We start from the raw sequence: 42,095 nt of genomic DNA, 5'->3' as shown, positions 1-42,095 counted from the left end.
GGCACCAGTGCTAATGCGGTGCGGTGGCAGATTTGGATGGCCTTGTTGGTCTATCTCTTACTCAGATACTTGGCCTTTCTCTCAGAGTGGGCACATAGCTTCAGCCGCCTGTTTGCCATCGTGCGCACGGGCCTGTGGCGTAAGTGGGATTTACTCAAGCTCTTAGCGCGCTATGGGACAGCCGAAGGCAGCTTCAGATATCTGGGGCGGCCAGAACAGGCGTTTTTCCCCGGCTTCATCTGAAACTGTGGGACAGCCAAACGCACCCAGCCAAGGCAATCTCTACCGTTGCGGAAAATGAGCTGAAATTCTTAAAGTCGACCCGCCGTAGGTTCTTCAGATCCTTCGGAAAACCGAAGGTTCACGCTCGAATTTTGTCGCTTGTGGGATGCCAGTGTTTTTAGCTCGAACCTACTGGCGCAGGGAAAACTTGCACCGGGTCCGAAATGCGTTTTAATGGGTTTTCCATCACGGCACCCATGTTTCCGGGTGTGGCTCATGATCTCGGTTCCACCTTAGGCCCGTGGCAGCCGGCTGAAACAGCAGCGTCACGCCTATGGACTCCACATGCGAGTCACACAACACCACATTGTAGGTCGAGCCGTGCCTGAGCGGGTAAGGAAAGAGTGGTGGTTGTCCTGCATTCGCGCCACATTTCATCTCCCCGCTTCCTGCCGTTTTGGCGTTGCCCGGGAGGGCGAAGTAAGAAGCGAGCCTCGAATCCCCGATGGAAAGCATTTCTGCGGGAGAACGGACGGTGCTTTGGCTGACAGCTTTGGGTGTTTGTGTGAGGCCGTCATCATCGACTGGAGATAACCCGAGACTCTCGCCGGAACTCGAAGGTGGCCCCAACCCCGGAATGACAGTACCATTTGCATTATATGCATAGCTCCCCGTGAAAAACGAAGCTCCCGATCCAATATCAACGATGGCTCCTCGATATCCCGGGCAGTGATATGCCACATTGGTCCATCTCACAGGACAATACGGATACAACGCCGAAAACACCGTTCCGGTGCGATTCGCGCCTGTATAGAGAAAGAGATACGGAAATCGATTCTCGTTGTCTTCAACATACATCTCGAGCGGCACACCAAGTTGCCGAAGGTGGTTTTTGCAAGCCGCAGAGTTTGCTTTGGCCTTTGCAAGCGACAAGGCAGGAAGGAGGAGTGCTGCGAGTATCGCGATAATCGCGATCACGACGAGCAGTTCAATCAGAGTAAATCCTCTATGCCACACGCGCGCGATGTGAAACGCGGTATATTCTCTATGGGGAGCAGTTTTCTCTGGTGAAATGGACAGGCTCATGGGGTGATGTTCCGATTCAGATTTTGCCGCGACCGATTACCACAAGGCGTTCGATCGTAGTAAAGCTACCCACTTCCAAACGCTCGAGATCTTTATGCCTCATGCCGCTCAGACTTTAGGCTCGAATGGCTCACCGAAACTATATGCACACCTTTAGAGACCATCCTATATTTAGCGGATCTTAGAAATTTTTCAATCTTTAATTTGTCATGGAGGGTAATCGGTTAGTGACGGCGGGGCGCTGCCGCCTAAAGGCGGCGTTCCACGCGTCCGGAACGCCGGCTTCAGCCGGCAGCCCCGCAGTCACTGAGGCATTACCATGGAGGTGGGATTTCACTTCTGGTGATATTATTTAAAATTGAAATTATTGAATTGAATTGAAAGAAAATAGCTTTTTGGCACGCGATTTGTTTCGTACGCGGCGCGGGTGAGGAAGAATTGGTTTTTCTGTGCCCGGGCGTATTTTCGAGCATTTCCCGGCACGGGTGAGGGGCCTATAAAGCCAACCGTACCGCTTGTCGAGGCAAACGCGCACCTTGCGATCGAAGGTATCGCGCAACTCCACGACGCCTCAGTTGGCCAATCGTCTCATGGAAACTAGCGGTGCCTTACGAGCTGTTGCTAAAACGAATCCGGCATGTCGCCCTGAACGAGGACCCAGGGTTTGAGGAGACCTTTGTGGGCCAAATGAGTTTGAATTATATAGGGACCCTGGCGCATCAAAACTCTTGCCGTAACACGGTTGCGAACATCGGCAGATAATGAAACTCTTTACTTTACGCGGTTTTGGCCTCGCCTGGTTGTTCATCTGCTTGGGCATCACCGGTTGCCAGACGGATGAAAGCAACCCCGCCGGGGTCCATGGCAGCGTCAAAACCCAAGGCGTGTACGCCACCCTGGCAATCCCCAACCCCGGCTTGGATTTGCCTGGATCGGGTTATGTGCAGAGAATCTCGTTCGGGCCGGGTGAAAGCCCGGCGGCGGCGGTGGCCGGTTACGGCGGCTATAATCAGCACCAATTGCTTACATTAAAGCTCATCGAGTTGAGCACGGGGCGCGTCCTGTTATCGCGAGATTACTACGCCACTTATGGCAAGGTCATCGTGCAGCCACTGGCGATCCGATTGAGCGGCAGCTATGAGCTTAAACTCGCGACGGGCGGCACCGCGCTTGACACCTGCCATTTCACCGTGGCTCGCGCTGCTCAATCCGGCAGCAAGGAGATGGATACTGCCAACGCAGGATCGAATTACGCCGAGGGCAGTTTCGCGGTGTCGGTGGACCCCGAGAGCCTCCCCGACTACTTTGCAGATTATAACGACAAGTTGAATTACCGGATCGTCAATGCGGTGAGCCGGGCCGCTGGGGGAACTAACGGCGATTTGTTTGCGCAGCGATTTGCCGGGAAGGTGGTCATAAAGTGCCGCTTGGATGCCAAGGGGCGCATCACGGAACCGAGGATCCCGGAAAACAGTCTTGATGACCAATGCGGCGAGCTCCTTATCAAAGCCCTGATCGAGCGGTCTCCTTACAGTCCCCGGCCGGAGGATATGCACCAGAAACTGGGGGCAGACGACCACGAAATCAAACTGACCATCTACTCTAGGTGAACCCTGCCGGCACGCCAACCAGGTATGTAATTGGAAGGAGCGAGCCGTTGCTTTTGACCGAGCCGACCTCCCAAAGATAATGGCGGGCATCCAACCCGGCGCTCAGGGTCAGCAATTCCTGAACCGTGTAAGAGCGCAGGCAAGATACCAGGCCGTCGAAAGTAAACGTCGCCCGAAGCATTGCCGCACCCCTTCCCAGGTCAAAGCTTGAAGTTAAAAGTTCCAAAGGGTTTACGACGGGGCCGCCTTTGAACCCGATCTTAAAACCTGCTGCCGCAGCGCGTCGCGCACGCATGAATGGGAACTTCATGGCAGCAGACAGGGCACGACCTGCCGGCTGTGGCGGCGGTAGATCGTGAAATCGGTGTCACTGGTAACTATGATGGGATCAGGTAGGGTTTCGGTCAGACGGACCAGACAGGCATCGGCCAGACTCATGGGGACGTTGGCGTATTTGATGCGCAAGTCGAGCACCTGCGTCAACTCATCGGTGAGATTGAAGGCCAGCCGCAGATGACCCCGGCGCAAAAGCTGATCGAGCGCCCGCGCGTGAGGCGGGTAGAGGAGAAAAAAGGCCTCGGACAAGACGGCCTCGCAGGTGAGCCATGGCAAGGGCTGCAGGGACAGGGTTTGACGCGCCCAGAGGTGGTGTTCTTCGCGCGGATCGAGCAATGCGGCCAACGGGCCGCTGTCAACGATGCAGTTTTTTGGCACGAATGATCTCCGCCAATTTTTGTTTTTTGAGCGAGCGAAACCGAAGTGGCCGAGCCGGAACTTTCGCCTGCCAGCTCGCCCGCAAAATATCCCCGATCAATTCGGTCGTGTTCCCGCAAGCGGTCGCGCCCTGGGGCTGATGGAGGCGTTCGCGCACCACGTCGGATTTGGAGACGCCGCGCGACCGCGATTCGTGCTCGATCTCGGCCGCGAGGACCTCCGGCAATCGAACGGTCAAAGTCTTCATGTGGCGAACGTAAGACAGTTGCGGCGGTTATGCAAGGCGCTTGCTTTTTCACGCGCATTGCTGGATTCCGCTGCGAACAAATGCCTTCATCGTCGCGCAACGCTGGTTGCTCCCCAGGCCTTGTGGCCGCATCGTATAACGCCCCACCGCCGCCGGGACAATGAAGGTCTCGGCGTAGTGGACCACGAACGGTTTGAATTTCCCATCGGGACTTTCGACCAGCGCCTCCTCCCCCTCAACAAGGTTCAGCACCTGAACCCCGCCACACGTGTCGTGAGGCACTGCTTTTGTGAACCAATGCCGACGCGTCTCAATAAACTCTCTCTCATGTAACCCGGTCCGCTCCTCGCGCCAGCCATCTCCGCTGGCGACCGGTTCGACCCGGTTGAGCAAATTGTCTTTCACCCATCGGGTCGTGCGGTCCCATTGGATGTTGGCCACCCCATGGTTCAAATGAATCGGGCGGGGCTTGCCGTCCAGGCCAACGCGCCCCCAATCCCACATCTTGAACGTAAAAATGTAAGGCGTTGCGCTGATTTCCAGCACCATCGAGCCGCTCCCGGAACAATGAACAGTGCCCGCCGGGATCAAAAAGTGGTCGTGCTTTTTTGCCGGCCATTGATTGATATAGTTCTCGGTTGCAAAAGCCCCGCCGCCCGCTTGAGCCCCTTCCAGGTCTCCGATCATGGCCTTCGGATCAATTCCTTCACGAAGCCCCAAATAGACACTCGCGCCTGGGCCGGCATCCAGAATGTAATAGCTTTCATCCTGGGTGTAGTGCATCCCGAAATGTTGCTGGATGTATTCCGTCAGCGGATGCACCTGCAAAGACAAATTGCCGCCACCCATTGTGTCGAGGAAATCAAAACGGATTGGAAATTCACGTCCAAAACGCGCGTGAACCTCATCTCCCAGCAAGGCGACCGGTTCGCGCCCCACAACGTCCAGGCTCGGCAACTCAATGCGCTCCGAGCCAAAGCCCAATAGCAAACTGTTTTCTTCCGGCACGCAATCAAAGCACCAACCGTAATTGTGGACGCTGCGGTCCAGATTGCAAACCTCCTTCATCCATTGCCCGCCCCATGGCGCCGGATCGAAGAACGGCACGACTCGGAACGGGCGTGTCGCCGCATGATGCAAGCCTTCACGCACCGCCCTCCCCTCAACACACTTCGGCTGGCCCGGTGTATGGGTATCCAGGAAAAAATCGACGCGGTCAAACAGGCTGAACTTGTGCCGGTCTGCCACGCGCCATTCGACGAAAAAGCCTCGCTTGTACTTGCGAAAAAAGTCCTCACCACCGTTGTTGGCGCCCCAATTGTCCAAGCCGCGCCGATAGCGCAATTGGATTTCCCAACGCGCCAGGTCCGCATGCACCAGCACATCGCCGCGGGCGACAAGGACTGCGCCCACGCCATAGACTAGAACCAACCCATCCCGCTGGAGTTCCACAGTCCGGCGCGCCTCGCGCAGGCGGGCAGAATCAAAAAACTCTTCCAATGTATGGCAGGACAACACCCCGAAAATCCGGTCATCCGTTAGATTCCTGCCGATCAGGTTCAGCAACTCCGGCTCCGGTTTCTTGAGGTCTAGCGTGCGAACAGTGAGTGCCGGGCGCAGTTGGGATTCCAATTGGACAAGCAGTTCGGCGTCATTCACGCCTGGATAAGTATCCACCACCAGCACGCCGGGCGCGCGTCCGCGCAAGCGCTCCTTCAAGCCGTGGCAAATCGCCGGCCAGCCTTTCAACACCTCGAACCCGCCGGGAACAGCTACAAAGGGCGCCTTATCGTAATTGGATTGTCTCACTTCAGCTTCAGATAGGGTGGCGGCAGGAGCCAGGGCCAATGACCAGGTGGGTTCCAAACCTTTGTAGGAGACGACGTGAGGAGTCTCTGGTAAAGATTGTGCTTCACTCGGGCGTCGCTGATCAGAGACTCCTTACGTCGTCTCCTACACTGAGGAATGGCGGCTTGCACGCCGCCAAGGTTGCAGCCTGTAACAATCATGCGGAGGAAATGGGCTTGGCGCCACTCCACATCCTTTCGATCTGCTCGAGGGTGCGGCCTTTGGTCTCCGGCACAAGCGCCAGCACAAAGACAAACGATGCCAGGCTCACCAGGGCATAAGCCCAGAAGGTTTTGGCCGGGCCAATCGACGGGTTGTCATTGAGCATCGGGAAAGTCTGGGCAACGATGTAACACGAAACCCAAACGGTGAGGGCGGCAATCGACATGGCGCGGCCCCGCAGTTTATTGGGAAAAATTTCCGAGCAAAACAACCAGCCCACCGGCCCCATTGCCATTGCAAAGGCAGCGATGAAAACAATCACGCACGCCAGGAGCGGTCCGCCGGCGATTTGCCGATGAAACATCCACCCGACCGGGCCCAGGGCCAGCGCCTGCATCGCAGTCCCAATCAGCAGCAACGGACGTCTTCCAGCCTTGTCCACAAAACCAATCGCCACGAACGTGAATACGAAGTTGATCAACCCCACCCAAACTGAGGACGTGAACGCCGCATTATCGCCGCCGCCGGCTGCGGCAAAGATTTTAGTCGAGTAATACATGATGGCGTTAATGCCGCAGAATTGGGAGAAAGCCATGAGCGCCACCGCGATGAGCAACGGCTTGAGAAATGGGCTGCTGATTAATTCCCGAAAGCCCCCTTCCTCGAACTGCATCGCCTGGCGAATGGCCGCCATCTCTGTTTTTGCATGTTCTGCCCCGCCTGCTTTCTCCAAAACCCCAAGCGCCTCGGTCTCGCGCCCATGTTGCGCCAGCCAACGAGGGCTCTCGGGCACCGCGAACAACAGAGCAATAAAAGCCAGGGCCGGCACCACTTCCATCCCCAGCATCCAGCGCCAGCCCTGCGCCGTGTTCCACGCGGTATCGCCCGCTCCCTGAATCAGCTTGTTCACAAACAACGTCAGAAAAATCCCCGTCACAATGCCCAGTTGAAAAAGTGTCCCCAAACGCCCCCGGGTTTTTTCAGGGGCGATTTCGGCAATATAGACCGGGCAGATCATCGAAGAGGCCCCAATCCCCAGCCCGCTGATGAGGCGCGCGGAGAGAAATTGGCCAAACGTATTTGGAATAGCCGACAGCAGGCCCGATACCGCGTAGAGCAGCGCGCAAATAAAGAGCAGTTTCTTGCGCCCAAAACGGTCGCTGAGGAACCCGGCGAACATCGCCCCGGGAATGCAACCCAGAATCGCGCTGGCGACAGCCTGGCCCTCCTGCGCGGGGCTCAGGTGCATGTGCGCCTTCAGATACGAGTTGGCGCCGTTGATGACCGCCGTGTCGTAGCCAAACAAGAACCCGCCAATCGCTGCCACACCCGTTGCAAACAGGACAAAGCGAATTCTTTGATAGTCTCTATTCACCGCATGTTCCATTCCCCGGCAGATTCGTCCGCCACGACGCATTACGGTTGATTGTTGGCGCTGGTTGTTATGGCCGCGTTCAGATTAACCGTGTTTCCACAAAGCATGTTTCCCAAAACCATCGCCCGCTGCGTCGTCGGGGTAACGCTGATGGCTGTGCCAATGTTGTCGGTGAAATAATTGCCCTGGAGAATGGCCCGGCCATTTGATATCTGGATGCAAGGCAAGGAAGCACTCCAGGATAAGAAACGCGCACTGGAAACAGTCAGCAAGCCGCTGTTGGCCCAGGAAACCGGCTGGTAGAGCGCGCCCCAGAAAGTGGCGCCGTTGACGTTCAAACCGGCGTTGCCTGCCAGGCCCTGTATCCCGATGTGTTTGGTCCCGCCCCCGGCATTGGCAATATTCAAATTGGAAATGTGCACCGCGTATAGCTGGGTGGCGCTCAGTTGCAGGCCAACATCGACGTTGTCGAAGTTCACATTGCTCATTTGCCCGTTCATCGAACCGCTGGCCGAGGCGCGAAATCGCGCCCCAATCGAGTATCCCCAGGAGAAGATGTCTTGCACCACTTCCCAGTCCGTCCGCATAAAGTCGAAAGAAACGGCGTTAGCCGACTGGAATGCCTCGACGTTGGCGTTCTGCGACCAGAACGGCCAGAAGTGGATTTCCATGATCCGGCCAATATCGTAGCATTGGTCCACCGCGATACCGACCAGCAACGGCTGGCCATATACACCTCGCACCAGGTGGCGCCCGGAGGCGTGCGTCGCCAGATCAATCCCGAGATAGGGGTTGACCAGGAGAACATTTTGAATCGTCACATTATCGCCACCCCCGCCCTGAATAGCCCACGGATAGGGCGTCGGGGGATTGCTGGTCACCTGGTTTGGATAATAAATCGTTACACCCTCCAAGGTCGAATTATTGCCTTGTAGGGTGATAAACGAGCCGTTGGTGCTCCCAGCCCCCGCCACGGCCAGCAACGTCGTGCCCAGGTACTGCGAGAAGGCCGTCGGGGATCGCCAAACACCCACCAGGCTGGTTTGTGCCGGCACGACCAGAGCGGACTTGATGAGATAATTGCCTTGGGGCAGATACACGACGCCTCCTCCATTGCTGGCGGCGGTGTTGAGCGCCGATTGCAGTGCCGCCGTATCATCGTTGGTCCCGTTGCCCACCGCGCCAAAGGGGGGGTTGCGCGCATTGATGAAGCCCAACTGAAAGTTCAGTTTGGACTGACTGATGGAGCCGTCCGCAATGGCGGAGGCCGTCACGGCATTGGCTGCTAAATCAGCGGCAACGATAGCGCCACTGGCGATCGCAGGGGTTGTGATGGCTCCTGGAGCTAGCTTGGCGGCGGTGACGGCGCCGTTAGCCAGCGCAGGGGTGGTAACAGCGTTCACAGCCAACTGAGCGCTGGTTACAGCACCCGCCGCCATGCTGGCAGAAGAGACGGCCCCCAGAGCGAGGCTGTTGCTGGTCACGGCCCCATTGGGCACACTCGCAGCCGCCATCGCATACGCAGCGGGAGTTAGCCGTTGGTCCGGGGATAATAAGCCAAACCCATTGGCGCCGTCGCTAAACCAGATCCGCAACCGCACGTCGGAATTGGTAAAAATCGTCCAACTCACCGGCTGCATATTGGTATCGCCAAGGAGCACGGTGAACAACCCCTGCTTAACCATGCTGGCGATCGCCTGGCTGGGCTGCCCTCCTGCGGTGCTCGAGCCGTCATTGCTCCAGAAGCTGGCCGTCCCGTTGCTGTTAACAAGGGCGAACTTGAACAGCCCATCGCCGCTGTAAGGGACCCCGCCGTCGCTCAGGAATCCCTGGTAAGTCATTGCCTGCGGAACTTGTGACCCCGCAGGCAATGCAATCGCCAGCCCGACAACGATCCATAGATACATTGCCGCTTTCAATGGCTTAATCACTTTTGAGTGTTTCCTACCAAAAGCCTTCTAAGGCGTATTTGTGATAAAGTAGGCCGGATAGGGTGGATATCGCAGCCGGAAAAACTGCGCTGAAGTCAGCCCCGGCGCCGTGTAACTGTTGGTCAGCGTATTCGTCACGCTCAGAATATCACTAAAGGGCGCTCCAAGCGTGGTTGACCCTTGAAGAGCAGCCGTTCCGAACCAACTCACCGCAGCGGTTGTATTGGTTGGTTGAATTTCAAGCGCTTGCAGCATGTTGATTCCCTCGAAAGGACCGCATGGGCGAATCACATCGTACCGGATGCGCGACACATACACATCGCCAGTGTCCGCATTGGCCGGGTTTGCTGGACTTGTTTCCAGGCGAACCACCGATTGCGGACCTTGATTCACGCCGTAAAAGTTTACGTTCGGCAGGTAAAAATAAGCATCCACCCACTTGCCAGTCCCCTTCAAAACAGCGCGGGCATTATATGGAGCAGGCGGAGCGCCAATAATGGTCGAGATTCCATTCACAAAGCTTTGGTAAGCGTTGAGCCCGATTTGGGCGCCCACCAGGCTCGGGTCATCATAGTAGGTAAGCCGTATTGCGACATTGGCGTTGTCCTGCAAGCTGGGCCCAAAGACATTATTCTCGAGCGCGAACTGGATATTGTTGTTGCCGGAACCCGGCGCCGGGGCTTCCGCCAGGCGCTGGTCGTCAGGAGGACCGGCCATCGCCACCACCATGTTCTGATCGCCACCGGAGGAACCCACCGTCAGGTTGTTGGTAATACCGCGGTGTGGGTCCCATTCAGCGAAATAGCCATAGTTGGTTGCGCAAATCAGAGGGTTCATGCGGTAATCCGGCAACGGGTCCTGCCCTGCAAGAACATTTGTTCCCGTCCGGATGATGCCCAATTCAATCCGATCAACAAAAGGGGAGCCACCCACGAACGAAAGTGTCGGGCCGCCGGTCAGGGGCGCCGTTCCAACCCCTTGCAAGTCCACTCCAGGAATCCAAAATCCCAGTTTCAGCCAGTTGCCGCTGCCGGTCAGCGTGTACGAAGAACCTCCATAGGCGCCCAAATCGCCTTGGGAATCGGTGGCAAATTGAGAGGGCATGATCTGGGTTCCGGCGTACCCGGGATCATCATAGACCTCAATGCCCAGTTTCATGGTATGAGGTGTATTGCAAGGCAACCCCAGGTAATTGCTGAGAATGCCGAAGTTCATTACACCGCTGGTGCTTTGGATTGCCGTGCGTAAGTCCCCAACCGGCCCTACCCCGCTTTGTTCGCTGACGGTCTCGCCCAAGTTGGCGTCATTGATAACGCTAAGATAATTGGTGGCCTTTTGATTGAAATCAATGTAGGTCGGATTCACTGCAGGCTCCGGCGCGCACGTGGCGCCCGCGACGAATACATTGACCTGATTGCTGGTCCCAAATGCGCCTTGGGGACCCAGCGCTACTGCCCGAATGGTCAACCCGGTCCCGATGCCCTGAATCCGCAGCGTGCCGCTATTTACCCCGCCAAACTGGCCGCCGGTTTGCTGAGGATATGACGTATCGCCCACGTAACGGAAGCCCGTGAGCGGATCGATCGGGTTGGTCACCGTAAACAACATCCAGTTCCACTGATTGTTATTGGCGCCCAACGGCACCGTGCCGGCGCTCGGGGTGGTGAGATAATTCAACTGACCTTCGAGAAACGACACATTCTTTGCGCTGCCATCGGCGTTATAAAGAGAGGAATTTCCATACACCTGCAGCAGCACGTCGATCACCGGAACATTGGCAAACATGGTGTAATTTGGGTCCGCGATATTGAAGAAGCTGCTGGTTGCCTGGTCCCCAAACAGGGTGTCCAGCGTAATTCCGCTATAGGCCTCGTCCCCGCCATTTGCCAATGTCAAACCGGGATTCCAACCGCCTGGCGTCGTGAAGGCCGCATTCGGATCGATAATGACATAATCCACCGTGGCGTTGGCGTTGATGGTCGGCGGCCAGTCGGTCACGCTGAAAGGACCTGTTTGAGCCTGTGTTGCAGTGGCGGCGAGCAACACGATAACAGCCGCGATAGGGAAACGGTGGGCCCTCCTGGTTGTCCAAGGTGGTCCGAGAGGTGATTTCAAACCTTTCCTGAGAATCATTCCAACAGATGTCATAACGGGGGTTCTTTCAGTTGCTTTTATTTGGTTGGGGCAAAGTTTTCTCGATTTGGAGAATGCCTTTTCATAACGGCTATGAGAACCGGCATCCATAAGAGAATTCTGCACAGCCGCATAATTATGTCACGTCAAAAATTCCATTGGGGCCGCAATGGATGACAGAATGCGCTGTTGCATTTGAGCATTGTGCCCGCTGGAAGGTCGAGAGGTCCTTCGGGATTTTTGCATATGGCAATTATTGCATTCCTTTGCGCTTCTATAGAGAGGAGATCGAACAGCGGGGTACGCGGTTCGAAAAATCCGTTAAGCGAGGCTTTTGGGCCAGATGACGGCCCTAGACCGCAAATCGATCTAGACGTTCGTCAGCATGCCGGTGGAATCGCCGAAACGTTCCACACCCTGAAGACCCATCCGGTCCGCCATGCTCAAAAACAAATTGGTTGCCGGTTTGGATTGAAACCGCGTGTAGCGCCCGGTTTGGAACGAGCCGCCGCCTGCGCCAGCAAGAATGATCGGCAGATTCACGTGAGTATGGCGGTTGCCATCCGCGTTGCCGCCACCATACACAATCATGGAATTGTACAGCAAAGAATGGCCGTCTAAGTCTTTTGTGCTTTCGAGCTTTTGCAGGAATTTCGCGAACTCTTTCACATACCACAGGTCTATCTCCTGCACTTTCCGGATTTTTTCCGGATCGTTGAAGTGATGCGACAAATCGTGGTGTCCTTCCGGCACACCAATTTCGGAGAAGGAACGGTTGCTGCCGTCATGCGCCAGGAGCAGAGTCGCCACCCGGGTTGAATCGGTTTGAAATGCCACAGTCAACATATCGAACATAAGACGCACATGCTCTCCATAATCGGACGGGAGCCCCGATGGAGCCGCAACCAGCGGCTCTTTACCTGTTCCCAGTTCCCCAGCCTTGTGGATTCGCTCTTCGATCTCACGGACCGCAGTCAGATATTGATCGAGTTTATCCCGATCGCGCGCAGTCAGCCGCCGCTGCATGTCGCGCGCGTCCTCCAGAACAAAGTCCAGAATAGAGCGCTGCTTTTGCAACCTTTGCTGCAGATGGGCAGCCCGCTCGCCGGGGGAGCCGGCCCCGAAGAGCCGTTCGAATACCAGGCGCGGATTGGCTTCGGGCGTCAGGGGCGTCGTGGGCGAACTCCATGAAAGGTTATACTGATACGCGCAGGAGTACCCGGAGTCGCACGCGCCGGAGTTGCGACCGGCATCGCATGTCAATTCCAGTGAGCCGAAGCGCGTGAGATGCCCGGCCTGTCGCGCCATTACCTGGTCTATCGAAATCCCGGCCCGAATATCCGTTGCAGTCTTCTTCACCCGCACGCCCGTCAGGAAAGTTCCGTTCGCCCGGGCGTGATCCCCGCCCCCATCCGGACCAGGGGTGGCATTGAGATGATCGAGACCGCCTAGAATCTGGAGTTGCTGACCCAAAGCGGCCAGTGGTTGCAAGGTCCGGCTGAACTCAAAGGTTTTCCCCTCTCCATCCGGCCACCATGCGGAGGGAATCGCGCCATTGGGAAAATAGACGAACGCAGCTCGGAGCGGAGCGCCGCTGGCGGTCGTGGCGAGCCGTGGCGCGGACTCTGCCGCAAACAGCGACCGCGACGCTAACGACTCGAAGGCCGGCAGGGCGATGCAGGCGCCCAAGCCGCGCAGGAATTGCCTGCGCGAGAGATTAATCCGGCGTTGAAATGCCATTTGGCCGGCGGGGCTCAAGGTTGTTTTCATAGATGCTTATCGGAGGTTTCGGCCCGGACGGCGGTGGCCGTCAGCATGGGCGGAGTTCGAGTTTTTTGGAAAGGAGCCGATTCGATGATGCCGTAAAGTAACGCGAAGGAGCGGCCTCCTGATTTTTCGATTCGCGCAACGATTTGATCCACGGTTTCGACATCCGAATACTCCAGTCCGCGGCCCAGCGCGTAAACCAGGAGCTTTTCAGTCAGCGTGCGATAGAATTCTCGCGAATGATTGGTGACCAGGATCCGCTTGAGTTCCTTAGGGTTGGAAAACTCTTCTCCGGTGAGCAATCGGCCTTTGGGGTCTATCATTTGGCTAAACTCCGTCGTCCGCCACATCCCCAGGGCGTTAAAGTTCTCGAACGCCAGCCCGAGCGGGTCCATGCGGTTGTGGCAGGAGCTGCACATGGGGTTCTCCCGGTGCATGGCCAGGGTCTCCCGAAGCGATGGCGCGTGGTTGGTCAGGTTCTTGGCCGCGTCTTCGAGCGGCGGAAGGTTGGGCGGTGGCGGCGGCACGGGCATTCCCAGGATGCTGTCCAGTATGAAGGCGCCTCTCTTGACCGGCGAGGTTCGCGTGGGGTTGGATGTGGCCACCAGGACTGTGCCCTCGGTAATGACTCCTCCACGCGGGCTGTCTGGTGCAAGCTCGACCAGCCGAAGCTCATTCCCAAATACGTTGGTGATGCCGTAAAGTTTGGCTAGCCGCTCATTCAAAAACGTGTAATCGCTGTCGAGCAGGTCCAGCAGGCTGCGGTCCCCCTGCAGCACATAGCCGAAAACCTTCTCGGTCTCCCGGCGCATGGCCCTGCGCAGCGCACCGTTCAGTTCCACGCGCGCTGGACGGTCCAGGCGCTGACGAAATTTGGCGCGAAACTTCGTCAACTCTTCGCGCTCCGCGGGCGTCAGTTCTGCTTCAGGCTTGTCCCTTAACTGCCGAAACCGTTTTCGCGCGCTCTCGAATTCCGAGCTGCGCTTCTCTTCGCGTGCTAATACAAAACGTTCCTCGATGGGTATGCTCTCGATGTCCCGCCCGCGAAGCCATTGGCCGGTAAAGTTGTTCACCAGGGCATCGGCGCGGCGATCCCTTAGCATGCGCCCCACCTGCACGGACAAATTCTTCCGCAATTTGCCTTGCCCGGCTAACCCGAGCAATTCGTCATCAGGCATGGACGACCAGAGGAAGTACGAAAGTCGCGACGCGAGCGAGTATTCGTCAATAAATGGAAATCGCCCCTTCCCAGCCAGAGGTTGGGCGAACTCTTCGCGGAAAAGAAAACGCGGCGAGGTCAGCACGGCGACCATTGCGTGGGAAATGCCCGATTCGAACCCCTCGCCTCCTTCGGTGTAGCTCTGTTCCGCCAGGCCCACCAGGCGCTCCAGAGTTGTTTGGTCAACTGGCCGGCGGAAGGCCCGTCCGGCAAACTTGCCCAGCACCTGGCGCGCATACTCGCGCCGTCCCTCGGCATCTGCCGGGATTGCTCGGGGGAAAAAGCGCTTGTAATCGGCCCCGGCGCCCGCTTCCACGGCAACGGCCTGGCTAATGATTTGCGCGGCTGCCCCCAGATATTTTTCCAGCAACATCGGCGGCAAGGTGAGCACGTCGCCAATATTGTCAAAACCGAACCCCGTGTCATCGGGCGGGAACTCCCCTTGGGTGTCGTAATCGACTCCCAGCAAATCACGGATGGTATTGTGGTATTCGACGCGGTTGAGCCGGCGCAGCGTCACCCGGCCCGGGTCGGGGTTGCGCGAGTCGATCCCAAATACGCCATATTTGATCCAGCGCGCAATTTGTTCCCGTTGCGCCACGCTGGGCCGCGGTTTTCTGGCCGGGGGCATCAGGCCCGCCCGGAGCATGCCCAGGGCTTTGAGCCATAATTGCCGGTCGGCAAGGACCGCCTGGTCGGATTTGAATTCGTCGAAAGCGACATTGCCCTTGCGCGCGCCATCGCCGTGGCAATCGAAGCAGTACGTTTCGAGAATCGGCCGGATTGCCCGGTGGAAATCCGTTGCGGGGCGAAGGGTGGTCCCGATCCCCGTGAGCGGGATCACGCCGGCAAGAAAACAGGCTGGCACTTGCTTCCACATGAGATCATGCTAATTCATAACATAAGTTGTTCATTGACGCAATCCATGAGAAAAAGTCTATCCAGTTTCTTTGGATGCCGGCGGCAGTCCGGCATCGTTGTTGAGGCACAACGGCGCCACCTGCTGGCGGCTTGCGCTGTATTGAGCCTTGGGGTCCTGGGCGGCGCCGGGGCGGCCCTCGGCGCGCCCACGGATGACGTGTACATCCTCGGGCCGGATTCGCAGCCCCATGAGGGCGTGCCCAAGGGCAAGGTCATCGGTCCGCTCACACTGGCAAGCCGCGTGTTCACAAATACAACCAGGCACTATTGGGTTTACGTCCCAGCTCAGTACGACCCGGACAAACCGGCCTGCCTGATGCTGTTTCAGGACGGCCATGCCTTTGTGTCCCTCGAAGGTCCATACCGCATCCCTTATGTGTTCGACAACCTCATTTACAGGCGCGAAATGCCCGTCACTTTGGGGGTCTTCATCAATCCGGGCCACACACCGGAGCAACCGGAATCCACCTCGACCAACTGGGGCGACAACATCAACAATCGGGCAACCGAGTACAATGAACTAAATGATCGCTACGCCAGGATGGTCATTGACGAGCTGCTGCCGGCCCTTGAAAAGGAATACAATATTTCAAAGGACCCGGGGCAGCGCGCGATCGCTGGCGCCAGTTCGGGAGCGATTTGCGCCTTCACCGTCGCTTGGCAGCGCCCGGACCAGTTTGGCAAAGTTATCAGCACGATAGGAAGTTTCACCAATCTGCGTGGCGGGCATGTGTATCCGGAACTCATCCGCCAAAGCCCGCGCAAGCCCATCCGGGTGTTCTTGCAGGACGGACTCAATGACAACCGCGGGCGCCGGCGGGGCGGTTCCTATGACCCGCAGCGCGACTGGCATGCGCAGAACCTAAAGATGGCCGCTGCCCTCACCGAAAAGGGGTACGATGTAAATTACTGCTGGGGGATTGGCACCCATTCAAACAAACAGGGCGGCGCCCAGATGCCCGAAATGCTGCGCTGGCTCTGGCGCGATTATCCTCGTCCGGACGATCCGATGAATGACGGTAATCGCACTTTGCGCGTCCCTCGGGCAGGTTCGTTCTCCGAACCGGCTGCAGCAAAATGAAACGCTAGCCCCTTCCGTTGTATCCCGTTGTATCGAGCCCATATGGCTTTCGCCTTGATAAAGGTCGCCGGTCGCCACCAACGCCGCCGGCACTGCCTTCGGCCAGGACATGTCATTGACCACACTGGGCACGCCTCAGGCCGCTTGCAGTTCACGGGATATCGAATCATGCTTCAGGCAAGCCAATTGCGTGACATGAGCTCTACGGCATTCTGGGATGCTCTGGCGCCGCTTCACCCGGCGATCGAGAACAATTACTTCGACCTGGCAGGCAAAGCTCCGCCGGGGGCTGGAGTTGGTTCATGCCGACGCGGCTGCGATGCCCTTCGCAGGCGGGGCGTATAGCACAATCCTCTATGCGACCGGGGTTATTGATTTTACCGCTGATGAGCAAGCCATCCGAACGATTTTAAACGAAGGCAGGCGGGTGGTGAAGCCATCGGGAAGCATCTTTGTGGCGTTTTATCGATTGAGCGACGCCGTCGAACGGTTTCTCGCCCGCACTGGATTGCTCCGCGAGGGCGTGCTTTCGAACCAAGAGTGTCTCGAGATGTACCTGCTGAATCCGGCGCAGATGATCCGGTGGGTGGCGGACCGCGCCGGAGGCAGCCGCTTGACGGCTATGGCATTGCTGCTTCGAATGTCGGTGCGCGGCACTCTCCGAGAGAAACTACTCACGCTCAAGATGCAGCGGATATTCCGCCACCGGGACTCTGCGAATGCGCTGCTCCAGGCAGCACCGGCAAAACAGCCGTATCGCAATGAATGGGAGATTCGAAGACTTTTCCAGCGGCTCGACATTCGCGTGAAGCAAATTTGCGCCTTAGCACTTGCTGGATTGTGGAACTCGATTGTGGCCGAGGGGTCGATGGCGGACTTCGAAAGGATTTTGCCAATTCCGCCAGGCCTTTATTGGCTAAAGCAGAGAGCTGAAAGCGGTAAGGAATTGCCGCAATCGTTCTCGCGCTCGTACTCGTTGAGGGGGTGCCGCCTATTTTCAAAACACGTTCTCAGCCGCTGTCAAGCTGGCCAGCCCCGGCTGGTGCGGTTATCGTCAACGCGATTATGGCGCCTGCCTTTCTTTGTGCGCGGTCTGCACGTTTTCTACCGCTGTCCTGTTGGCTTTGTTTGCTGAGCTGGCCGGCATTGGCCTCAGCCGCGGATACCAAACCGCTGCTCGGCCCGGTCGAGCAACTCAAAATCCTGGACGACTTCACTGCCGACCGCCAACCGGCGTGGAAATTAACCAAGGGCAGCAACGTCCAATATCAGTTCCAGACCGGGCAGAATATTCCGGGCGTAGCCGAGTCGCTTGCGAAAATAAGTCTTTCCAGGAAAAACCCTCTCGACAGCGTTCCTGGGAACAACTGGTTCTCGATGAAGCGCAGCCTGCCACCCGGGGGCATCACCATCAACGCCAGCGGCATCCGGTTGGTCATGGGCTCGCAACCGGCGGCGCAGTGGTGGATTCAAATTGTCCTGCGCGTAGGAGATCAAACCTATGCCCATGTAATCGAGCCGACATACCCAAGCCGCACTCTCATCGAACACGTTATTCCTTTCAATGAGTTTACTTCGGGCAGCCGCGCGCTCAGCGGCGAGGAAGCCCTGGCGGCGCGTGAAATCCAACTCAACACGAGCGACCCCAACGCCACGCTCTTTATCGATCGTATAACCACCTATCGCCAACAAGCCTACTCCTCCTGGCTCACCTTCACTTCGCCACACCCGCAGCACAACATTTTTCAGCCTGGCGAATCGGTGCTGGCCACCCTCGCCCCCGGTGGAACACTGCCTCCAACTGCCAAGGCCTTCCGCTATGAGGTGCAGGATTTCTTTGAAAATATCACCGCCAGCGCCAAGGTGCCATTGGATGGCATGGTCCCTCGCAAACTCGATTTGACGCCCAAGACCTCTGGTTATTATGAACTGCGGGCTTACTGGCTTGATGAGGCGGGCAAGGATTTGGAGGGGCGCTCGTGCATTCTCGCAGAGGGCTCTTTGCCCTCGGGCATCGCTACCTTCGCGCTCATGCCCCGCACAGTCGCGCAGAACATTGGCCGGTTTGCAGCCCTCGGCACCAATGCCTTCTTCGGCCTGCACGGTGATTTTCATGGGTTGGCGGACTTGGTCGGATTATCGTGGCGTTTTGACTATTCCCTTTGGAATTACCTGGAACCACAGAAACCGGACCGCGCCCACGGCATGGCGCCTTGGGCCGCTGAACGCATCAAAAATGAGCCGCCACGCCCGGCCTATCGTTTTCATATTCTGCCCTTTGCCGGCAATTTCCCGGCCCCGGCCTGGGCCAAGGACCGGGCGGGCAAAACGTTTATGGATTGGGAGGATTACCTGCCGATGGTGCACGATTCGGTGGAGGTGGAAAGACACCTCTATCCCCACATGCACCCGCGCATCTACGGTGTGGCTTGGGAAATCAACCTCAACATGCCTCCTTACAACATCGGTTCTCCCTACACGCCCGCCGAGGTTGTCGAACTTCACCGGCGCGTCCGGGCCGTCATCAAGGCGGCGGACCCTGACTCGGTTGTCATCGGCCCCTGCCCTTCAAACCTGAACCCGCAATGGATGGACACGATATTCGCTGCGGGATTGCTGGACTATGTGGATGCCATCGAGAGTCATGGCTATGCCGACACGGGCTTCGCGCCGGAAGAAAACGATTATCCAGGAAAGCTGGCGGCGATTAGAAAGTCGATGCGGCGTTATAACCACGGCAAGGAACTGCCGATCTATATCACAGAGGCAGGCATCCGGGGGCTGCTTGGCTCGAAGATCATTTATCGGACCCAAGCCCAGTTCATGACGCGATTGGCCATTATCCTCAAAGGCGAAGGTGTCAGGGTGTTTCTGCCCTTTTACGGCATCGATTACGACCGCGACGGCTGGTGGGGGTTCTGTTTCAATCTCGAAGTGGATGCTAAAAGCCCGTGGTCAACCCATCGCATTTCTCCAAAGCCCGCCGTCAATGCCATGGCGACTTGCGCCGGCCTTCTGGAAGGCGCCGCACCCGTCCGCCGCGTCAATGGACTGGGTGAGAATATCTGGGCCTACCTCTTTGACCGGCATGGCACCTCGATTTTGGCCATCTGGAGTTGTGCACGTCAAAAGAGGGCCGCCTTACCGGCAAGCAACTTCAGCGCGGTGGAAGTGGTCGATATCATGGGGCGTTCCGCGAAAATCGCGGTTCGAAAAGGTGTGCTCGACCTGCCGGTTGACGGCTCACCACAGTACATCGTTGGATTGTCTCAGACCGGCTTGTGATGATGGTTGCTCAGCCGATTCAACCCTGAACGCATAGACATCACGGCAGGGGCGGTTGCTGGGCTCTTGCAACCGCTCGGGAATCTCCATTACCAGGCCCGAGCTTTCTGTTTCGTGCCATTTGATTGGCTGCTTTTCACCAAGGAGAATGATTTGCGAACGTGCCCGCGCATGGACGGATGTGAGCACCATCTGTCTCCCAGGCCAGCCAAGGGCCAGGACATAAATAAAGCGATTATCTTTGGTGCGGGTGAATCGAATCGTGTCTCCCTCCTTCCAACGAAGTCCTGGCCTGGGCCGTGTCCCGTAGATAGCCTCGCCGTTAACCCTTAGCCAATCTCCTGCTTCATCGAGAGCCTCAATCGCTTTTGGATGAAATTCTCCGTTTTCATCCGGCCCGATGCCGACCATAAAATTGCCGCCTTTGGCAACGATATCCACCAGGTTCCGAATGATCCAGGCCCCGTCGTGGTACTTGCTGCTGTCCGGTTGGTAGCTCCACATTCCGCCGAGTTGATAGATGACCATCCAGGGCATCGTAGTGTTTTCCTTGGAACCGGGCACGAATCCTTCCGGCGTGTAATAGTCCCCGTAATTGCCAATGCCACGGGCGCGGAACATCACGTTGGGTTGAAGGCGCCGCAGGTATTTCATTGTCGCCCTCGACTGCGGCCAGACAGGCGGCCCCAGCCACTGGTCCAGCGAAATCATGTCGATTTGCCCATAGCACGTCAGCAATTCCGCCAACTGCTGGCGGTGCCTGGCCATCATCCGGGCCGTCTCGGCGGGCGTCGGGTCTGGCGCATAGAGCGGATGCAAAATCTGTTTGGGCTCGTACTGCCCTTCGCCGTAGTTCGAGCCGTCTTGGACCTGGACTGGATGAAAAGCGTAGGGCCGGAAATCCGCGTCGTACCAATCAGGGTGCGAGAAGTACAGGCTCACCTTGATGCCATACTGATGCGCGGCGTCACAGAGTTCCTTGACCACATCCCGTTTGAACGGCGTTTCCATAATACTGTAGGCGACGTCGCATTGTTCGATCTTCGGTCCCCCTGCCGCTGTCCAGTTGACCCGTTCTCTGACGCGCGTGTGGGTGTCGAACATTGAAAACCCGTCATGATGTTTCGTTGTAAAGGCCATGACCCGGATGCCATCGCGCTTGAAAAGCCGCATCCAGTCCTTCGCGTTGAACCCCGCCGGATTGAATTGGCGGTAAAGCTCCTGATACTGCTGGCGCTTTTCATCCGAAAGCCGTAGGAACGGCCAGGATTCATTGGTGTGCCAGAGGGAATAGACGCCCCAATGAATCCGTATGCCGTATTTCAGGTCGCGAAAGGCCTCCCGGGCAGCAGCAGGCGCTTGGGTGTAATCAGGTTGCGGCGTGTCCTCGACATAACTTTTCACGCGTTGCCAGTGGGTGTCCGTGGCGGGCAGTTTGACATAATTTCGGAAAACACGCGGCGGGTTCACGTCCGCCGCAAAGCGAAATGGGCTGCCACCAATGATCTGGTCACTGGCGATGGTGGGGCACCAGTATTTCTCGATATACCAACAGACCAAATCCGTGGCGCTAAAGTGATCGACATAAGGTTTTCGCAGTGAGTCGTACATCGTATCGGTCAAATCGCGCATGAGCGCCACATTCTGACCTAAGCGGACCATTTGCTTGATGGCGAAGGGGCGGTTTAAAACACACATGTTTTCGTGAACACCCATGACGATGACGTTGGTGATGCCTCTTTGATGCATCAGATAGTAGGCCTCCGCGCTGTCGGTAATCGCATCTCCATCCTCGACCTTGAGCGTCGCTATCTCGTGTCGCCAGGGGCTGCTTTCCTTCGTTTGAGGAACGTCCGTGCAACCGCCATCGGAGTCGTCAATGGGCAAGAGGGGAATGTCCTTTGGTATTCGATAGGCGAAGCGTTGCTCGATTTGCGCCAACTCCACCTTCGGCGCGGCTTGCGCCAGCTTTCGACCCGGATAGTCCTTGTAATATTCCATGGTGTCGCTCGGGCAATGAATGATCAAGACACCCCGGTCCCTGAGCGCGCGGAGAACGTCGTTCATTCGCGGAGCCATTTGGGCAACGCGTTGAGTAGCGCCTTCGCACCAATGTTTGTCCCACATGTCACAGATCACTGCCGCGGTGTGCGCCGGGTCCCATTGCGCTTTGGACTCCTTAACCTGCCACTGCCCGGCGCCGGGCTGGACCTCCTTTAGGCTCCGCAAGGTTAACGCCAACGGCTGGGTCTGAGCCAAGGCGCTCCATTGAAAAGCGCTCCAGATTAAAACGCCAAGACATGTCCAATGCCCATTCCGGCGCGAATTTAAACCAAAAGGATTTCTTTGCATTTCTCTGGTTGCACGCTGCAGGCAAATACAGCCGAAGTCTCATGCAATTTGCTCCGTCCGTCGAGTCAATGTTGCTGCCTCACGAGGACCTATACATGGGGTTTCCCCCGCCGCAGAATTCTCTCGATTGCGCCACAGCCTGCTGACACACTGCCGCAGCTCAGAACCCTTTCTGAATGGCTGACCCGCAGAACAACGAGAAGAATGCCGCCGCGCTAAATTCGGTTGCCGCCGCCGTGTTGCTGACCAGCCTCAAGGTGGTGGTTGGAATCTTAAGCGGCAGCCTGGGCATTCTGGCCGAGGCGGCTCACTCGGGATTGGATTTTTTAGCCGCCCTCGCGACGTGGTTTGCCGTCCGTGTGGCCAGCAAGCCTGCCGATCGCGGCCATGCATACGGACACGGGAAAGTGGAGAATCTCTCGGCCCTTCTGGAGGTGATTTTGCTGTTGGCAACCTGTGGCTGGATCATCTCCGCATCGGTCAGCCGGCTGCGCGCTGGGCATATCGCGGTGGAGGCATCCATTTGGGCGTTTGGGGTGATGGCGGTTTCGATGCTCGTGGACCTTTCGCGCGCGCACATGCTGTCGCGCGTGGCCGCGCGCCACCGCAGCCAGGCCCTCGAAGCCGATGCCCTGCATTTCAGCACCGATGTGTGGAGCTCGGCCGTAGTTATCCTGGGCCTCATCGGGGTGAAACTGGCCCAGGCCCATCCTTCGCTGGGCTTTTTGAATAAGGCCGATGCCGTAGCAGCCCTCCTGGTGGCGGGGATCGTGGTCCTTGTGAGCGGCAAGCTCGGCTGGCGCACCCTCGAAGCGCTTCTGGACGCCTCCCCTGAAGGGGCCGCTGAGAAAATCAAAGCACGCGTTGAAGCGGTCGAGGGAGTTTTTGATTGCCATGCCGTTCGGGTCCGCCACTCGGGTCCACTTTACTTCGTGGACCTCCACATTACGCTAGACGGTAACCTCCCTCTTCGCGCCGCTCATGATCTGACCGAGAAAGTTGAGCAGGCCGTTAAAGAGGTCCTGCCCTCGGCGGACGTGACGGTGCATCCCGAGCCGGGGACTTTTCCCTCCGAGGGATCAAAAACTCAAGGCGCGCCTGAGTGAGGGGATAAGACTGATCGGAGTGATCGGTCCGATTTTATGCCCTTGCTTTTTGCTTTATTCCCCCAGCAGCAATCGCTGGTAGCGCCCCAGCCAGTAAGGCAACAGAAAGGCCGCCCCATCGTCCTCGCTACGGCCATCCTCGCCCCCATCGATCACAAATGGGTTGGAATTCCAGCGCATGACGGGCAATTCATCGGGCGGCAGCAGGGTAAGGGCTTCGCGCTGGCCGGAACGCTCCGGCGCCGAGGCCCAAACGATATCCTGACGCTGCGAGTTTTTGACACTCCACTTGATCGTATCAAGTGGAGTGCGATAGAGAGTCCACACCGCTCCAGAGAGGTCTATGGCGGCCTTGGGCTGGCCCTTCAGATAGATCAAGGTCCAGAGCGGGTTTGATTCGCGCTGGATATTTTCCCACCAGGCATCCGCCGCCTTTCGATAGGCCTTGAGAAGCGCCGGGTCCGTCTCGTAATTGAATAGACAGTAAAACGGCAGCATGGCGAGTTCTTCGTCCGAGTAGTTCAATTCTTGGCGGAATTCCTTGAGGCGCGTTATCCAATCGGCATAGTTCCATTCCCAGGCAGCTTTGCGATATTCCTCCTCGTAGCGCTTTTCCCCGGTGATATGGGCGGTGGTTTTTAGGAAACTGAGCAACTGCAAGCTGTTGAGTGCGCGCTCGTCAGGTTGTTGGACCAGCTTTTTTGGAGACCACCAACCCCAGGTCGTCGGCCGCCCATCCAAATTGACCAGGGCGTAACCGTGGGTAACGATGTGGTCCATAATGCGCCGGGCCGTTATCGCGATGCGCTGTTTTAGAGCCGCATCCGGCAGCAGATCATAAGCAATGCTGAAGATAAAGAAATGGCCGACGATCTCGTCTGAGCTGGTGTCCCCTTTCCAATAGAACCGCCCGTCGGCGGTCCAATGCCACTCCCCGCCCTGAGGCATCGGGTCTCCTTTGCGAATGAAAGACCGGGCTGGAAATCCGCGGCGACCCGCCACCTCTTCCAGAAAGAGAATTGCCTCAACAGATTTGCGGGCGTTGGCCAGCGCTTCTGGGGACTTGGTGACCTGGTACCGAAAACACTCGGCAGCGGCGTACATCGCGGTCCAGAGCCCGTCGTTATCATTGCCCATGAGGCGATTGCTCGATGTGTCGCCTGGAATCAAAAGCGCCGAATCTGCCACCAGCCCGTAACGGTCGTGCCGCGCCCGGATACGCGCTTCGAATAGCTGCGCCTTTTGGCTCAGGGTCATGGGCTTGAGTTCGATATGAGAAACGCCAGTGCGCGTGCGCGCCCAGACTCCAGAATTTGAATCGGCCAGCAGTTGTTGCACATCGTCGTCGGGCAAATAGCGTTTGCCGGCTAGAAACTGACGGCGGTCGCGGTCCGGGGCGGAAAAATCAAGCCGCGTGAGACCTTGGGTCGTGCCCAGCCAAATCGCGCCATCACTCGCGCGCACGGCGCCTGTGATGTTGCCCACGGGCAAAGCCACCGCGTTCGACCGGAGCGCGGCCGGCACGGCGGGCGCTTCCAATGAGTAGAATGTGCGCACCTTCTGCGGATAGGCGCTAAGTCGAACCGGTTCCGCCCCCATGAGTGAATTGGCTAAAATCAAAAGACCAAGCAGGGCCGTGCCCGAGGTGGGCCAGCAAATTACCGAGGGCACTGTGGTATAGAGCGCGTGGAGGGACGAAGAGGCCTCCTTTCCCCAGTCCTCTCCCCTCGGGGAGGAGAGGGAGCCAGACGGTCTCCACGGAAGGAGCGACCCCACCCCGGCACCAGCCCAGCCCTCGCCCCTTGGCAAGAGCCGAGGGAGAATCGTCATCAACCTAACGGTGTAGCTCATGTTACGGGTTCTTCAAGTATCAGAATTTGCGCAGCGCTATTCGCGGGCCACCCCTGTTGCTTCAGCTTTCAACCGCTGCCGTTCGGCAGCCTTTGCAAACGGCAGGTAAACCAGCATGGCAATCACAATCGAGAGGGCTCCCCAGACCGCTGCTTTCCAGTCCCCGCCGGAAACCAGGTAGTGTCCGATGATAGGCGGTGTGGTCCAGGGCACGTTGACAAAGGGCTTGTGGATCACGTTCCAATGCATCAGCAGGTAGCTGCCCGTGGTCAGGATCATCGCGTTGAGGATGTATGGAATCATGAAGAGAGGATTCAGCACGATAGGGAAACCGAAGAAGATCGGCTCGTTGATTTGGAAAATTTGAGTCGGCAGCGACAAGCGGCTGATTTTGCGGTAGCCAGGTTCCTTCGAGTTCCACATCACGAGTGCCAGGGCGATTGTTGCACCCGTTCCACCCACATTAACAAACGCGGTAAAGAAGCCGTAGGCCGTGATAAAAGGCAGAGGCTGGCCGTGGGTCTTCGCTTCCACATTGAAAGCCAGGTACTGCAGAAAGATGGGGGCGACAACCGCGTCCATCGCGTTATCGCCATTAATCCCGACCGACCACAGGAGCGTGACCAGAAAGGCATACACCAGAATCCCGGGCAGCGTGTTGAGGGCGAACACCAGCGGCTTAAACGCCGTTTGCACCGCGTGGTCGATATCCACTCCCAGCACAAACCGGATAAGCCAGAAAACCAGCACTAGAAAAAACAAGGGGCTGAGCGACAAAAAGGATTCATAGACAATCGGCGGCACGTTCTCCGGCAGCCTGATCACCATATTTTTGTCGGTAAAAAACTTTTGAACGCGGACTGAGACCAAAGCGATGATGACCGCTGTGAACAGGCCCTTGGAGCCGAGGCTCTCCATGTTAAGGGCCGAATCCTTCAACTGGAGCTGCAGCATCAGGAAAACCAAAGTGGCGATTGTGGCGCTCACCATGGCCTCCTGCTTGAGCTGCTTGCCCAGGTCGAAGCCGATGGCAAAACACACAAAGACCGAAAGCAATCCGAATGTGGCAGTAACCGGGATTTGCAGGAGCTGGAGATAGGGGGCGACAAGCTTGTCCCAGCCGGCTACCGGCAGATACGACACGATGATGAACAGGCCCCCGATAATGGTCAGCGGCACGACCGACACCATCCCCGCGCGGATGGCGGATAAGTAGGTGTTTTCGCTTAGTGCCGTCAGGGCCGGCACAATGCGGCGGTTGAGCATTCCTTCTGCCGGGTTCATGAAGCTTTCTTCAGGCGTTTCATTGACCATTGGCTCAAAGCCTCACGATTCTCAAAAATCTTTTCGAAAGCCCCGGCAATATCGTCCATATCCGAGCGCGGCCCCAGGAGGAGTCTTTGCTCGAGCCACACGCCCTGCTCAAGGCAAATCAAGTCGCTGTTCGGGCAATGGGTCCGAGCATAATCCAGCCGGGCGGCGGCCTTTGGCAGGAACGGGCCAAAGGCCTTATTGCGAAAGCAGGGCTGGCGGTGCAACGAAAAGCCGTAGCCGCCCGAACATGGGATGCCTTCGGCCTGCAGCGCCTGAACGAGCGCGTCACGTGGCGCACCAAAGGCCTCCCCCTCTAGGCGCAGCATGAACAGATGGTAGCTGTGGCGCGTGCAGGAGGGCGAACGTTTTTGCGGATGCACCCCAGGCAGCCGGGCCAGCCGGGCAGCCAGGTATTTGCCGTTGGCTTCGCGACGTTTGGTTTGTGCTTCCAAACGGTCGAGCTGGCAGTTGAGAACAGCGCCTTGGAACTCCCCCAGGCGGTAATTGCCCGAGATGACATGGTGCTCGTACCAGACTCCCCCCGGCGCCCGCCCGCAATTATGAATGGAACGGCAGGTCGCTGCCAATTCGTCATCATTCGTCGTGATGATGCCACCTTCGCCAGCCGTGAGATTCTTGCTCGATTGAAACGAGAACGACGCAAGATGACCAAGCGAGCCGGCTGGCAGGTTTTTGTAGCGGCCTCCGTGTGCATGCGCGGCGTCCTCGATCACTATCAATCGGCGTTTTCTTGCGATCGCCATCAAAGCGTCCATGTCGGCCACCTGCCCTGCAAAATGGACAGGCATAAGGGCCCGAGTACGCGGCGTGATGGCGGCCTCAACGGACCTGGGATCCAGGTTGAACGTGTCCAGATCAATATCCGCAAAAACAGGGACCATGTTCGCTTCGATGACCGCTGACGCCGTCGAAAAGAATGTGTACGGTGGGATAATGACCTCGTCTTCGGCGCGTAGCCCGGCCGCCAGCAGGCCAACGCGCAAGGACACGGTTCCGTTTGCAACCCCAATGCCGTGCTTGCAACCATGGGCGGCCGCGAAGCGGCTCTCGAACTCGGTCACCTCCCGTCCGTCCAGGCGGCCCCATTTGCCACTGCGCAATACGCGCAGCAGTCGCTTTTCTTCATGTTTGCCAAACTGTGGCCAGGGCGTGAACGACCGGGTGCGAATGGGTCTTCCTCCTAGCAGTGCGAGTTTTCGGGGCATGATTCGGTCTTCTGATTTCGGATGAAAATTCGATTGTCCGTGGCAGTTTTTGTGCGTCAACCCGCGCCGCTCGTGCCATTTCCAGCGGGCAAGCTCTTACCCATATAGATGCACCCGTCCGCCCCGGAGCTGACGCGGCACAGCTCGCGAAAACCCAAACGCTGATAGAAACCGAATGCCGAGATGTTGGCCATGCTCACCCCAAGATGCGCGCCCGGAGAACCTCGGCTGCGCAGTCGGTCCATCACCCGGCCCATCATGCGCCGGCCATAGCCGCGCCCCTGCGCGCGCGCTAACAAGTCAATGTGCAGATGCGAGGGCCATGCCGCATAAGGTTCGGGGCAGAAATAGTCGGGATGATGGTAGCAATCATAGACCTGTTGCACTCGCGTCCACTGGCTCGCATCGCCTTGCGGGACGGGAAACCGGGCACACAAGTCTGGCCGCCATTCCGCCTCGTAACGCTCGTAAAATGCGCGCGAATCCAAAGCGCCGAGGGCGTAGCCGCAAATCCCTTGGCCGTCTTCGAGGATAAGACTCAACTCCGGCTCGTAGGCCAGGTAAGGACCGACAAAGATGCGGCCCAACGCATCGGGGTCTTCGCGGTAAAAGGGCTCGCCGTCTTTGCCATAATCTCCTGTCTTGAGGCAAACATAGTAAGCGCCCGGCTCATCGCCAGGCCGAGCGGACCGAATGGTGCAATCGTTCATAGTAACGAAGACGCCGAGGGCGCCATTTTGCTGCTGGTATGCGTGGTTCCACCGAAAACTGACGGTGCGAACGCTCCGTCGGGGTGCTGGGCCAGCAATCCTTGCAGGCGGGCCACTAGCCCGCCGCGATACGTCCCCGGCAAATGAAAGTCGGACCGGAAAGAGGCTTCCCCATGCGTCGTCATTGATTTGAATTCAATGTAATGTTCGAGTAAATCCAACTCCTCGCGCAGCTCCCAGGCGCGGCGGCTCAGCGCATAGAATAGCGGGCGATGACGAATGTTGGCCAGCCTGGCGCAGAACTCCCGCAGCCGAGTGGCCCGTTGGCGAAAAGTCGCGCTTTGGCCGGCGCTATTTTCACAATTGCCGCTGAGCAAAGCTCTCGCGCCCAGATAAAGCGCCTCGGCCTCCGGCCCCTCCTCATGTGGCAGGTAGTAGCAGTCGCCAAAAAGGACGAGGTCCTCAAGGCTCATAGGCTCACCGAAGCTCGCAAAACGGGGCAGCCACTCTCGCATTGCCTCCCGATAGGCCTGCCGGGGCCTCCATGATTCTTCGCCGCGCATGAACCCCGCCAGCGTGCGAAGCGGCACATAGTTCAAAGCAAACTCATTGTTTGGATTGCTGAGCACACCGCTGACCTCTTTAAGCAATTCAACCCGTCGCCCGGCGTAAGGACCACAGAAAAACCGGCGGCCATCATAATCATTGGCGTGCAGATTGTCCCAAATGACTGGTTTGCGGCGCAACAGCGCTTGCACTTCACGAATGTGAGCGATCGTGATCTCGCGCGAGATGATTTCTGGCCCGGTCCAGAATACGTCAATTTCAGGCAATAACTCGCGGCCAACGGTTGGGAGGTAGGCAAGGCCGCCGAGGTTCTGTTTGGCCATACGGCCACAATAGGCAGTGGGACAGAATAACAGGCCGGCGTGAGGTGACCGCTCGCGCGCCCAATTGAACAGGGCGTTTGCCACGTGGCACTGCGCTGACGCAAGCGAACCGTGCCGCTCGATGTCCCCGCCGTTCATTCGCTCAGGGATGTCGTCGAAGAGCAGAGCAAAGTGCCCGCATCCTAATAAGAACATCTGCTCAAACCGCCTTTTGAGATGGGCCAATTCGGCTTCCTCACTGTACTGGATGTCCAGCCCGGGGCTCAGCGCATAGACAAAGCGAAGCATGCGCTGTTGGCAGGTTTGGATCAGCACACCCAGCGCTTCCGCCTCTTCTTTGGAATAAAGTTCCCTCCACGTCGCTCGCTGCTTCAAATCGTCCTTCGGAGCGTAGAGATAGGTATTCAGACCCCAACCGGCCATCCAATCCAACAGCTCATGACGCTCGTTCTGGGTCCAGGGCTGCCCGTAGAAGCCTTCGATGACTCCCCCCAGCAAAGGGCGTGTCTGTTGCGTTGCCATGCTCGTCTGAGGTAACCCCCACAGCCTACCTAGCCGGCCGCTACTCTGACAAGGCTATTGGCAAATCAATGGCTTCCCCGGTTCGGGGGTTTGCGGCTTGCGATGATCAATTTAATTGGTAATGCCTCAGTGACTACGGGGCTGCCGGCTGAAGCCGGCGTTCCGGACGCGCGGAACGCCGCCTTTAGGCGGCAGCGCCCGCCGTCACTAACCGATTACTTTAATTGATCAATTTAATTTGCTTTCTACCCGCCTTTGCGTAAATTAATTCCTGACCCCTTCAACATCCGCGACAACAAATCTATGAAACGATCAATCGTGTGCCGGATCGGTATCACCCTCATCACTTCCTTTGGCATCGCCAATGCCAAAACAATCGTTGTGAACACCGTCAACAACGCTGACTTCAGCCCAGGTCAGACGAACCTCGTGTACGCCCTCCAACTCCTGGCCGATGGCGACACCATAAACTTCGCCGTCCCGGGCGCAGGCGTCCATACCATTGACACCCCTGCCGATGGGTACCCGCTCATCACCAAGAACAACATCACCATCGACGGCTACAGCCAGCAGCAGCCCGGCTCGGCGGCCTCACCCAATACCGCCTCGCTCCATGAGACCAACAACGCACAAATCACAATCTGCCTCAGCTCCGAGAACGGGAACGCGTTATCCATGTACAGCGCCGTAACCAATTTTGCGGGTATTGATTATCCCAACCTCGGTTTTGGCGATTCCGAACAGGCTATCCTGGGCTTCTTCCGGGCCACAAATGCCTGGGTCAAAGGCATCGCGTTTCTGGCTGCACCTTCCACTTCAACCAGTCAGGCTGCCGGTGGAGTTTGCAAGACCATCTGCTTTGCTGTCGACGCCTCGGATGTCAGCAGCCTGGTGTGCCAGGGCTTTCACGTCAGCGGTTGTTGGTTTGGCGTGGACCCTGTTACCAGGCATGTGGCCTACATGCCCGATGGCGTTACCGTTGCTACGCCTGCTATCTGCATCGCCACCTACGGCACCGGCACAAACGGCACGCCCGGGTTTCCGAACATTGAAAACATGCCGGGCCCCGGCACTATTGGCGTAGCAGCCGGCTCCACAAACCCCCGTGCCGAATTCAACGTCTTCGTTACTGGTTACGGGTTCGACTCCCAGGGCGGCCCCTTCCGAATCTGCGGCAATTTCTGGGGCGTCCTCCCCGATGGCTCGAACCTCGCCGACATCTCCACCCTCAATGGCGGCACGCAACAGGGCGATGCGTTCGTCGAATTCGGCAGTTCTGACGGCATCCTCATCGGCACGGATGGCGATGGCGTCAATGATGCCGACGAAGGCAATCTATTCGGCTCTTACGCAAGTAGCGGCATCGATGTGTATTTCTATGGCTCACAAGGCAAAACGGTGATTGCCGGCAACTCTTTCGGAGTGGACATCCACGGCAACTCCTTTGGCGCCGGACAACTCACCAAGCTCGTTCACCATTTCGATCATGATGACACCTGTGAGGCGCGTTTCGGCAGCGATTTCAACGGCGTGAGCGATGCCTTGGAGGCTAATACCGTCGCCGACTCCGTGTTGTTCGACATCGATAGCACTTCCACAACCAACTCGCATTGGGTGTCAATGCGCGGCAATTCCCTCACCAACACCGCCACCCCATTTGCCAGCAGGCCTCCTATTGGCGATGGCCAGACCAGTTCAGATGGCCAGGACGTCTATGCCAATTTCATCGATATTACCGGCATTAACGGCGCTCTCGACATCATCCCCATCATCGGCGCAGGAACCACCACGACCTCCTTGACCGGCGCCTGCGGCAAACCCGCCGCCGCTCCATACACCAGACTCGTTGTGGACCTCTATGAGGCCGACCCGGCGGTCGGCTCCTTCACGTTCGACACAACCGCCCTGGCAATCGCGCATGGCACAAAGCTAACCATTGCTGTCACTTATTCAAAAGATACCAAACCCGCAATCACAACCATTACCAGGACCGGCAGCCTGACGAGCCTGACGGTTACCAATTCAACCGGGCCCAATTTCGGCATCCAGAAATCATCCACGGTGAACGGTGCCTACGCTTACACCGCGGTGGCCGCCAACGGTTCCGCGAGCTTCACCGATACTAATAACCCGACTTCGTTCTACCGCGCCACGGGTCCCTCTGCTACGGGCCAAACTTCCCCATTCTCGGATGTGTTCACGGTCCCCTGAACGGCTTTGCTTGCTGGGGGTAGGGCAAAAAGGCCCAATCCACGAAGGCGAATTTGCCCGCATTAGAGCCGCGAAAGTTGGGCTAATTGGTCGAAGTGCCTGTCGCGGTCCACGAGGGTCAGACCGTGCTGAATGACCAGTGCCGCGATCCAAATGTCGTTGGTAGGAATCGGGGTCGCCTGAGTGCGGAGTTGCGCAAACAGAGCGGCGTAATGGTGGGTCGTCTGCTCGTCGGGCAGAAGCAAGCGCACGCGCGGCGAATCGAGGAACCGCACCAGGGCGCGCTCGTTCTGTTTTGATCGAACGCCCACCTGGAATCCGGCGCGCAATTCGGCCAGCACCTCAAAGGGCATAAAAACACGCTCGGCTTGGGCGACTGCCTCGACGGCCTCAAGTACCCCGCGGCAAAAATCCACGTAGCGGTTGGTGTCCAGTGCGATCTTCACCGCCAGAGGTCAGGGTCCACGGTGTCTTGGGCCTGAACCGCCGCGTCGAACTTGGGGTCTTCGACCCAGGAGCCGACCAGAGATTGCAGATCATCATAGCGAAGGGTTTCTCCGCCCACTCGCAGCCCCTCAGCAAGGGTTTCAACTGCAACAGTGTTTAGACTCTTGCCTTCTTGCCGGGATTTGCGGCGCAACGCCCGGTCCACGGCCTTGGGCACCCCACGCAAAGTATATTGAACCGCACTGGTCTTCATGCAGGCAGATTATTCAAAAACCGCAGGCAAGTCAATCTTTGGGGGATACTGAATGATGATTTTCACAATTTATTCCCGCGCCAGCAACCACTAAACTATACCATAAACGAGACGACGAGACGCTCAGAGCAAACCCGAAACTGTCATTTCCTTTGACGACAGGTCAGGGTCCACGTTGTCTTGGGCCTGAACCGCCGCGTCGAACTCGGGGTCTTCGACCCACGACCCGACCAGAGATTGCAGAGCGTAGCGTACAAAACAATTCGCGTGCCAAAAAGCAAGTTCAATTAATAATTGTAAGGCGCTGCCAATGGCCATCAGCCAGCGGCTTCCTTTCAAATCTGTAATCCTGCCGAAAGCTTCCTGTCACATGCCCGTGGTCTATTCATTGCGAACACTGAGCGCAGATACCGGAAAAATACCAACGCAACGAACGGAAACTATGAACAGCCTGTTTAAACACTTCAGCAGACAATCAGCGGCTATTGTCTTGGGCGCGGCCATAGTCCTGGCCGGCTCAGCCGTCGCCTTCACCCAGAAACCCAAAACCGAATTCAACGCGCCGGCCCTGGATGAACGGCCCATCTCCCGCGAATTTGGCGGCCATGCCAGCTTCGCCCCGGTTGTTAAAAAGGTCGCGCCGGGCGTGGTCAAAGTTTTCACCATGGTCAAGGTGCACAATACCGCTTTTGATGGGCCCGGCCCTGATATGAATGATCTGCTGCGCCGCTTTTTTGGAGGCCAGCTCCAAATGCCTCGCCGCCAGACGGAGATGCCGCGCCAGGAAGGCATCGGCTCCGGCGTGGTGGTCACTCAGGATGGGTATATCCTGACCAATAACCACGTGGTCGATGGCGCCAATGAGGTCAAAGTCCAACTGTCCGATGGCCGTGAGTTCGTGGCCAAAGTCATCGGCCGGGATGCAAAGACCGATGTCGCGGTCATTAAGATTGATGCCAAGGACCTGCCGGTCGTGCCCATGGCTGACAGCGACAAGGTGGAAGTGGGCGACGTGGTGCTGGCAGTCGGCAATCCGTTCGGCATCGGCCAGACCGTTACCACGGGAATTGTCAGCGCCACCGGGCGCGGCGGCGACCTCGGACTGGATTATGAGGACTTCATCCAAACCGATGCGGCTATCAATCCGGGGAATTCTGGCGGCGCCCTGATCGACACCCAAGGCCGGCTCATTGGGATTAATACAGCCATCCTCAGCCGCAGCGGGGGCAATCAAGGGATTGGTTTCGCCATCCCTTCCAATCTGGCGCGCGATGTCATGGATAGCCTGGTGACCGAGGGCCACGTCACTCGCGGCTATCTTGGTGTTGCCATCCAGGACGTGAATCCCGCCTTGGAAAAGGAATTCCAGCTCAAGGACAACAAAGGCGCGCTCGTGGCCGATGTCACCCCAAAGAGCCCGGCCGAAGAGGCGGGACTCAAAAACGGCGACGTTATCCTCGATTTCAATGGGCGGAAAGTGACGGATAGCCGCCATCTCAAGCTCGAAGTCGCCCGCGCGCATCCGGGTGAAACGGTGCCGGTCAAAATCCTCCGTGATGGACAAACCAAAACCCTGGAGGTGGTTGTAAAGGAGATACCCGGGACCGAGTCGCTCGCCAAGAACGACCAAAACCCCAGCGACGACAGCGGCACGCTCAACGGCGTCTCGGTCGCCGACCTTGATCAGGACGCGCGGCAGCAGCTCAGTTTACCGGGCCATTTAAAAGGGGTGGTGGTCACCCAGGTCGATCCCAGCTCGGCCTCTGCGGAGGCGGGCCTCAAACCGGGCGACGTGATTCAGGAGATTAACCGCAAACCAGTCCAGAACGCCGAGGAGGCGGTGAAAATGACGGAAAATACCACCAGCAAAACCACACTGCTGCGAGTCTGGCGCAATGGCGCCAGTCATTACGTCGTAGTGGACGAGACTAAGGCCGGTTAATTTCCGTTCAGCGAAGCAGAGCCCTCCCGGACCCAGGCGCTCAGGGACGGGAGGGCTTTTTGTTCCCCAATAAAACGCAGATGAACGCACATGAACGGCCTGTCCCGGAGGGACATCCGACAATAGCCCAACGCTTCAGCGTCGGGGAGGGGATGTTGCGGCACTTAGTCCCGGAGGGACGGCTGGCATCTCCTGCAACTATCGATTGTCCCTTGCAGGGCGCATCGGCTACTTTGGAAGCCATGCGAATCCTGGTGGTCGAGGATGATAAGAAGATCGCCTCCTTTGTTATCAATGGTTTGAAACAAAGCGGGTTCGCTGTGGACCATTGCGGCGATGGCGAAGAGGCCCTCATCCGCGCCGAAACCATCGCCTATGACGCCGCTGTCGTAGATGTCATGCTGCCCAGGCTCGATGGGTTGAGCCTCATCCAGCAACTCCGCGCCGGCGGCAAACATCTCCCGGTCCTCATCCTGAGTGCCAAGGCCTCCGTCGATGACCGCGTGCGCGGCCTCCAGGCTGGGGGGGACGATTATTTAACCAAGCCGTTCGCCTTTTCCGAGCTGCTGGCCCGCATCCAGGCCCTCATCAGGCGCGCCACTCACACACCGGAGCCCACCCGGCTCGTTGTGGGCGACCTCACCATGGATTTGCTCAGCCGCGAAGTCCAGCGCGCTGCAGAGCGCATCGAATTGCAACCCCGCGAGTTCGCCTTGCTCGAGTACTTCATGCGCCATGCAAACCGGCCAGTGACCAAGACGATGATCCTCGAGCACATCTTTGATTACAGTTTCGATCCACAGACCAATGTCGTGGATGTCCTGGTCCACCGGCTTCGCAGCAAGGTCGATACAGATAAAGCCATGATTCATACAATTCGCGGGGTCGGCTATGTTCTCCGGCCTGCTTGATGTTGCCCGGCGGAACATCGGGGTCCGCCTGAGCCTCTGGTATGCGCTCATCTTCATCGTGAGCACCGCCGGGGTGTTCATGATCGCTTATTACCTCCTGGCCGCCGCCATCGGCAGCAAAGACCGCGAAGTGCTCGAAGCCCGGCTCAAGGAAGCCGCCGCGGTCTATGATGCCGGCAGCCTCGACGGCTTGCGCAACTGGATACAGGCCCAGCCGACCGCAGTCAAAAACACCATGTTTGTCCAATGGGGCAACCTCCTGCTCAATGCGCCGCCGGATTGGGTCACCTATCGGGACATCCCGGGCTTTCAAGGCTACTTGCGCCTGCCCTTCATCCGCGTCCCCCTCAACGCCGAGCGCGATCTCATCGGTGGCCGCGCCCGCCTCTCGGACGGCTCGCTCCTGGTCATCGGCTGGACCACCAACAGCCGCGAAGCCATCTTAAACCCTCTCCGGCGCACCTTCATCCTTATCGGCAGCGTCTCGCTCGCCCTGGGCTTTGCTGCGGGTGTGTTCCTGGCCCATCAGGCCATGGAACCGATCCAGCAAATCGTGGCCACCGCGCGCTCGATTATCCGCACCGGCCAGCTCGATGCCCGCGTCCCGGTGCGCAAATCCGATGACGAATTGGATGACCTGGTCCGCCTGTTCAACACCCTGCTCGAACAGAATGAGACCCTCATCCGCGCCATGCGCGAATCCCTCGACAACGTCGCCCACGACCTCAGGACCCCCCTGGCCCGCTTGCGCGGCACGGCTGAATTGGCCCTCCAGCCCGGCGCCGACCCCGCCGCCGCGCACGAGGCCCTCGCCGATTGCGTCGAGGAATCCGAGCGCGTTCTCAACATGCTCAATACCTTGATGGACATTACCGAAGCCGAGGCTGGCATGATGAAACTCGAACGGCGCCCAGTGGACCTGTGCCAAATCGCCCGCGAGGTAATCGAGCTGTACGAGTACGTCGCGGAAGAGAAGAAAATCCATGTCACCTGCGATCTGCCCGCCCCTTGCCAGGCCCTGGTCGATCCCACCCGGATGCGACAGGTCTTTGCCAATCTCCTGGATAACGCCATCAAATACACCCCCGAAAACGGCGGCGTGCAGCTCGCCGTTCATTGCGAGCCCAATGAGGCCGTGGCGGTCTTCCGCGATACAGGCATCGGCATCCCTCCGGACGAGCAGGACAAAATCTGGGCGCGACTCTTTCGGGGCGATAAAAGCCGCTCCCAGCGCGGACTCGGTTTGGGCTTGAGCCTCGTGAAGGCCGTTGTCCAGGCCCATGGCGGCAAGGTGAGCGTCAGCAGCCAACTCGACCACGGCTCGGAATTCACTGTGCGCTTGCCTGTAAAAGTGTAAGTTGCGCGCAAATGAAACACCCCGACCGCAACTTGCGTCCCGCGAGTCTCTGCGTCCATGCGGGCGCCTATCACGATGAATCAACCGGCGGCGTCAATACCCCGGTTTTCACTTCCACCGCCTTTGCCTATCCCAACCCGGCGAATGAAAACGTCTATCCCCGCTACTTCAACGTGCCCAACCAGAAGGTCATCGCCAAAAAACTCGCCGCTCTCGAAAACGGCCAGGACGGGCTGGTGTTCGGCTCGGGCATGGCGGCTGTCTCAACCCTTTTTTTTGCCACGCTCAAGCCGGGCGATCACGCCGTTTTTCAGGCGGACCTTTACGGCGGGACCTACCACCTGGCTGCCACCGAGTTGCGCGCTTTCGGCATCCAAATCGATTTGGTCCGCGAGTTGCCCGAGTTCGCCTCGGCACTTCGCCCTAACACGCGCCTGGTCTATATTGAATCGCCTTCCAACCCGCTCCTGCGCTGCGTCGATATCGCGGCCATCGCCAAGATGGCCCGTGAGCGCTCCATCCTGAGCGCTATCGACAACACCTTCGCCACCCCCATCAACCAGAAACCTATCGAGTTGGGCATCGACGTCGTTATCCACAGCGCGACTAAATATCTGAACGGCCACAGCGACATCAACGCCGGCATCGTCATCTCCAACCGCGACGTCATCCGCAACTTAACCGAATACGCCGTCAACCACGGCGGCATGCTCGATGCCCATGCCTGCTACCAGTTAGAGCGCGGACTCAAGACCCTCGCTTTGCGCATCGCTTGTCACAACGAGAACGCCGGGCGCCTCGCCTGGTTTCTGCAAAAGCACCCAGCCGTTGCGCGTGTGCTGTACCCCGGATTACCGGAGCACCCCGACCACTCGATTGCCGCGCGCCAGATGCGCGGCTTCGGCGGCATGGTCTCGTTCGAACTGCGCGATGTCAGCCGCGTTGACACAGTCCTGGCCCGGCTTGAACTGGCCAAGCCCGCTCTGAGCCTGGGCGGTGTCGAGACGCTGGTTTGCGTTCCCAGCCGAACCTCGCATCGCACGATGTCCCCCGAGGAACGCCGCCATGCCGGCATCAGCGACGGCCTCATACGGGTCTCCGTCGGCATTGAAGACATCGAAGACCTCGTGGACGATTTCAACCACGCGTTCGACGGGTGAGTGGGCTGGAGCGGGAGAGCCCTTGAAAGATGGAGGCGCCAACACGACAGGAACAAGAGTAAACGGTGATTCTCGAGGCGGCGGCGAAGAATTAGCAACAGACGCTGGGCATTATGCTGTTTGCTGCAATTTTTTGGTGGCGTTGGCAGTGTCCAAGACGCTGTCACTTTCACCCACCCGGACCGCCCATTCCGTGCGCTAGCGTCATGGACTGCGCCAGCCCTCTGGCGCTTTAGGGCGGTGTCTTGCCCAGCCCACCCTTGCTCCTTGCCATCTGCCAGACGCTGCCCACGAACCCTCCCCACACGCGCCCCGAAAAACCCTTGTTTGGCCGTCTTCGTCCTTCTTCGTCCGTGTTCGTCCAGACCATCCCCACGCGCACTGGGAAAAACTATCCGTCCCATTTGCCCCCCTTCCATTTTCCAAGACCCTGCCGTGTTCACCCACCCGCTCCGCCCATTCCGCGCGCTAGCGTCGTGGACTGCGCCAGCCCTGGCGCTTTAGCGCGGTATCTTGCGTGAGAGTCTCGACTCCCACCTCTAGTGGCATGGCGATTGGCCAGAGCACTGCCCAAAGTCCAAGACCCCTCTCCCATCCTTCGGCCTCCACAACGCTACAACGTTGTCCGGACATCGCGTTTTAGTTATCCACGAAAAACCGTTGTTCAAGCCATATAGCAACCATGCTTCCACAAGCATCCCAATCCCTTTGACTACAAGATGCTTGCAGGAATCCCATCGAGTTAACGAGGTATTTGGCACGTTTACGGCTTTTGTCGCTCCTGAAAGGAAGACAATCTTTTATGAAGTCCAATGAAAGCAACAAAGGCATCGGCTCCAGGTTAGGAACTCTCTGCCTCACTTCGTGCCAAAAGCTCGTCGCTCAAATCCGCAATGCAAAGGAGGCCATTCTCGCCGAGTCGCGCGAATTACTCGACGCCCCGGACCGAATGCTGCGACTCGCGTTGAACGAAGCCGAGGCAATGGCTTGGCAAACTGGATATCCACACCTCCTCTTTCCGGCCCTCGCGACGGAGAAAGTTAGAGGTGTTGCTGATTGGATGCAGCGTCAAATGTCCCTCCAGCGAAACCACTCGATCTCAGCTCCGGCATAGCCGGTACAATGGCTTTCTAACAAACCGAATTAACCGGCAAGCCAGCGTTCGCGCGCAGGTTGGAGAGATTCACCGTGCGCGCGGGGAATCAACGATTGAGTTATGAAAGGCCATTTTCCCGACCGGCCGATCCTGTCAACGCCAGGAGCCGCTATCCGGCTCGCCTGCTTTATTGCGCTATGCGCTATACCATTGTGGCAGGCCCAGGCTCAAACGATACAACCATTCACAAATGCCCTCTCAGACCTTGTGCTAAGCCTGGAACCTCCTTCTGAAAGCATTTGGGCGCATGGCGTAGGGGAGGGGTTTCGACCCGGCACCCAGTCGATCGGTCTGAGTGTCGGAGGCGCCTTTGGCATTGCGAGCTTCGGCAGCCGCGAGGCTCACGATCTGGCCCTCGTTGGCCTCTCCTACGGCCACATGCTCGGCCCCACCTGGGGTCAAGACCATTGGTATCGCGGTAATCTCGAATTCCGACTGGAATTGTTCACAGGGGCGCAATTCTCACCCAGCAGCGATTGGCTCGTGGGTTTGACTCCCCATTTACGCTACAATTTCGCCTCCGGAACCCGTTGGATTCCATTTGTCGATGCCGGTGCCGGTGTGACGGCCACGAGCATCGGGCCTCCCGATTTGAGCGGAACCTTCGAATTCAATCTCCAGGCGGGCACAGGCATCCAATGGTTCTTCAAAGACAACGCAGCCCTCACCCTGGAAACGCGCTATGTCCATTGGTCTTGCGCCGGCATCAGCAAGCCCAACCTCGGTCTTAACGGCGTTACTGAGATGCTCGGCATAACTTTCTTCTTTTGACCAATCCTCGGCGTTCACCCACCCGCCCGCTCCGCCCATTCCGCGCGCTAGCGTCGTGGACTGCGCCAGCCCTCTGGCGCTTTAGGGCGGTGTCTTGCCCAGCCCGCCCTTGCCCTTTGCCATCTGCCAGACGCTACCCACGAACCCTCCCCACACGCGCGCCGAAAAATCTTGGTCAAGGGTTCGAGGGGCTCATTCAGGGGCTGACGTTCCAGGAGGAGGTGTGTGGCACGCCGGCATTGTCTATTCCGCCCACGATCATCACGGCTCCTCCGCCAGGCTTCGCAATTGGCGCCCGGAGCTTGAGCATGGCCGGGTGACCTCCCGGGTCCGTCCCAACGCCTTGGCCGAACCCGAAATCGTCGAGCCGGAGATTGCCAGCAAGGTTCGTGGCTCCAGGGTCGCCGGACGCAGCGAGTTGATCGAGATTGCCGGAAAGTTGTCCATTGTGAGCCGCCGCGTAGTTCTTTATCGCCTGGAGCAACGTGGTCATGGCGTCCACTGCGTGAGTCTGCCGGACAATGGCCTGGTCCTCGGCAGGCAACTCATTCGTTTCAGAATCGGCTATGGCTCGCGAGAGCCGGACATTCTCCCTGCGCAGTCCGCCCAACTCATTGGTCTGCTGCCTCAGCACGCCGACCTCGCCGCGCAGTCGCAGCAGTTCCCGGGGCGGCTCGCTCGGCTGTCGAGCACCGCTTTGGGCACTGACGATCAGGTTTGATAATCGCTCGTTTTCTGCCTCCAACTTAACAATCCTGTCGGTCTGTTTTACCAGCGCCGCGTCCTTCTCGCGCATGCTGGTCTGCCCGAAACGGCCTTTGCGTAGCAGCCGGAGCAATGGCGGCAGATATTAATGATTGCTCAGGCGGAAGAACAGTGCCGGGCCGCTAATGGAGTTTGTCACGACCCAACGGCTGCCGACCTGCGCCAGCGCGCTCGTCACCGGCGTCCAGTTCCCGCTCGACAGGGACATTGTGGACTGTAGCGTCAGGCCCGCTGCCTGGTTGGTGCTCCAGGAGATCACCAATTGGCCGCCCGCTTGGGTGGCCGACAGCGTGGGCGGCAAGGTCGAAAGAGTGACAATCAGCTCCGGGGGAGTCCCGTAATTGTCGTTCAACGAGCTGAAAACATCTCCACCGGGCGCCTGGATAATAAAGCCGAAATACGGGCCATGGGCCGAGAGCACGAACCGGGTCACGTCGAGCGTTTCGACTTGCCCGTAGTTCACATTCGGGGGGAATACCACGGCGCCTATTAATGTCCCTGAATACCAGTTGGACCCGTAAAGCGTCCCCGTGCCGCCATCAAATCCGTAGATATCGACGTTGAGATCCCCCATCGGCAGCCCGTATGGATTGAGCGCCAGCAGCACCGAGGAATAGACCGGGTCCAGCGCCGCGAATTCCAGCCCGCCGCGGATGTTGCCCCCCGTGCTCAAGTACCCGCCGGAATCAACAGTGCCCGAGGAATAAATATTAGCGCACGCCACCGGCAGGATCGAATTGGTGGCGGCTACCGCGCCGACGGTGATCGTGATGGAATTGCTCGCCGCGGCGCCCCCGTTGTCATACGCCACCGCGCTGAGCGTGTAGGTCCCGGCCGGCAAATTCGTCACCGAAGTTCCGTAAGGGGAACTGTAAACGTCATCCACAAGGTTGTCTCCGACGTAGAACTCGACGTCCTGAATCCCATCCGAATCCGTATCGATAGCCATCGCCGTGAAGGCGAAACTGGCCGGAGGCGAGAAAACCGCTTTATCGGCTGGAGCAGTAATAAGGACCGAAGGCGGGACGTTAGGAAGGCTGTTGACCACGTAGATGGTTCCGTAATTCCCGTTGTCGTCGTAATAATCGTAGGTGCCGGGCTGGAGGAACTGAATGCCGGAGCTGTCTGTTTGCGTGCTCCAGCCATCCGTGCCGTAGATGCCATAGGGCCCGCCACCATCGCTGTCCGTCCAGAACACCGAACCCCCCGTGACGATGGTGACCGGGTCTGGCTGCAGCGAAAACATGGTCACATGGACCAGCACGTAGGCGCGCGCCGCCAAAGGCGCCAGGCAAAGTACCCACAACACGAGGAACCGCGCGCCAAAGCCAGGTCGTTGCATAAGAAACTACCTTTCGCGGCCGGAATTGTGGTCTTGGTTAACCAAACTGTCAAGGCCCCTGCGAAGCCCCTGATCCGCACGTAATTTTCTGAAAAGACGAAAAAACTGCTTCTAGGCGCATTTTTTCTGTTGACATGATATAGATAGTATGTCTGTATCACACGCATGTCTGCGCGCATACCCACTCAACATAAGTCCCCCTTCGAAA

Annotated in this window: 33 protein-coding genes; 12 read left to right on the top strand and 21 right to left on the bottom strand. The window is 58.0% G+C overall.

Translation table 11 applies throughout. From position 1 onward, the window contains the following. A partial coding sequence (locus tag VG146_02970; protein ID HEV2391304.1) for an IS4 family transposase occupies positions 1 to 243 on the top strand: 243 nt, incomplete at its 5' end. A 225-nt stretch (positions 244 to 468) separates the two neighbouring features. Here VG146_02970 and VG146_02965 read toward each other — a convergent pair. Beyond that, positions 469 to 1,308: a prepilin-type N-terminal cleavage/methylation domain-containing protein gene (locus VG146_02965; GenBank protein ID HEV2391303.1), complete on the bottom strand. Its 840-nt coding sequence runs from the start codon at positions 1,306 to 1,308 to the stop codon at positions 469 to 471. Positions 1,309 to 2,069: 761 nt separating this feature from the next. Here VG146_02965 and VG146_02960 point away from each other — a divergent pair. After that, entirely contained in the window at positions 2,070 to 2,918 is an 849-nt protein-coding gene (locus tag VG146_02960; GenBank protein HEV2391302.1) for a hypothetical protein, read from the top strand. Here VG146_02960 and VG146_02955 read toward each other — a convergent pair. The 9 genes from VG146_02955 to VG146_02915 form a co-directional block, all read right to left on the bottom strand. Further along, positions 2,911 to 3,213, bottom strand: coding sequence for a hypothetical protein (locus VG146_02955; GenBank protein HEV2391301.1), 303 nt, complete (start codon positions 3,211 to 3,213; stop codon positions 2,911 to 2,913). The two genes, VG146_02960 and VG146_02955, sit on opposite strands and share 8 nt — an antisense overlap. A gap of 11 nt (positions 3,214 to 3,224) precedes the next feature. Next, complete coding sequence (locus VG146_02950) at positions 3,225 to 3,632, bottom strand: pilus assembly protein (GenBank protein ID HEV2391300.1); 408 nt, start codon at positions 3,630 to 3,632, stop codon at positions 3,225 to 3,227. Then, positions 3,610 to 3,879 carry a CopG family transcriptional regulator gene (locus VG146_02945; GenBank protein HEV2391299.1) on the bottom strand — a complete coding sequence of 90 codons (270 nt, stop codon included), beginning with the start codon at positions 3,877 to 3,879 and terminating at the stop codon, positions 3,610 to 3,612. The genes VG146_02950 and VG146_02945 overlap by 23 nt, the downstream gene beginning before the upstream one ends. A 48-nt stretch (positions 3,880 to 3,927) precedes the next feature. Further along, positions 3,928 to 5,688: a class I mannose-6-phosphate isomerase gene (locus VG146_02940; protein HEV2391298.1), complete on the bottom strand. Its 1,761-nt coding sequence runs from the start codon at positions 5,686 to 5,688 to the stop codon at positions 3,928 to 3,930. 196 nt (positions 5,689 to 5,884) lie between these two features. Then, positions 5,885 to 7,264 (bottom strand): sugar porter family MFS transporter, encoded by a 1,380-nt coding sequence (locus VG146_02935; protein ID HEV2391297.1) that lies wholly within the window; start codon positions 7,262 to 7,264, stop codon positions 5,885 to 5,887. A 41-nt stretch (positions 7,265 to 7,305) separates the two neighbouring features. After that, a complete protein-coding gene (locus tag VG146_02930; GenBank protein HEV2391296.1) occupies positions 7,306 to 9,171 on the bottom strand; it encodes a glycosyl hydrolase family 28-related protein in 1,866 nt (621 codons plus the stop codon). 51 nt (positions 9,172 to 9,222) lie between these two features. Then, positions 9,223 to 11,193 (bottom strand): hypothetical protein, encoded by a 1,971-nt coding sequence (locus VG146_02925; GenBank protein HEV2391295.1) that lies wholly within the window; start codon positions 11,191 to 11,193, stop codon positions 9,223 to 9,225. A 504-nt stretch (positions 11,194 to 11,697) separates the two neighbouring features. After that, a complete protein-coding gene (locus VG146_02920; GenBank protein HEV2391294.1) occupies positions 11,698 to 13,098 on the bottom strand; it encodes a DUF1552 domain-containing protein in 1,401 nt (466 codons plus the stop codon). After that, positions 13,095 to 15,194 (bottom strand): DUF1592 domain-containing protein, encoded by a 2,100-nt coding sequence (locus VG146_02915; GenBank protein ID HEV2391293.1) that lies wholly within the window; start codon positions 15,192 to 15,194, stop codon positions 13,095 to 13,097. Before VG146_02915 ends, VG146_02920 begins: the two co-directional genes overlap by 4 nt. 45 nt (positions 15,195 to 15,239) lie before the next feature. On the opposite strand from VG146_02915, the gene VG146_02910 reads away from it, so the two are divergent. From VG146_02910 to VG146_02900, 3 genes are all read left to right on the top strand, one after another. Beyond that, the gene (locus tag VG146_02910; protein HEV2391292.1) at positions 15,240 to 16,316 is read left to right on the top strand and encodes an alpha/beta hydrolase-fold protein; all 1,077 of its coding nucleotides are present in this window, start codon (positions 15,240 to 15,242) and stop codon (positions 16,314 to 16,316) included. A gap of 217 nt (positions 16,317 to 16,533) precedes the next feature. Then, positions 16,534 to 17,451 carry a hypothetical protein gene (locus VG146_02905; protein HEV2391291.1) on the top strand — a complete coding sequence of 306 codons (918 nt, stop codon included), beginning with the start codon at positions 16,534 to 16,536 and terminating at the stop codon, positions 17,449 to 17,451. A gap of 11 nt (positions 17,452 to 17,462) precedes the next feature. Beyond that, positions 17,463 to 19,601, top strand: coding sequence for a hypothetical protein (locus VG146_02900; protein HEV2391290.1), 2,139 nt, complete (start codon positions 17,463 to 17,465; stop codon positions 19,599 to 19,601). Here the strand turns inward: VG146_02900 and VG146_02895 are convergent. Beyond that, positions 19,560 to 21,668, bottom strand: coding sequence for an alpha-L-fucosidase (locus VG146_02895; protein HEV2391289.1), 2,109 nt, complete (start codon positions 21,666 to 21,668; stop codon positions 19,560 to 19,562). The two genes, VG146_02900 and VG146_02895, sit on opposite strands and share 42 nt — an antisense overlap. Positions 21,669 to 22,129: 461 nt before the next feature. Between VG146_02895 and VG146_02890 the strand changes: the two genes are divergently transcribed. Next, a complete protein-coding gene (locus tag VG146_02890) occupies positions 22,130 to 23,059 on the top strand; it encodes a cation diffusion facilitator family transporter (GenBank protein ID HEV2391288.1) in 930 nt (309 codons plus the stop codon). A 54-nt stretch (positions 23,060 to 23,113) separates the two neighbouring features. Here the strand turns inward: VG146_02890 and VG146_02885 are convergent, their stop codons facing one another. The 5 genes from VG146_02885 to VG146_02865 all read right to left on the bottom strand — a co-directional run bounded on the left by VG146_02885 (position 23,114) and on the right by VG146_02865 (position 29,572). Then, positions 23,114 to 24,730 carry a hypothetical protein gene (locus tag VG146_02885; GenBank protein HEV2391287.1) on the bottom strand — a complete coding sequence of 539 codons (1,617 nt, stop codon included), beginning with the start codon at positions 24,728 to 24,730 and terminating at the stop codon, positions 23,114 to 23,116. Positions 24,731 to 24,946: 216 nt separating this feature from the next. Next, a complete protein-coding gene (locus VG146_02880; protein ID HEV2391286.1) occupies positions 24,947 to 26,194 on the bottom strand; it encodes a PTS transporter subunit EIIC in 1,248 nt (415 codons plus the stop codon). Next, a complete protein-coding gene (locus VG146_02875) occupies positions 26,191 to 27,450 on the bottom strand; it encodes a DegT/DnrJ/EryC1/StrS family aminotransferase (GenBank protein ID HEV2391285.1) in 1,260 nt (419 codons plus the stop codon). Before VG146_02875 ends, VG146_02880 begins: the two co-directional genes overlap by 4 nt. A gap of 56 nt (positions 27,451 to 27,506) precedes the next feature. Beyond that, on the bottom strand, positions 27,507 to 28,160 hold the full coding sequence (locus tag VG146_02870; protein ID HEV2391284.1) for a GNAT family N-acetyltransferase: 654 nt from the start codon (positions 28,158 to 28,160) through the stop codon (positions 27,507 to 27,509). After that, positions 28,157 to 29,572 (bottom strand): beta-N-acetylglucosaminidase domain-containing protein, encoded by a 1,416-nt coding sequence (locus tag VG146_02865; GenBank protein HEV2391283.1) that lies wholly within the window; start codon positions 29,570 to 29,572, stop codon positions 28,157 to 28,159. The genes VG146_02870 and VG146_02865 overlap by 4 nt, the downstream gene beginning before the upstream one ends. A gap of 303 nt (positions 29,573 to 29,875) precedes the next feature. Between VG146_02865 and VG146_02860 the strand changes: the two genes are divergently transcribed. Then, a complete protein-coding gene (locus tag VG146_02860) occupies positions 29,876 to 31,783 on the top strand; it encodes a hypothetical protein (GenBank protein HEV2391282.1) in 1,908 nt (635 codons plus the stop codon). Positions 31,784 to 31,845: 62 nt separating this feature from the next. On the opposite strand, the gene VG146_02855 is transcribed toward VG146_02860, so the two are convergent. From VG146_02855 to VG146_02845, 3 genes are all read right to left on the bottom strand, one after another. Further along, positions 31,846 to 32,229: a type II toxin-antitoxin system VapC family toxin gene (locus VG146_02855; protein HEV2391281.1), complete on the bottom strand. Its 384-nt coding sequence runs from the start codon at positions 32,227 to 32,229 to the stop codon at positions 31,846 to 31,848. Then, positions 32,226 to 32,483 carry a hypothetical protein gene (locus VG146_02850; GenBank protein HEV2391280.1) on the bottom strand — a complete coding sequence of 86 codons (258 nt, stop codon included), beginning with the start codon at positions 32,481 to 32,483 and terminating at the stop codon, positions 32,226 to 32,228. Before VG146_02850 ends, VG146_02855 begins: the two co-directional genes overlap by 4 nt. Positions 32,484 to 32,606: 123 nt before the next feature. Next, entirely contained in the window at positions 32,607 to 32,822 is a 216-nt protein-coding gene (locus VG146_02845; GenBank protein HEV2391279.1) for a hypothetical protein, read from the bottom strand. Positions 32,823 to 32,925: 103 nt separating this feature from the next. Here VG146_02845 and VG146_02840 point away from each other — a divergent pair, with 103 nt between their 5' ends. The 5 genes from VG146_02840 (at position 32,926) to VG146_02820 (ending at position 39,780) form a co-directional block, all read left to right on the top strand. Further along, positions 32,926 to 34,425 carry a DegQ family serine endoprotease gene (locus VG146_02840; GenBank protein HEV2391278.1) on the top strand — a complete coding sequence of 500 codons (1,500 nt, stop codon included), beginning with the start codon at positions 32,926 to 32,928 and terminating at the stop codon, positions 34,423 to 34,425. Positions 34,426 to 34,667: 242 nt separating this feature from the next. Then, the gene (locus VG146_02835; GenBank protein ID HEV2391277.1) at positions 34,668 to 35,336 is read left to right on the top strand and encodes a response regulator transcription factor; all 669 of its coding nucleotides are present in this window, start codon (positions 34,668 to 34,670) and stop codon (positions 35,334 to 35,336) included. Next, a complete protein-coding gene (locus VG146_02830; protein ID HEV2391276.1) occupies positions 35,317 to 36,693 on the top strand; it encodes a HAMP domain-containing sensor histidine kinase in 1,377 nt (458 codons plus the stop codon). The genes VG146_02835 and VG146_02830 overlap by 20 nt, the downstream gene beginning before the upstream one ends. Positions 36,694 to 36,704: 11 nt before the next feature. Then, entirely contained in the window at positions 36,705 to 37,853 is a 1,149-nt protein-coding gene (locus VG146_02825) for an aminotransferase class I/II-fold pyridoxal phosphate-dependent enzyme (GenBank protein HEV2391275.1), read from the top strand. Between the two features lie 1,216 nt (positions 37,854 to 39,069). After that, positions 39,070 to 39,780, top strand: a complete 711-nt coding sequence (locus VG146_02820; GenBank protein ID HEV2391274.1) for an acyloxyacyl hydrolase — start codon at positions 39,070 to 39,072, stop codon at positions 39,778 to 39,780. Positions 39,781 to 39,976: 196 nt separating this feature from the next. Here VG146_02820 and VG146_02815 read toward each other — a convergent pair whose 3' ends face one another. Together VG146_02815 and VG146_02810 are read right to left on the bottom strand one after the other, a co-directional pair. Next, the gene (locus VG146_02815) at positions 39,977 to 40,618 is read right to left on the bottom strand and encodes a hypothetical protein (GenBank protein HEV2391273.1); all 642 of its coding nucleotides are present in this window, start codon (positions 40,616 to 40,618) and stop codon (positions 39,977 to 39,979) included. A gap of 12 nt (positions 40,619 to 40,630) precedes the next feature. Then, complete coding sequence (locus VG146_02810; protein ID HEV2391272.1) at positions 40,631 to 41,887, bottom strand: Ig-like domain-containing protein; 1,257 nt, start codon at positions 41,885 to 41,887, stop codon at positions 40,631 to 40,633. Positions 41,888 to 42,095 lie beyond the last annotated feature (208 nt).

Source organism: Verrucomicrobiia bacterium, assembly GCA_035946615.1.
Lineage (GTDB): Bacteria > Verrucomicrobiota > Verrucomicrobiia > Limisphaerales > UBA8199 > DASYZB01.
Note: the sequence above shows the minus strand (reverse complement) of the source record. Positions and strands in the feature narration are given on the sequence as shown.

Coding starts and splice junctions, on each gene's coding strand:
- VG146_02965 (HEV2391303.1), bottom strand. CDS start 1,308: ATGAGCCTGTCCATTTCACCAGAGAAAACTGCTCCCCATAGAGAATAT.
- VG146_02960 (HEV2391302.1), top strand. CDS start 2,070: ATGAAACTCTTTACTTTACGCGGTTTTGGCCTCGCCTGGTTGTTCATC.
- VG146_02955 (HEV2391301.1), bottom strand. CDS start 3,213: ATGCGTGCGCGACGCGCTGCGGCAGCAGGTTTTAAGATCGGGTTCAAA.
- VG146_02945 (HEV2391299.1), bottom strand. CDS start 3,879: ATGAAGACTTTGACCGTTCGATTGCCGGAGGTCCTCGCGGCCGAGATC.
- VG146_02930 (HEV2391296.1), bottom strand. CDS start 9,171: ATGTATCTATGGATCGTTGTCGGGCTGGCGATTGCATTGCCTGCGGGG.
- VG146_02920 (HEV2391294.1), bottom strand. CDS start 13,098: ATGAAAACAACCTTGAGCCCCGCCGGCCAAATGGCATTTCAACGCCGG.
- VG146_02915 (HEV2391293.1), bottom strand. CDS start 15,194: ATGTGGAAGCAAGTGCCAGCCTGTTTTCTTGCCGGCGTGATCCCGCTC.
- VG146_02910 (HEV2391292.1), top strand. CDS start 15,240: ATGAGAAAAAGTCTATCCAGTTTCTTTGGATGCCGGCGGCAGTCCGGC.
- VG146_02905 (HEV2391291.1), top strand. CDS start 16,534: ATGCTCTGGCGCCGCTTCACCCGGCGATCGAGAACAATTACTTCGACC.
- VG146_02895 (HEV2391289.1), bottom strand. CDS start 21,668: ATGAACGACGTTCTCCGCGCGCTCAGGGACCGGGGTGTCTTGATCATT.
- VG146_02890 (HEV2391288.1), top strand. CDS start 22,130: ATGGCTGACCCGCAGAACAACGAGAAGAATGCCGCCGCGCTAAATTCG.
- VG146_02880 (HEV2391286.1), bottom strand. CDS start 26,194: ATGAACCCGGCAGAAGGAATGCTCAACCGCCGCATTGTGCCGGCCCTG.
- VG146_02875 (HEV2391285.1), bottom strand. CDS start 27,450: ATGCCCCGAAAACTCGCACTGCTAGGAGGAAGACCCATTCGCACCCGG.
- VG146_02870 (HEV2391284.1), bottom strand. CDS start 28,160: ATGAACGATTGCACCATTCGGTCCGCTCGGCCTGGCGATGAGCCGGGC.
- VG146_02865 (HEV2391283.1), bottom strand. CDS start 29,572: ATGGCAACGCAACAGACACGCCCTTTGCTGGGGGGAGTCATCGAAGGC.
- VG146_02860 (HEV2391282.1), top strand. CDS start 29,876: ATGAAACGATCAATCGTGTGCCGGATCGGTATCACCCTCATCACTTCC.
- VG146_02850 (HEV2391280.1), bottom strand. CDS start 32,483: ATGAAGACCAGTGCGGTTCAATATACTTTGCGTGGGGTGCCCAAGGCC.
- VG146_02840 (HEV2391278.1), top strand. CDS start 32,926: ATGAACAGCCTGTTTAAACACTTCAGCAGACAATCAGCGGCTATTGTC.
- VG146_02835 (HEV2391277.1), top strand. CDS start 34,668: ATGCGAATCCTGGTGGTCGAGGATGATAAGAAGATCGCCTCCTTTGTT.
- VG146_02830 (HEV2391276.1), top strand. CDS start 35,317: ATGTTCTCCGGCCTGCTTGATGTTGCCCGGCGGAACATCGGGGTCCGC.
- VG146_02825 (HEV2391275.1), top strand. CDS start 36,705: ATGAAACACCCCGACCGCAACTTGCGTCCCGCGAGTCTCTGCGTCCAT.
- VG146_02820 (HEV2391274.1), top strand. CDS start 39,070: ATGAAAGGCCATTTTCCCGACCGGCCGATCCTGTCAACGCCAGGAGCC.
- VG146_02810 (HEV2391272.1), bottom strand. CDS start 41,887: ATGCAACGACCTGGCTTTGGCGCGCGGTTCCTCGTGTTGTGGGTACTT.